General features: G+C 64.1%; 63 protein-coding genes and 1 tRNA gene (2 of these 64 only partly in view). 25 read left to right on the plus strand and 39 right to left on the minus strand.

Translation table 11 applies throughout. The features are described from left to right. From LCY71_RS02420 to LCY71_RS02545, 26 genes are all read right to left on the minus strand, one after another. Positions 1 to 1084, minus strand: the 5' portion of a protein-coding gene (locus LCY71_RS02420) for a GntP family permease (RefSeq protein WP_225334773.1). The gene continues 311 nt to the left of window position 1, outside the view; the window shows 1084 of its 1395 coding nt (coding positions 1-1084); its start codon is at positions 1082 to 1084; its stop codon lies off the left edge, out of view. A 415-nt stretch (positions 1085 to 1499) separates the two neighbouring features. Further along, complete coding sequence (gene secY / locus LCY71_RS02425) at positions 1500 to 2969, minus strand: preprotein translocase subunit SecY (RefSeq protein WP_225334774.1); 1470 nt, start codon at positions 2967 to 2969, stop codon at positions 1500 to 1502. Positions 2970 to 2972: 3 nt separating this feature from the next. After that, positions 2973 to 3473, minus strand: a complete 501-nt coding sequence (locus tag LCY71_RS02430) for an uL15m family ribosomal protein (RefSeq protein ID WP_225334775.1) — start codon at positions 3471 to 3473, stop codon at positions 2973 to 2975. Beyond that, positions 3473 to 3937, minus strand: coding sequence for a 50S ribosomal protein L30 (gene rpmD, locus LCY71_RS02435; RefSeq protein WP_225335870.1), 465 nt, complete (start codon positions 3935 to 3937; stop codon positions 3473 to 3475). The genes LCY71_RS02430 and rpmD overlap by 1 nt, the downstream gene beginning before the upstream one ends. Then, the gene (locus LCY71_RS02440; protein WP_225334776.1) at positions 3937 to 4569 is read right to left on the minus strand and encodes a 30S ribosomal protein S5; all 633 of its coding nucleotides are present in this window, start codon (positions 4567 to 4569) and stop codon (positions 3937 to 3939) included. The genes rpmD and LCY71_RS02440 overlap by 1 nt, the downstream gene beginning before the upstream one ends. Beyond that, positions 4566 to 5126 (minus strand): 50S ribosomal protein L18, encoded by a 561-nt coding sequence (locus LCY71_RS02445; RefSeq protein WP_225334777.1) that lies wholly within the window; start codon positions 5124 to 5126, stop codon positions 4566 to 4568. Before LCY71_RS02445 ends, LCY71_RS02440 begins: the two co-directional genes overlap by 4 nt. Next, positions 5126 to 5578, minus strand: coding sequence for a 50S ribosomal protein L19e (locus LCY71_RS02450; RefSeq protein WP_225334778.1), 453 nt, complete (start codon positions 5576 to 5578; stop codon positions 5126 to 5128). Before LCY71_RS02450 ends, LCY71_RS02445 begins: the two co-directional genes overlap by 1 nt. After that, positions 5575 to 6375, minus strand: a complete 801-nt coding sequence (locus LCY71_RS02455; RefSeq protein ID WP_225335871.1) for a 50S ribosomal protein L32e — start codon at positions 6373 to 6375, stop codon at positions 5575 to 5577. The genes LCY71_RS02450 and LCY71_RS02455 overlap by 4 nt, the downstream gene beginning before the upstream one ends. A gap of 83 nt (positions 6376 to 6458) precedes the next feature. Beyond that, on the minus strand, positions 6459 to 6995 hold the full coding sequence (locus LCY71_RS02460) for a 50S ribosomal protein L6 (protein WP_225334779.1): 537 nt from the start codon (positions 6993 to 6995) through the stop codon (positions 6459 to 6461). Between the two features lie 2 nt (positions 6996 to 6997). Next, positions 6998 to 7390: a 30S ribosomal protein S8 gene (locus LCY71_RS02465; RefSeq protein WP_225334780.1), complete on the minus strand. Its 393-nt coding sequence runs from the start codon at positions 7388 to 7390 to the stop codon at positions 6998 to 7000. 2 nt (positions 7391 to 7392) lie between these two features. Further along, positions 7393 to 7587 carry a 30S ribosomal protein S14 gene (locus LCY71_RS02470; protein WP_225334781.1) on the minus strand — a complete coding sequence of 65 codons (195 nt, stop codon included), beginning with the start codon at positions 7585 to 7587 and terminating at the stop codon, positions 7393 to 7395. Then, on the minus strand, positions 7584 to 8111 hold the full coding sequence (locus LCY71_RS02475) for a 50S ribosomal protein L5 (protein WP_225334782.1): 528 nt from the start codon (positions 8109 to 8111) through the stop codon (positions 7584 to 7586). The genes LCY71_RS02470 and LCY71_RS02475 overlap by 4 nt, the downstream gene beginning before the upstream one ends. Further along, entirely contained in the window at positions 8108 to 8848 is a 741-nt protein-coding gene (locus tag LCY71_RS02480) for a 30S ribosomal protein S4e (protein ID WP_225334783.1), read from the minus strand. The genes LCY71_RS02475 and LCY71_RS02480 overlap by 4 nt, the downstream gene beginning before the upstream one ends. Continuing rightward, on the minus strand, positions 8845 to 9207 hold the full coding sequence (rplX, locus tag LCY71_RS02485; protein ID WP_225334784.1) for a 50S ribosomal protein L24: 363 nt from the start codon (positions 9205 to 9207) through the stop codon (positions 8845 to 8847). Before rplX ends, LCY71_RS02480 begins: the two co-directional genes overlap by 4 nt. After that, positions 9208 to 9606: a 50S ribosomal protein L14 gene (locus tag LCY71_RS02490; protein WP_225334785.1), complete on the minus strand. Its 399-nt coding sequence runs from the start codon at positions 9604 to 9606 to the stop codon at positions 9208 to 9210. It lies immediately after the preceding gene. Continuing rightward, a complete protein-coding gene (locus LCY71_RS02495; RefSeq protein WP_225334786.1) occupies positions 9606 to 9929 on the minus strand; it encodes a 30S ribosomal protein S17 in 324 nt (107 codons plus the stop codon). Before LCY71_RS02495 ends, LCY71_RS02490 begins: the two co-directional genes overlap by 1 nt. Next, positions 9920 to 10207: a ribonuclease P protein component 1 gene (locus tag LCY71_RS02500; RefSeq protein ID WP_225334787.1), complete on the minus strand. Its 288-nt coding sequence runs from the start codon at positions 10205 to 10207 to the stop codon at positions 9920 to 9922. The genes LCY71_RS02495 and LCY71_RS02500 overlap by 10 nt, the downstream gene beginning before the upstream one ends. After that, positions 10207 to 10425 (minus strand): 50S ribosomal protein L29, encoded by a 219-nt coding sequence (gene rpmC, locus LCY71_RS02505; RefSeq protein ID WP_225334788.1) that lies wholly within the window; start codon positions 10423 to 10425, stop codon positions 10207 to 10209. The genes LCY71_RS02500 and rpmC overlap by 1 nt, the downstream gene beginning before the upstream one ends. Continuing rightward, on the minus strand, positions 10422 to 11408 hold the full coding sequence (locus LCY71_RS02510; RefSeq protein ID WP_225334789.1) for a 30S ribosomal protein S3: 987 nt from the start codon (positions 11406 to 11408) through the stop codon (positions 10422 to 10424). Before LCY71_RS02510 ends, rpmC begins: the two co-directional genes overlap by 4 nt. Next, on the minus strand, positions 11408 to 11869 hold the full coding sequence (locus LCY71_RS02515) for a 50S ribosomal protein L22 (RefSeq protein ID WP_225334790.1): 462 nt from the start codon (positions 11867 to 11869) through the stop codon (positions 11408 to 11410). The genes LCY71_RS02510 and LCY71_RS02515 overlap by 1 nt, the downstream gene beginning before the upstream one ends. Before the next feature lie 2 nt (positions 11870 to 11871). Continuing rightward, the gene (locus tag LCY71_RS02520; RefSeq protein WP_225334791.1) at positions 11872 to 12294 is read right to left on the minus strand and encodes a 30S ribosomal protein S19; all 423 of its coding nucleotides are present in this window, start codon (positions 12292 to 12294) and stop codon (positions 11872 to 11874) included. Further along, a complete protein-coding gene (locus LCY71_RS02525) occupies positions 12291 to 13013 on the minus strand; it encodes a 50S ribosomal protein L2 (RefSeq protein ID WP_225334792.1) in 723 nt (240 codons plus the stop codon). Before LCY71_RS02525 ends, LCY71_RS02520 begins: the two co-directional genes overlap by 4 nt. Before the next feature lie 2 nt (positions 13014 to 13015). Then, positions 13016 to 13273, minus strand: coding sequence for a 50S ribosomal protein L23 (locus LCY71_RS02530; protein ID WP_225334793.1), 258 nt, complete (start codon positions 13271 to 13273; stop codon positions 13016 to 13018). Further along, positions 13270 to 14013 (minus strand): 50S ribosomal protein L4, encoded by a 744-nt coding sequence (gene rpl4p, locus LCY71_RS02535; protein ID WP_225334794.1) that lies wholly within the window; start codon positions 14011 to 14013, stop codon positions 13270 to 13272. The genes LCY71_RS02530 and rpl4p overlap by 4 nt, the downstream gene beginning before the upstream one ends. A 3-nt stretch (positions 14014 to 14016) precedes the next feature. Continuing rightward, complete coding sequence (locus LCY71_RS02540; protein WP_225334795.1) at positions 14017 to 15033, minus strand: 50S ribosomal protein L3; 1017 nt, start codon at positions 15031 to 15033, stop codon at positions 14017 to 14019. Positions 15034 to 15035: 2 nt separating this feature from the next. Then, positions 15036 to 15878, minus strand: coding sequence for a putative RNA uridine N3 methyltransferase (locus LCY71_RS02545; RefSeq protein WP_225334796.1), 843 nt, complete (start codon positions 15876 to 15878; stop codon positions 15036 to 15038). A 317-nt stretch (positions 15879 to 16195) separates the two neighbouring features. Between LCY71_RS02545 and LCY71_RS02550 the strand changes: the two genes are divergently transcribed. From LCY71_RS02550 to LCY71_RS02560, 3 genes are all read left to right on the plus strand, one after another. After that, positions 16196 to 16266: transfer RNA gene (locus LCY71_RS02550), tRNA-Gly, on the plus strand. 180 nt (positions 16267 to 16446) lie between these two features. Continuing rightward, a complete protein-coding gene (locus tag LCY71_RS02555; RefSeq protein ID WP_225334797.1) occupies positions 16447 to 17673 on the plus strand; it encodes a tyrosine-type recombinase/integrase in 1227 nt (408 codons plus the stop codon). 459 nt (positions 17674 to 18132) lie between these two features. After that, positions 18133 to 19122, plus strand: a complete 990-nt coding sequence (locus LCY71_RS02560; protein ID WP_225334798.1) for a beta family protein — start codon at positions 18133 to 18135, stop codon at positions 19120 to 19122. Between the two features lie 29 nt (positions 19123 to 19151). On the opposite strand, the gene LCY71_RS02565 is transcribed toward LCY71_RS02560, so the two are convergent. Continuing rightward, complete coding sequence (locus LCY71_RS02565) at positions 19152 to 19412, minus strand: hypothetical protein (RefSeq protein ID WP_225334799.1); 261 nt, start codon at positions 19410 to 19412, stop codon at positions 19152 to 19154. A 72-nt stretch (positions 19413 to 19484) separates the two neighbouring features. Beyond that, the gene (locus LCY71_RS02570) at positions 19485 to 20318 is read right to left on the minus strand and encodes an IS5 family transposase (protein WP_225334800.1); all 834 of its coding nucleotides are present in this window, start codon (positions 20316 to 20318) and stop codon (positions 19485 to 19487) included. 321 nt (positions 20319 to 20639) lie between these two features. On the opposite strand from LCY71_RS02570, the gene LCY71_RS02575 reads away from it, so the two are divergent. The 4 genes from LCY71_RS02575 to LCY71_RS02590 are packed head-to-tail and all read left to right on the plus strand — an operon-like array spanning position 20640 to position 27134. Next, entirely contained in the window at positions 20640 to 22142 is a 1503-nt protein-coding gene (locus LCY71_RS02575) for a type I restriction-modification system subunit M (RefSeq protein ID WP_225334801.1), read from the plus strand. After that, positions 22135 to 23469, plus strand: a complete 1335-nt coding sequence (locus LCY71_RS02580; RefSeq protein WP_225334802.1) for a restriction endonuclease subunit S — start codon at positions 22135 to 22137, stop codon at positions 23467 to 23469. Before LCY71_RS02575 ends, LCY71_RS02580 begins: the two co-directional genes overlap by 8 nt. Further along, entirely contained in the window at positions 23462 to 26419 is a 2958-nt protein-coding gene (locus LCY71_RS02585; RefSeq protein WP_225334803.1) for a type I restriction endonuclease subunit R, read from the plus strand. The genes LCY71_RS02580 and LCY71_RS02585 overlap by 8 nt, the downstream gene beginning before the upstream one ends. Continuing rightward, positions 26412 to 27134, plus strand: a complete 723-nt coding sequence (locus LCY71_RS02590) for a M48 family metallopeptidase (RefSeq protein ID WP_225334804.1) — start codon at positions 26412 to 26414, stop codon at positions 27132 to 27134. Before LCY71_RS02585 ends, LCY71_RS02590 begins: the two co-directional genes overlap by 8 nt. A 13-nt stretch (positions 27135 to 27147) precedes the next feature. Here LCY71_RS02590 and LCY71_RS02595 read toward each other — a convergent pair whose 3' ends face one another. Next, the gene (locus LCY71_RS02595) at positions 27148 to 27375 is read right to left on the minus strand and encodes a DUF8139 family protein (RefSeq protein WP_225334805.1); all 228 of its coding nucleotides are present in this window, start codon (positions 27373 to 27375) and stop codon (positions 27148 to 27150) included. Between the two features lie 463 nt (positions 27376 to 27838). Between LCY71_RS02595 and LCY71_RS02600 the strand changes: the two genes are divergently transcribed. Then, positions 27839 to 28396: a hypothetical protein gene (locus LCY71_RS02600; RefSeq protein ID WP_225334806.1), complete on the plus strand. Its 558-nt coding sequence runs from the start codon at positions 27839 to 27841 to the stop codon at positions 28394 to 28396. A gap of 1040 nt (positions 28397 to 29436) precedes the next feature. On the opposite strand, the gene LCY71_RS02605 is transcribed toward LCY71_RS02600, so the two are convergent. Next, positions 29437 to 29613 (minus strand): hypothetical protein, encoded by a 177-nt coding sequence (locus LCY71_RS02605; RefSeq protein WP_225334807.1) that lies wholly within the window; start codon positions 29611 to 29613, stop codon positions 29437 to 29439. A 1000-nt stretch (positions 29614 to 30613) separates the two neighbouring features. On the opposite strand from LCY71_RS02605, the gene LCY71_RS02610 reads away from it, so the two are divergent. The 3 genes from LCY71_RS02610 (at position 30614) to LCY71_RS02620 (ending at position 32189) form a co-directional block, all read left to right on the plus strand. Continuing rightward, entirely contained in the window at positions 30614 to 31333 is a 720-nt protein-coding gene (locus LCY71_RS02610) for a TMEM165/GDT1 family protein (protein ID WP_225334808.1), read from the plus strand. Positions 31334 to 31404: 71 nt separating this feature from the next. Then, positions 31405 to 31719 carry an MTH1187 family thiamine-binding protein gene (locus LCY71_RS02615; RefSeq protein WP_225334809.1) on the plus strand — a complete coding sequence of 105 codons (315 nt, stop codon included), beginning with the start codon at positions 31405 to 31407 and terminating at the stop codon, positions 31717 to 31719. Between the two features lie 26 nt (positions 31720 to 31745). Then, positions 31746 to 32189 (plus strand): GNAT family N-acetyltransferase, encoded by a 444-nt coding sequence (locus tag LCY71_RS02620; protein ID WP_225334810.1) that lies wholly within the window; start codon positions 31746 to 31748, stop codon positions 32187 to 32189. A 56-nt stretch (positions 32190 to 32245) separates the two neighbouring features. Here LCY71_RS02620 and LCY71_RS02625 read toward each other — a convergent pair whose 3' ends face one another. Beyond that, the gene (locus LCY71_RS02625) at positions 32246 to 33040 is read right to left on the minus strand and encodes an SRPBCC family protein (RefSeq protein WP_225334811.1); all 795 of its coding nucleotides are present in this window, start codon (positions 33038 to 33040) and stop codon (positions 32246 to 32248) included. A gap of 172 nt (positions 33041 to 33212) precedes the next feature. Here LCY71_RS02625 and LCY71_RS02630 point away from each other — a divergent pair, with 172 nt between their 5' ends. From LCY71_RS02630 to LCY71_RS02645, 4 genes are all read left to right on the plus strand, one after another. Next, on the plus strand, positions 33213 to 33440 hold the full coding sequence (locus tag LCY71_RS02630; RefSeq protein ID WP_225334812.1) for a hypothetical protein: 228 nt from the start codon (positions 33213 to 33215) through the stop codon (positions 33438 to 33440). 63 nt (positions 33441 to 33503) lie between these two features. Continuing rightward, positions 33504 to 34436 carry a methenyltetrahydromethanopterin cyclohydrolase gene (mch, locus tag LCY71_RS02635; RefSeq protein ID WP_225334813.1) on the plus strand — a complete coding sequence of 311 codons (933 nt, stop codon included), beginning with the start codon at positions 33504 to 33506 and terminating at the stop codon, positions 34434 to 34436. 19 nt (positions 34437 to 34455) lie between these two features. Next, on the plus strand, positions 34456 to 34938 hold the full coding sequence (locus tag LCY71_RS02640) for a double winged helix-containing putative transcriptional regulator (protein WP_225334814.1): 483 nt from the start codon (positions 34456 to 34458) through the stop codon (positions 34936 to 34938). 25 nt (positions 34939 to 34963) lie between these two features. Beyond that, on the plus strand, positions 34964 to 35641 hold the full coding sequence (locus tag LCY71_RS02645; RefSeq protein ID WP_225334815.1) for an HAD family hydrolase: 678 nt from the start codon (positions 34964 to 34966) through the stop codon (positions 35639 to 35641). A gap of 63 nt (positions 35642 to 35704) precedes the next feature. On the opposite strand, the gene LCY71_RS02650 is transcribed toward LCY71_RS02645, so the two are convergent. Further along, positions 35705 to 36736 carry an NAD-dependent epimerase/dehydratase family protein gene (locus LCY71_RS02650; RefSeq protein WP_225334816.1) on the minus strand — a complete coding sequence of 344 codons (1032 nt, stop codon included), beginning with the start codon at positions 36734 to 36736 and terminating at the stop codon, positions 35705 to 35707. A gap of 106 nt (positions 36737 to 36842) precedes the next feature. Between LCY71_RS02650 and LCY71_RS02655 the strand changes: the two genes are divergently transcribed. Beyond that, positions 36843 to 37505 carry a helix-turn-helix domain-containing protein gene (locus tag LCY71_RS02655; RefSeq protein ID WP_225334817.1) on the plus strand — a complete coding sequence of 221 codons (663 nt, stop codon included), beginning with the start codon at positions 36843 to 36845 and terminating at the stop codon, positions 37503 to 37505. Positions 37506 to 38512: 1007 nt separating this feature from the next. Continuing rightward, positions 38513 to 39718 carry an orc1/cdc6 family replication initiation protein gene (locus tag LCY71_RS02660; protein WP_225334818.1) on the plus strand — a complete coding sequence of 402 codons (1206 nt, stop codon included), beginning with the start codon at positions 38513 to 38515 and terminating at the stop codon, positions 39716 to 39718. Between the two features lie 362 nt (positions 39719 to 40080). On the opposite strand, the gene LCY71_RS02665 is transcribed toward LCY71_RS02660, so the two are convergent. The 3 genes from LCY71_RS02665 to LCY71_RS02675 all read right to left on the minus strand — a co-directional run bounded on the left by LCY71_RS02665 (position 40081) and on the right by LCY71_RS02675 (position 43309). Beyond that, positions 40081 to 41703: a GTPBP1 family GTP-binding protein gene (locus tag LCY71_RS02665; RefSeq protein WP_225334819.1), complete on the minus strand. Its 1623-nt coding sequence runs from the start codon at positions 41701 to 41703 to the stop codon at positions 40081 to 40083. 137 nt (positions 41704 to 41840) lie between these two features. Continuing rightward, positions 41841 to 42521 (minus strand): phosphoglycolate phosphatase, encoded by a 681-nt coding sequence (locus tag LCY71_RS02670; protein ID WP_225334820.1) that lies wholly within the window; start codon positions 42519 to 42521, stop codon positions 41841 to 41843. Positions 42522 to 42655: 134 nt separating this feature from the next. Next, the gene (locus tag LCY71_RS02675; RefSeq protein WP_225334821.1) at positions 42656 to 43309 is read right to left on the minus strand and encodes a J domain-containing protein; all 654 of its coding nucleotides are present in this window, start codon (positions 43307 to 43309) and stop codon (positions 42656 to 42658) included. A 150-nt stretch (positions 43310 to 43459) separates the two neighbouring features. Between LCY71_RS02675 and LCY71_RS02680 the strand changes: the two genes are divergently transcribed. Continuing rightward, complete coding sequence (locus LCY71_RS02680) at positions 43460 to 43666, plus strand: hypothetical protein (protein ID WP_225334822.1); 207 nt, start codon at positions 43460 to 43462, stop codon at positions 43664 to 43666. A gap of 97 nt (positions 43667 to 43763) precedes the next feature. Here LCY71_RS02680 and pyrF read toward each other — a convergent pair whose 3' ends face one another. Further along, positions 43764 to 44585 carry an orotidine-5'-phosphate decarboxylase gene (gene pyrF, locus LCY71_RS02685; RefSeq protein WP_225334823.1) on the minus strand — a complete coding sequence of 274 codons (822 nt, stop codon included), beginning with the start codon at positions 44583 to 44585 and terminating at the stop codon, positions 43764 to 43766. 140 nt (positions 44586 to 44725) lie between these two features. Here pyrF and LCY71_RS02690 point away from each other — a divergent pair, with 140 nt between their 5' ends. After that, positions 44726 to 45205, plus strand: a complete 480-nt coding sequence (locus LCY71_RS02690) for a hypothetical protein (protein ID WP_225334824.1) — start codon at positions 44726 to 44728, stop codon at positions 45203 to 45205. A 6-nt stretch (positions 45206 to 45211) separates the two neighbouring features. Here LCY71_RS02690 and LCY71_RS02695 read toward each other — a convergent pair whose 3' ends face one another. Both LCY71_RS02695 and LCY71_RS02700 read right to left on the minus strand, forming a co-directional pair. After that, positions 45212 to 45610 (minus strand): DUF7993 family protein, encoded by a 399-nt coding sequence (locus LCY71_RS02695; RefSeq protein WP_225334825.1) that lies wholly within the window; start codon positions 45608 to 45610, stop codon positions 45212 to 45214. Then, on the minus strand, positions 45610 to 46050 hold the full coding sequence (locus tag LCY71_RS02700; protein ID WP_225334826.1) for a DUF2240 family protein: 441 nt from the start codon (positions 46048 to 46050) through the stop codon (positions 45610 to 45612). Before LCY71_RS02700 ends, LCY71_RS02695 begins: the two co-directional genes overlap by 1 nt. Before the next feature lie 83 nt (positions 46051 to 46133). Here LCY71_RS02700 and LCY71_RS02705 point away from each other — a divergent pair, with 83 nt between their 5' ends. Next, positions 46134 to 46505: a 30S ribosomal protein S8e gene (locus LCY71_RS02705; RefSeq protein ID WP_225334827.1), complete on the plus strand. Its 372-nt coding sequence runs from the start codon at positions 46134 to 46136 to the stop codon at positions 46503 to 46505. Between the two features lie 440 nt (positions 46506 to 46945). Here LCY71_RS02705 and LCY71_RS02710 read toward each other — a convergent pair whose 3' ends face one another. Beyond that, positions 46946 to 47944 carry a phosphate signaling complex PhoU family protein gene (locus tag LCY71_RS02710; protein ID WP_225334828.1) on the minus strand — a complete coding sequence of 333 codons (999 nt, stop codon included), beginning with the start codon at positions 47942 to 47944 and terminating at the stop codon, positions 46946 to 46948. A 341-nt stretch (positions 47945 to 48285) separates the two neighbouring features. On the opposite strand from LCY71_RS02710, the gene LCY71_RS02715 reads away from it, so the two are divergent. The 5 genes in view from LCY71_RS02715 to LCY71_RS02735 are tightly spaced (at most 5 nt apart) and all read left to right on the plus strand, a layout consistent with a single transcriptional unit that may run on beyond the window. Then, complete coding sequence (locus LCY71_RS02715; protein ID WP_225334829.1) at positions 48286 to 49380, plus strand: PstS family phosphate ABC transporter substrate-binding protein; 1095 nt, start codon at positions 48286 to 48288, stop codon at positions 49378 to 49380. After that, positions 49377 to 50429, plus strand: coding sequence for a phosphate ABC transporter permease subunit PstC (gene pstC, locus LCY71_RS02720; RefSeq protein ID WP_225334830.1), 1053 nt, complete (start codon positions 49377 to 49379; stop codon positions 50427 to 50429). The genes LCY71_RS02715 and pstC overlap by 4 nt, the downstream gene beginning before the upstream one ends. Further along, complete coding sequence (pstA, locus tag LCY71_RS02725) at positions 50426 to 52057, plus strand: phosphate ABC transporter permease PstA (RefSeq protein ID WP_225334831.1); 1632 nt, start codon at positions 50426 to 50428, stop codon at positions 52055 to 52057. Before pstC ends, pstA begins: the two co-directional genes overlap by 4 nt. Beyond that, positions 52054 to 52983, plus strand: a complete 930-nt coding sequence (pstB, locus tag LCY71_RS02730) for a phosphate ABC transporter ATP-binding protein PstB (protein WP_373325142.1) — start codon at positions 52054 to 52056, stop codon at positions 52981 to 52983. The genes pstA and pstB overlap by 4 nt, the downstream gene beginning before the upstream one ends. A gap of 5 nt (positions 52984 to 52988) precedes the next feature. After that, positions 52989 to 53601: the 5' portion of an HAD family hydrolase gene (locus tag LCY71_RS02735; protein ID WP_225334832.1), read on the plus strand. It continues 56 nt past the right edge of the window; 613 of the gene's 669 nt are visible here — the first part of the coding sequence; its start codon is at positions 52989 to 52991; its stop codon lies off the right edge, out of view.

Genomic DNA, 53601 nt, shown 5'->3' on the forward strand with positions numbered 1-53601 from the left:
TGACGATCATCGGGATACCGACCCCGCTCAGCGCGGCGGTGATGTAGTCGCCGAGGCCGGAGGCCGCCAGTAGCGCGCCGAACGCGCCGCCGGCCGCGGTGATCGCGGCGATGTTGCCACCGCTCTTGAGGGCCTCGGTGAGTTCCTCGGTCCACTCGTCGCGGTCCATGCCGCTGTACCGGTAGAACGTCCACGCCGAGGCCAGGGCGGCGACGGTGAGTGCGACGTTCTTGTCCCCGAGGAACGCCACGACGGGCTGGACCTCTGCCAGGGTCGGCCAGACCTCCTGGAAGGCGTCCACGGCGGTCGCCGCGCCGACGAGCACCACGGCGAGGAGAATCGGCAGCGAAGACTCGAGGACGCCGGGGAGGCTGCTGGTGTCCCGGTTGGCGATGTCCTCCAGTTCCTCGGTCGAGCTCGCCATGGCGTCCCGCAGCGGGATGTCCATGCGCGCGTTGAGCCAGCGCCCGTAGCCGATGCCGGCGACGATGGCCGCGGGAATCGCCATCGCGACGCCGATCAGAATCGTGATGCCGAGGTCGACGCCGAGTTCGGCGGCGACCGCGAGCGGACCGGGCGTCGGCGGCACGAACACGTGTGCCGTCGCGGCGCCGGCGCCGACGACCACGATGAACAGCGTGTAGTCCCGGCCGACGCGGGCCCGCATCGAACGGGCCAGCGGTGCCATCAGGTAGAACACGCTGTCGAAGAACACCGGAATCGCGAGGACGCTACTGCTGCCCCACAGTGCGATGTCGGAGTTCTCCTCACCGAGCAGGTTCTGGAACCCGCGAACGATGCGCTGGGCCGCACCGCTCTCGAGCATCGACTTGCCGATGATCGCGGCCATCAGTATCGGTATCCCGATTCCAGCCATTCCGCTGCCGAACGCGTCCGCCGTCGCCGTGGCTGCCTCCGGCAGAGCGAAGTCCTGCACGAAGGCGGCGTTGATCACGCCGACGAAGAAAGCCGCCATGATCAGCCCGACGAACGCCGGCAGATCCAGCACGACCAGCAGTAGCACGACCGCTGCGAGTCCGAGAAGGAACGTCAACAGCGGACTGTGTGCGAATTCAATTGCCATCTGTTACTACCTCACATCAGTATCACCTGTACTACGGTTATAAATAACTATTGGTGTTGTACATATTTATTAGGTGTTTGACCTCACCGCCCTATTGCGATTTTACCGATATTGGATAGAGAGATTATCATAACCCACGTTTATACTATATAATGAAAGAGTGTGTTCACCAGACGGTTCTCGGTACGATGTGGTCGATATCCAGGCAAATGCGGACGAGTCGAGCGGAGAGGCCGGCGGTGCGTCGGAGGAAAAGACTGGCAGTCGGCCAGCGATGCCATCAGGCTATCAGACGATCGAAGAGAAACGACGAAAGCTGGTCACCGGGAGACGACCAGCGGGAGTCACCCGAGCCCGGCCGCACACAGCTCGGCCGGACGCCAGTAGGCTCGCTGCGCTCGGTTGGACGCCAGCGTTACCCGAACATCTGGCGCATCATCGGGTGCATCTCCATGAGCTGCTCCTCGGCAATCTCCTCGTACAGCTTGTACGTGATAGAGACCGTCAGCAGCAGGCCCGTACCGGAGACGCTCCCGATGGTACCCAGCATGTTGGCCATGACGGCTAGCAGCCCGACGAGCGCGCCGCCGATGACCGTCACCTGCGGGATGTAGCGCTCGAGGACCTTCTCGATGACGCCGACGTTCTGCCGGAAGCCGGGGATCTGCATCCCGGAGTTGTGGATCTGCTGGGCGGTCGACTCCGGACCCATGTCCGTCGTCTCGACCCAGAAGACCGCGAAGATGGCGCCGCCGATGACCATCACGGTGAGGTCGATGCCGACGCGGACCAGCACCTTCGCGGCCGGCTGGCTGGCCTCACCGAGCCACCACATCCAGTCGCCTCGCGACTGGATCGGGGCCAGGTAGTAGAACAGCCCGCCGGTCGGGCTACCGTTGCTGTAGGTGCCCAGCCACGCGGGCATGTTCCCGAGCTGGGAGTTGAGGATCTGCCCCAGGAACTGCAAGTTAGCCTGGAGCGCCCGGACGAGGATCATCGGCAGGACGCTCGCGTAGATGAGCTTCACGGGGAAGCGACCGCGTGCGCCCTTGACCCGCGCGTTCGAGAGCGGGATCTCGACCCGGACGGACTCGGCGTAGACGACCACGACGAAGATGAGCACCGTCGTGATCAGTCCCAGGACGTTCCCCTGCCCGACGAACAGCGTCTGGAGGCCGCTCGGCGAGAGCAGCTGCACGCCCGCGTCGCCGAAAACGATGTTCCACCAGGCGGGCAGGAGCCCGAGCTGGTTGCCGCCGAGCATCGGGTGACCGAACAGGCCGCCCATCAGCCGCTGGCTCACGCCGGCGACGATGAACAGGCCGATACCGCTCCCGACGCCCCACTTGGAGATGACCTCGTCCATGAACAGGATGAGGACGCCGCCGACGGCGATCTGGGCGAAGATCAGCCACTGTACGGCCGCGAGCGGCACGCCCAGCGACTGGGCGACCGCCGGGTCCGCCGGCAGGAAGTTGCCGGCGAACACCATCGGCAGGCCGGTCAGGCAGATCATCACCAGCACCAGGAACTTCTGGAGGCCCTGGTAGAGGATCTGGTCCCGGGGGTTGTTCTGGGTGTCCAGACCCAGCAGGTTCGCACCGCCCAGCAGCTGCAGGACGATGCTGGCAGTCACGATCGGGCCGATCCCCAGCTGCATGATGCTCCCCTGGCCCACCGCCAGGATCGAACTGAACCGCCCGAAGACAGACCCCTGATTGGGGTCGAAGTCGAGGCCGAACAGCAGCACGTTCGTCAGGAAAAAGTACAGGACGAGCACGCCCGCCGTCCACGCGAGCTTGCGCTTGAACGGGACGTGCCCCTCCGGCCGGCGTACTGCCGGCATCCTGACGAGCACTGGTTCGGCGGCGTCCTTCCAGCTCATTGCTTATTCCTCGTCGGTATCTTCGTCGTCCTCGTCGTCGGCCCGCGCTTCAGCGCGCTCCTGGCCGCGCTCGGTCAGTTCGACGCTCCCGCCGGCGGCCTCGACCTTGTCGCGGGCTCCGTCGGAAAAGGCGTCGGCGACCAGTTCCAGCTCGTTGCGGACCTGGCCGGTACCGAGGACCTTCACGGCGTCGACCTCGTGGCCGTCGTCGACGACGTCCCGGACGTCGATCCGGTAGCCGCCGTCGGTCTCCTCGGCGACGTCCTCGGCCGCGAGGAGCGCGGCGTCCTCGTCGAGTTCGCGGACGTCGACCTCTGCGACGTCCTCCTTGACCTTCTCGGGACGGTCGAACCCTGACTTGCCGAGCGGTTCGTGGTTGTGGAACTCGTGCTTATCGCGCCCGGCCGCGCCGCGGCCGCCCCGATGGCCGGCCCCACGGCGGTTCTTGTGGGAACCGCCGCCGTGCGTGCGCGAGCCGCGCTGTCGCTTTTTCTTGCTGGTCATTATCGCATCGCCTCCAGGAGGTCGTCGATCTGCTCGGTGTCGTGCTTGCCGAGCTGTCCTCCTTCCTTGGTCGGGTGCTTGACTCCGTCGTGGCCGCCGCGGGGCGGGTGGAGACGGAGCGTCGGCGAGAGGCCCTCGTCCTGCAGCTTCGTCTCCTCGTCGATCAGCGCCTCGGCGAGGGCCGGGATGTCGTCGTAGTCGGTGTTCTCGGCGACCCAGTCGTCGTCGACGTCGGCGTCGCCCTCGGCGGGCTCGCCGCGGCGCGCGATGAGACGCTCGACCGTCTCCTGGCTGGGCTCGCCGTAGGCGACGAAGTCGTTGACCTTCGTCACCATGCCACGGTACGTGTCCGTCTCCGGGACGAAGGTGCAGTGGTTCACCTCGTGGACGTTGAGCATCTCCAGGGTGTCCGCGATGTCCTGGTTCATGTTCACGTCGCCACGGAGCTGGACAAGTGCCTGCATCATTCGATCACCTCGCGCTTCTCGAACGTGCGCTCGGGCACGCGCGCCTCGGCGGTGTTCTTCAGGGCGTTGAACGTCGCCTTGGCGAAGTTCACCGTCGTGCGCGTGTTGCCCGAGGAGCGCGTCCAGATGTCCTCGATGCCTGCGAGTTCGAGAACCTTTCGGACGGTCTCCCCGCCCGCCAGGCCCAGCCCGCGCGGGGCGGGCTGGAGCTCGACCTCGACGCTGCCGGCCTTGCCGGTGGTGCGCAGCGCGACCGTGTGGGGGCGGCCGCAGCCACACTCCCAGGACCCGCAGCCCCGGGAGACGTCGATGAGGTTGAGCTTCCCGATGTTGATCGCCTTCTGGATCGCACCGCCGACCTGGTCGTCACGCCCCTCGGCGTAGCCGACGAGGCCGTCGCGGTTGCCCACCACGACGACGCAGCGGAACTTCACCCGGCGCCCGGAGTCGGTCATGCGCTGGACCATGTTGATGTCCAGCACCTCGTCCTCCAGGTCCGGGACCAGCTGGTCGACGATCTCCGGTTCCTTCAGCGGCAGGCCCGAGTTGAGGGCCTCCTGCATCGTGTCGATCTCGCCGTCCGCGACCTGTCGACCAAGCCGCGTCCGGGGCTCCCATCCATTACTCATAGTTCATCTGCCTCCAGTAGCGTCTCACGGATCTCGTCGAAGTGCTCGGGCAGTTCCGTCGCGTCGAACTCCCCGCCGTACAGGTCGCCATCGACCTGCTCGGCGTACTCGGCGACGTGGGCACCGCGCGTGCGCTGCCAGTCGGCGAGCACGTCGTCGTTGTGGGGGATCTCGAGACCCGCGTCGATTGCACCTTCCTGTACTGCGAACACCTTGCTGCCGGGCGTCGGGGTGTTGAGCCCGATGTCCAGCACAGCCTCCTCGACGCCCGCCTCGACGGCGCGGCGTCCCGCGAGGAGACCGGTGAGGTAGGCCGCGGGCACGTTGCCCGTCGGGGCCTCCCAGCCGAAGTCGCGCAGGTCGCGCGACTCGGCGGCAGCAAGCGTTCGATCGCCGTCGGGCCCGACCGTCACCAGCTGCGCCCTGACGTGCTTGTTGCTCTTGCGAGCAACGAGGCGGGGCTTGCCGGATTTCAGCAGGCGCAACCGCTGATGGTAGTCCGTCCGGGCCTCGCGGCGTCGCCGCATCGGCACCGTGTATCGTGGTCCTGTCGCCATTATTCGTCACCGTAGTTTGCTTCGACGTACCGTTCGAGGTCGGCGACGCTGTCGAACTCGCCGCCGCCCGCCCGGTCGTACAGTTCGCGGTACTCCGAGCTATCGAGCGTGCCCTCTTCGTCGCGGAGTTCCTTGAGCCGCTTGCGCTGCGCGCGGATCCGGGACTCCCAGTCCTCCTTGGGGTCCTGCCGGGCGCCGGCCTTGCCCTTGCGGGAGCCGGGACCCGACTGGTGCCCGTAGGCACGCTTCGCCTGGCGCTCCCGCGCGCGACCGCGCGAGTTGCCCGTGGCGTCTTTCGCCTCGATAGCGCCCTCGTCGATCAGTTCGCGGACGTCCTCGCGGGTGATCGCGTCGGCCAGGTCGCCCTGTCGTTCAGGGTCGAACCAGACCTTGTTCTTCCCGACGTCGAGGATGTCCGCTGCGAGTCGCTTCTGTGCGCTCAGGTCAGTCATTCTGACACCTCCACTTCCTCGTAGGTGGGGTTGAGCACGCGGATGCCCTCTTCCTCGGCGACCTCCTCGATGCGCTCGCGCTTGCGACCGCCGACCTTGGAGGCGATCCGAACGGCCTCCGTGTCGCCGTCGACGCCCTCGAGGTCGTCCACGTTGTGCACGCGGACCTCCTCGAAGCCGGAGGGGTGCTTGCCGCGCACCGCCGTCGGGCTGCGGAAGCCGGCCTGGACGGTGTCGCCCTTGCCCTTGACGCCGCGGCGCTGCTTCGAGAGCGTGCCGCGGGGCTTGCGCCAGGAGGTCGGCACGCGCTTCTTCTTGTGGTAGTCCTGGCGGTTGAACTGGGGCTTGCCGACGCGCCGGCGCTGTTCGAGGAGGCGTTCCTCCTCCTCGTCGAGGTCGGGCGTCTTGTCGACGAGCCCGCGCGGGCGGAGTTCCGTCTCGACGTCCTCCGCCGTCTCCTCGGGCGCCTCGGGTTCCTCTTCCTCGACCTCGGCCTCGGTCTCCGCTTCGACCTCGAGACCGCCGACGTCCGCCTTGATGCGGGCCGCCAGCGCGTTCCCGATGCCGCTGACCTCGGCCAGGTCCGACTGGTCGGCACCGCGGACGTCGTCCACGGCGTCGAAGCCGGCCTCGCGGAGCGACTCGGCCTTCGAGTCGCCGACGCCGCTGATGTCGGTCAGGTCCTCGAACTCCTCGTCGTCCTGCTCGTCCTCGGCCTCCGCTTCCGCTTCGGCCTCCTCGGCGCGCTGGTCGGGGTCCTCGACGGGTTCGCCGGCCGAGGGGTCCTCGGACTCGATGTCCTCCTCGGCGGCCTCGCCCTGCGGGAGTCCCGACTCGTCGGCGTTGGCGTCAGTGGTTCGTGAGTTGTCGTCGTCGGCCATCAGGCGTCACCTCGGTTCGGTTTCTCGGTGATGTACACGCCGTCCTGGAACACCCTGACGTCCTTGTCGTTGACGCGGGTGAGCTGTTCGATGTCGGCGGCGGTCTGGCCGACGGCCTCGATGTCCGGACCGGAGAGGGTGATCTCCTCGCCGTCGATCTGGACGTCGGTGTCGCCGTGGACGGGCGTCCGTCGGGGCGCCTTCTCACCGAGGAAGTTCTCGATGACGACGTCGCCGTTCTCGACGGCCACGTCCATCGGGAAGTGGGAGTAGAAGACCTCCATCTGATACTCCCAGCCCTCGGTGACCCCGTGGAACATGTTCTCCACGTGGCTCTCGAAGGTCCCGATGGTCGACCGGGTCTTGGCGTCGCTCTCGTCGGACTCGACGACGACGCTGCCGTCCTCGACGGACACGTCGACGTCCGGGTACCAGAGCCGCCGCGTTACGCTACCTTCCGGCCCGTCGACCGTCAGCTCGAGATGGTCCATCTCGGCGCTGACGTCCTCGGGCACCTGTAGTTCTACTCGTGGCATTGTCAGTACACGTACGCGATGACCTGGCCACCGACGCCCTCCTCGCGGGCGTCGTAGTGGCTCATGATGCCGTGGCTGGTCGTGACGACGAGCGTGCCGTAGTCGCGGGCGGGGAGGAACCGCTTCTCCCACTTCTCGAACTCGTCTGCGCCCGCGGAGTAGCGGGGCTTGACCGGACCACATTCGTTGATGGCACCTTTCAGTTCGATCTCGAACTGACCGGCCTTGCCGTCGTCGACGAACGTGAATCCGTCGATGTACCCGCGGTCGTAGAAGACCTCGAGTACGCTGCCGATCTCGTTCGAGGCGGGCTGTACCGTCTGCTCCAGGTGGCCGACGCTCTCCGCGTTGTCGATCGCCGAGAGCGCGCTGGCGAGTGGGTCGTTCTCCGTCATGGTTAGCTGTACTTATCGAAGCCCATGCCCCGGGAGATCTCCCGGAAGCACTGGCGACACAGCCAGATGTCGTACTTGCCGACCAGGCCCTGCTCGCGCCCGCAGCGCTGGCACTCCTGGATCTGTCCCGTGGGGACGTCTTCGTGTTCGGCCTCGGACTCGGCCCCGTCGTTGGCTGCTTCCTCGGATTCGCTCATTCGTTCACCTCCACGTCGAAGGTCGACTCGACGAAGGCGACGGCGTCGTCGCGGTCGAGCCGATGGTTCGACGGGATCGACCGCGAGGCCTTGTCCCGCTTGGCCACGCGGTAGCCCGGGCGGACGAGGTTGACCGTCACGTCCAGCCCGTAGATCCCGATGTTCGGGTCGTACTCCTGGCTCGGGAAGTCGGTGTGCTCCTCGACTCCGAAGCTGAAGTTGCCGGTCTCGTCGAACTGCGACGTTTCGAGGTCGACCAGTTCCAGCGCGGTCTCGAGGAACTCGTGAGCGTCCTCGTCGCGCAGGGTGACCTTCGCGCCGATCGGGTCGCCCTCGCGGATGTCGAACTCGCCGACGGTCTGCTGGGCGACCGTCTGGACCGGCTGCTGGCCGGCGACCTCCTCGAGGATGTCCTCGGCGTTGGCCAGTTCGCGACCGCCCTGGCCGATGCCCATGTGGACGACGACCTTCTCGACGCTCGGTTCGCGCATCTCGTGGAACTGCCCTTCGGCGTCGGAGCTCATTCGTCGTCACCTCCCTCGATGACGTCCTCGGGCTCGTCGCCCTCGTCGCTTGTGAAGTTCTCGTCGATGACGACGACGTACTCCTCGACCGTCTCGAAGCCGTCGTCGTCCTGCTCGACGATCACGTTGTTGGGAGCCGAGCCCGGCGTGACCTGAATCTCGGCGATCTCGCCGATCTCGCCGGCGTGTGCGCCGTCGACGGCGGTGACGAGCGCGCCCTCCTCGTACTCGAAGTGGGCGACAACCTCGTCGTCCTCGTTGCCGACGACGATGGAGTCGCCGGGCGAGTAGTCGGCGTCCTCGTCGACGAGCAGGGTCTGCCCGTCGTGCAGCGTCAGCTGGACGTCGCCGCCGCTGACGTACTGCTTGTTGTCGATCCGGCCGAGCTTCGACTCCGCCGCGTCGGTGTCGATGGGGGTCAGCGCGAGCCGACCGCCCTGCCCGGGGAACACGCGATAGTACTCGTCGCGCTCGGTGAACGCCAGGATGTCGAACATCCCGACGGGCCGCTCCTCGTCGGAGACCGCCTTGCCGTTGATCAGGACGCTGTCCTGGTTGAGGGCGTAGCGGGCCTCCTTGCGGTTGTCGACGTAGCCGAGCACGTCCCGCAGGACGATCAGCAGGGGAACCCCCGCCTCGCCGTGCGGGCCGGCGTCGGCCTTGACGGTGAACGTCTCGGTCTTGCGCTCGACCGGCCAGCTCTCCGGCACCGACAGTCGCTTCTGATGCTTCGTCATGCGCTATCCTCCTCCGATTCGAGACGCGCCTCGCGTCGGTCGTCGTCCAGATCGAGGTCCGTGACGCGGAGGTTGCTCGCGTCGACGGGACGCGGCATCTCCTCGCCGTCCGTGGCCTCGACGGTGACGTCCTCGACGTAGATGTCGGCGTCGGCGAGGTCGACCTCGATGACCTCGCCCTCCTCGCCGGCGTAGTCGCCGCGGAGCACCTCGACCGTGTCGCCCGCGTTGACGCGGACGTTGCGCTGGCCGTACTCCTCGCGGAGGTCGTCGGACAGCGTGGCACGGACCTGCGTGTGCTTCTCGTGCAGCGGGGCGCGCCGTTCGCTCGTTCGCTGTTTAGATGGTTGTCGGCTCATCTATACGATCATCGTTGCGGTGCTCGCGATGGAGCCGAACCGTTCGGCGACCTCGCGAGCGATCGGGCCCTTGATCTCCGAGCCCTGGGGTTCCTCGTTCTCGTTGACGATGACGGCCGCGTTGTCCTCGAACTTCACGCGCGTGCCGTCGGGGCGGCGGAACGGCTTGCGCTGGCGGACGATCACCGCCTCCAGCACCTGCCGTCGCATCTCCGGGGTCCCCTTGGTGACGGAGACGGAGACCTTGTCGCCGATCCCCGCCTTGGGGTGGCGGTTCTTCGTGCCGGAGTAGCCCTGGACGGAGATCACCTTCAGCTCACGCGCGCCGGTGTTGTCGGCGCACGTGATCAGCGATCCCTTCTCCAGGCCCGGCGTGACGTCGGCCTTCAGTGCCTCCATCAGTCGTCACCCTCCTTGGAGACCACGACGTGGCTCTTCGTCTTCGAGAGCGGTCGACACTCCGCGATAGTCACTTCGTCGCCGACCGCGAGGTCGAGACAGTCGGGTGCGTGAGCCGGCACGCGGCTGCGCCGCTTCATGAACCGGTCGTATTTCGGCACCTTCACGTCGTACTCGCGCTCGACGACGACGGTCTTCTGCATGTCGGTGGACGCGACCTCGCCGACCAGCGTCTGCCCTCGCACGGAGAGATCCCCGTGGAACGGGCAGTTCTGGTCGTCGCAGGCCTCGTCCGGTTCCTGTACGTTCAGTCCTAGCGCCATTGTGAATCACCTGTCGTTTCCGTGCGTCGAGCGGGACGCGCGACCAGCCGCTCGCCCTCGACCCGCACCACCTCTCCGGTGGGCAGCTCGAACGCGAACGTCGCGTCGTCCTTCGGCACGTGCCGTACCCGATCAGCTCCCTCGATACCCAGCGTCCGGGTCGTCTCGGTGACGACGGTCCCCGAGATACCGACGGCGTCGGGGTTGGACGCGGCGACGACCTCGACGTCGAGGCCGACGAGTTCGTGACGCGGGAGCGTCTCGGGTGACAGTGGCATTATTCGGAGTCCTCTGCCAGATCGCCTTCCTCGCGCTGGACCGTCTTGATCCGCGCGATCGCCTTCCGGAGCTCCTTGATGCGGCCCGGGTTCTCCGGGGCACCACCCGCCGCCTGGACGGCGCGGGCGTTCAGGAGCTCGGTCTTGAGGTCGTCGAGTTCCGACTCCCGCTCGGCGGGCGTCATGTCGCGGATCTCCTCGACGTGCAGGACGGTCATTTCGCGTCACCCTCCTCGTCGTGGGAGCCCTCGTCGCCGTCGCCGGTGCGGGCCTCGTCGACTTCGTCTTCCATCTCTTCCATCAGGTCGGCGGCCTCCTCGGCCGTCTCCTCGTCGAGGTCCTCCTCGACGACGTCGTCGGCGTCCTCGGCGTCGACGGAGGCGGTCTCCTCGGCCGCGGTCTCCTCGTCCTCGCCGACCGGCTCGTCCTCGACGATCTCCTCCTCGACGTCCTCGTCGACGACCGTCTCCTCGGCCGCCTCGTCCGCGCCCTCGGCGGGGGCCTGGGCGCCGTGCTCGGCGGCGGCGTCCTCGCCCTCGGGTTCGCCCTCGAGGAGTTCCTCGACGGACTCGCCGTCCTCGTCGGCGACGTAGTCCTCGACTTCCACGTCCTCGTAGACCTCGAAGTCGTCGGGCAGCTCTGCGTTCGGCGGGATGATCTTCACCTGCACCCCGATGGTGCCCAGCTTCATCACCGCGGTGGCGACGCCGTGGTCGACGATGTCCTCGGCGGGTTCGCCGTTGTGCTTGATGTACCCGCGGTTGAACTTCTCCACGCGCGAGCGTGCGCCCGTGACCTTCCCGGAGAGGACGATCTCGGCGCCCAGGGCGCCGGACTCCATGATCCGGTCGATCGTGGTGTGGCCAGCCTTGCGGAAGTACCAGCCGCGCTCCAGGGCGTTGGCCAGGCGGTCGGCGACGATCCGGGCGTTGAGGTCCGGCTCGTCGACCTCCTGAACGTCGATCTGCGGGTCCTCGAGGTCGAACTCCTCCTCCAGCGTGGAGGTAATCTTGCGGATGTTCTTCCCGCCCTTGCCGATCACCATACCGGGCTTCTCGGCCTTGAGCACGATCTGGGTGCCCATCGGCGTCTTGGCGACGTCCATGCCGCCGTAGCCGGCGCGACCGAGTTCGTCCTGGAAGAACTCGTCGATCTGGGTCCGCTGGAGGCCGTCCTCGATGAACTGCTGTTCGTCGGCCATTATTCGGCCACCTCCTCGAGGACGAGTTCGACGTCGACCTCGGGGGAGTTCCAGGGATCGGCCCGCCCCATCGCGCGGGGCTTACGGCCCTGCTGTTCGCCGACCTTGTGGGCGGCGACGTGCATGATCTCCATGGATTCGCCGTCGAAGCCCTGGTGGTCGGCGTTGCCGATGGCGTTCTCCAGCAGGTCGAGGAAGGCCTCGCTGGCCTTCTCGGGGTAGCGGCCGGCGTCCCAGCCGTCGATGTCCGATCGATGGCCGACGCCCGAGTTGTGGGACTTGAACGGGACGGACTGCTCGCCCTCGACGACGTCTTCGAGGTACGACACCGCCTCGCCCGCGGTCATGCCCTTGATCTCCCGGGCGATGGCCTTGCTGTGCTTGTGGCTCATCTGCCGCTCCCGGAGCATCGCTTTCGCCGTCGTGTCCGGGTCGGCGTCGACTGAGTAGCTGATTCCCATGATTACTTGAGCGGCACGAACTTCGAGGATCGGGTCGCCCCGATGCCGGCCTGTCCGTGTTCGACCGACGTCCGGGTGAGCTGGAACTCGCCCAGGTAGTGGCCGATCATCTCCGGCTCTACCCGCACGCGCTCGAAGCTCTGGCCGTTGTGGACCGCGAAGGTCAGGTCGACCATCTCCGGCACGATCGGCATGTCGCGCAGGTGCGTCCGGATCGGGTCGTTGGCCGTCTCCTCCGGGTCAGCCTCGCGCGCGTCCTCGAGGAGCTTCTGCTTCTCCTCGGACAGGCCGCGCTCGATACTTCGCCGCATGCGAGCGGGGAGCAGTTCCGCGACTTCCTCGACAGACATCTCCTGCAGCTCGTCGAGCGTGTGGCCACGGTAGGTGAAATCGCCCTCGTGACCGATCTGATACTCAGAACTCATTCGTCACCACCTCGGCCGGTCCGCTTCGAGGAGATGTCCCCGACCTTGCGGCCCGGCGGTGCGTTGCGCGAGATGGACTTGGGCTTGCCCGGGTGCTGTCGACCGCCGCCACCGAAGGGGTGGTCGACAGCGTTCATCGCGACACCGCGGACGTTCGGCCACTTCGTCCCGCGCGCCTTCATCTTGTGATGTTTGTTACCGGCCTTGACCATCGGCTTCTCCGTCCGGCCGCCGCCGGCGACGACGCCGATGGTGGCCCGACAGTCGGGGTCGAGGCGCTTGACCTCGCCCGAGGGCAGCTGGACGACCGCGACGTTGCGGTCGTGGGTCATCAGCTGCGCGCTCACGCCGGAGGCGCGGGCGAACTTGCCGCCGTCGCCCGGGTTGGCCTCGACGTTGCAGACCGGGACCCCTTCCGGGATCTCGGCGAGCGGGAGCGTGTTGCCCGGCTCGATGGACGCGGAGACGCCCACCTGCAGTTCGTCGCCCGTGCCCACGCCCTCGGGCGCGAGCACGAGGCGCTGCTCGCCGTCCTCGAATTCGACGGCCGCGACGGGCGCCGAGCGGGCCGGGTCGTGTTCGATGTCGACGACCGTCCCGGCGACGACGTCGCCGTCCTCGACGGTACGGTGCGACAGGTCAGCCTTGTAGCGGTGCGACGGCGCCCGGAACGTGGGCGTACCGCGACCGCGTCGTTGTCCCTGAATTCGTCGTCCCATCGTTAGAACACCCCGATCCGAGAGGCGACTTCCTGGGCGTCGTCGTCGTCCGAGAGCCGGACGACCGCCTTCTTGTCGCCGTCCATCGTGTTCTGCGTGGTGATCTTCTCGACGGTGACGTCGTACTGCTCCTCGACGGCCTCGACGACGTCGCCCTTCGTGGCCGACGAGTCGACGGCGAACTGGAGCTTGTTCTCGAAGTCCATGTCGTTCATGGCCTTCTCGGTCACGTGGGGATGCTTGATGACGTCCCAGCTCATCGCTGCGCCACCTCCTCGAGAGCGCTCTCCGTCCAGATGGTGAGTCGGCCGGGCGCGGCGCCGGGCGCGAGGTCCTCAGCGTTGACCTCGCGGCCCGTCGTCACGTCGGCGCCGGCGAGGTTGCGCGCGGCGCGCGACGGCTCCTCGCTGGTGACGAACAGGATCGACGACGGCCGCCGGTACTTCCGGCCGCGGGCGGAGCCCTGGCCGGCCTTGATCTTCGTGTCCTCGGCGCGGTCGACGTCGGCGTCGACGCCGAGCGACTCCAGGACGTCGACGACCTCCTGGGTCTTCTTGAGGTCCTCGAACTCGTCGTCCAGCACCAGCGGGAGCTCGACGTCGTCGTCGAACTCGTGGCCGCGCTCGGCGACGAGTTCCGCGTCGGTGGTCGCGGCGACCGCCGAGCGGATGGCCTTCTTGCGCTCCTTGTCGTTGACGTCTAGGGAGCGGTCCTTCTCCTCTTTCGGCGGGTGCGCGGGGCGCCCGCCCACGGTCTGGGGAACGCGGCGGCCCTGCCCGTTCTCGCGGGGCACGTGGGCCATGCCGCGGCCGCTACCGAACGACTCGGCGGGCGTTCGCAGCCCGGCGTTGTCGTCGGCGCCGTGGTCCTGCTTCCGGTTGGCCTGGGCGGCGCGGACAGCGCGCTGGATGAGGTCGGGTCGCACCGTGGTCTCGAAGACCTCGGGCAGGTCGACCTCGCCCGCGTCGTCGCCGTCCAGGTCGCGTACTGTTGCCTGCATGGGTTATCCCTGGTTGGACTCCTGAGAGACGTAGCGCACCTCGGGGTCGAGGCGCGGCTGCTCGTTCGGACGCACCGCGGGCCGGAAGCGCACGACGCGCTTGTCCGGGCCGGGCACCGAGCCCTTCACGAGCGTGTAGGAACCGTCGACCTCGCCGTAGTTGACGAAGCCGCCCTCGACGCTCGCGTCGTCACCCTCACCGATGTCGATGAGGCGCTTGTTGAGTTCGGTGCGCTGGTGGTACCCGGTCTGGCCCTGCTGGGGCACCGTCGAGCGGACCCGCGAGGGGTTCCAGGGGCCGAGGTTACCGATCCGTCGGCGCCAGCCCTGGCGGGCGTGCTTGCCCTTCCGCTTCTGGACGCCCCAGCGCTTGACGGGGCCCTGGGTGCCCTTGCCCTTGGTGACGGCCGCGACGTCGGCGAACTCGCCGGCGCGGAACACGTCGTTCATGGCGTGCTCGCCCCCGTCCTGGATCAGTTCCAGGGCGTGGTCGAGGCGGTCCTCGGGGGAGCCGCCGCCGACGCGCGTCTCCATCACGTCGGGCTTCTTCTTGGGCACGTTGGCCAGTTCGTCGGGGACGGTGTGCGTAACGACGCGCACGTCCGCGAGGTCACCGGCTTCCAGTGCGTCGCGAATCTGTGCCTCTGCGCCGTCAGCGTCGTGCTCCTCGGGCAGATCCAGCGCGCGATCGAGCTCCGAGTGGAACTCGTCGGCCCAGACCTCCGTCAGCGGACGCTGACCGTACGGCGTGTCTTCGTAGGCTCGCACTGCGACGGCGCGCATCGGGGGCGTCTCGACGACCGTCACGGGGACGGTCTCCTCCATCCCCTCGCGCGGGGAGTCGGGCTCGTCGTTGACGAGCACGACGTGGGTCATGCCGGCCTTGTAGCCGGCGAAGCCCTGGACGCCCGACTGGCCGTCGGTGGACGGCCAGCTGTTGAACCGCGGCGTCTCTGACTCCGCACGCTTGCGCGGGCCGAAGCCCAGCGAGCCTTTGCGTGGTCTGCTTGGTTGTGGCATCGTTATCTCTCCGTGAGGGTCAGCGGAGCGAGGGTGGCGAACATCGCTTCTTCGGTTCGTACGACCTCGCTCCCCTGGTTTGGAACCGTATTCAGCCAGAGGTCGAACCCGCCGTCGTCGCGGCCGTCCGCGACGGCGTCCGGGTCCACTCCGAGGATGGCCGGTAGCCCCCGCTCTGGCGCGCCGAAGACGACTGTCATGCCGCCCTCGGACGCCCGGCGCTGGACTACGCGGCCGAGCCTATCGACGGAGAGGACCTCCCCGTGCCGCGAAGCGGCGACGGTGAGGCCCGCGTCGTCTCGCTGTAGTGCCGCATCGAGGTCCGAGACGTCGACGGCGAATCCCGGTGGGGATTCGTCGACGAATTTTGCCCGGACCGGCCGTCGCGAAGAGACCCTGACGGTGACGCGCTCCCCCTCGGCCGGGGCCTCCATCGCAGGAGGCACCGGGAGGGAGATCGGGTGTTGCAGTCCGCAATTGACCCGGACGCGCCCATCAGCTCCGACCTCGGTCACGATTCCCTGTCTTAACGACCCCGAACCCTCAGATCCGGAGCCGGTCTGTGAACGGACGCGGAGCGGCGGCATGACGCCCGCGTACTCTAGTTCGTCCCGCCGCCCCCACGCCTCCTTTCGGAGGTACGGGGGCGTGGCGGCGTACCGAAGGACGGTTTCGACGAACCCGTCCTCCCACTTCCCCTTCCCGTCCGGGTCGGGGAAGACTGTCAGCCGGTCTGCCCGGAACACCGTGGCCGCGCGGGCCACGTATCCGAGCTTCCGCGTCGCCTCGCGGCGATCTTCGGCCTCCCGTGCGAGGGAGGATGGCACGAGTACGCTGGTCGTCATGCCGTGACGCTTCCACGCCACGCCACTAGACTGTAGCGATTAGTCACCCTCCCTGCCTTAAAAAGAACGCGCTTCACGCGCGCGTTGAGACGCCGTCTCATGGGCCGCTCTCTCGCGGGAACGGCTTCCAGCCAGTGGGAGCGTCGTCGCCGGTCGTCGGTTCGGAGATCCTGGACCGGTGACGGCATCGAGCACGATCGAGACCGAGTCCGTAGCGTCTGTGATCCCACCCTGGTTCGTGTCGCCTTCCCACGGTTTCGCCGCCGATTCGGAAGCCTTTTATCCCTCTCACCCTCCACAATCAAATGCACTCACCCGCGGTGGTAGTGTAGTGGTATCACAGGACCCTGCCACGGTCCTAACGGGGGTTCAAATCCCCCCCACCGCATATCGGGCGCTTCGCGCCCGCTCCCACCACTTTTCGCCGCTCTCAACCGTGAAAGAGAGCAATGTCCGAAACGCCGAAATCACTACATGGGTCGTACCGTCGCCGTCTTGCGATTAGCACGAGCGAAAAACTTCTATCAGAGAGCGGCTGTCCCGCCCGATCTCAGCAGGGGGCCGCTCAGTGAGCTGGCACGACGACGCGCTGACCCCACCAGACGGGGGTGACAACTCTCGCGCGCGGGCGTGGTATGATCAAGAAGTAGAGTTCGGACACCCAGTCGTCTCAGAAACGACGGTCCAACTCATAGAGGCAGAGTTCTCCCCACTCATCGTCGAGCGCTACGAAGGGTTCAAAGAGAAATTCCTCAAGTGGATGAAGCTGGTCGGGAAGAACTACCAGAAGCGCGAAGGCTACGCGGACGCGACCGTGCGGACCACCCACTACAAGATCGAGGACATCTTCCGCTGGAAATGGAAGCGCGAGGGAGAATTCTCGATCACGTTCGACACCGAAGAAGCGTACACGTATCTCGCCAGTCGCCTCGCCGCAACGACGGACAGTGACCGGACATACACTGACTACGAAAAAGCCGTCAAGCGGTTTCACGACTACGAGCGGACGGTCAATGGGAAGGACTACTCCTCGCTGGAAGACTACATAGAGGCGAACGGGAAGAAAGAGTTAGACTTCGATCGCAATGACACCTCGAAGTCCGACAAGGACAAGCTCCACAAGGAGGAACTTCGCCGTCTCTACAATGCCGCTCTGACCGTCTACTCCGTCAGGAGCTACCATAATAAGCGAATGTCCTCCGAGGAGCGCGACCGGATTAAGACCATGCTTGCCGAGCGGCACCACAAGCCGAAAGCGAGCATCGGCCCCGAAGACTTCCGAAAGGCAAACTCATGGAAGATTCCCTCGCTGATGGCAGTCGCAGTCAACCTCGGGCTTCGACCCATAGAGGTGAAGCGGGCCAACATCAACTGGATCGACCTGGACAACAAGAAGATGATCTTCCCACCCAAGGACGCTGCAAAATCCGACGAGCCGTGGGTGTGTGACCTCTCTTCCGAGGCCGTGACAGCCCTCGAAAAATGGATTGACGAGCGGGCTGCATACGAAAAGTACGACGACTCCCCGGCTCTATGGTTGAATGAGCGAGGGAACCGATACAGTGTCCAATCGCTCAACGGTATCCTCGAAGATCTCCTCGAAGAAGCAGAGATTAACGAAGGGGTCCGCGACCTATCGTTCTACTCAATCCGTCACGGTGCGGCGACATACTGGGCGAACGAAACGAACCTGGAGAAAGCCGCGAAACAGCTCCGGCACAGTCGACTCGAGACGACCAAGCGGTACATCCGGGACAGCAGCCACCCGACCGACGACATTTCCCCAATCGGGTGACTTAGGCCCGCTATTCAGGGCTGCGCGCGAGAATCACTGAATTCGATACAGGGGCAGAATATTACTCTAAATAATTCTAAAATACGTGCTAATATCCCATGGGCATACTTTGAACAGTTTCATTGTAGGATCCTGATAGATTGCTTATAAACCCCGGGGAGGGTACATTAACCCTTTACCATTAATGGTAGTATGGGGGGCCGACGACGGAGGAGGAGTTGGAGATATATGTTATTGTTTCCACCTTCAGTTATTCCAGGATGTTTGACTGCATAGAGGGGCAGTGAATAACTTGGATCCTCTTGTAATGAATTCAGATTTTGCATCAACACGTCCAGTTTTACTCCGCCGCCTCTATGCAGTAAAACGTATCAAGAATACGGAAAGGAGTCTACTCGAGAAATCCGTAACCACAAATGCCTGAAGATATTTATATAATGGAAGACAATAACACATCAGATGGATACGAGCTCCCCGCATGATGAACCCATCTATCTACCTATCCTCAGGAACGGCCAAAACGAACGAGAGGTAGTACGAGAGTTCGCCGGCCTCAATCGCTTTGGTGAACTCAGAGATAAGAAGCTCCTCTATCCACTCCTCGAGATTACGGACACCGAAGACTTCCAAGATCTCCAGGTGTACCAGCAAGCTGGAGACAAGCTGTTCATCGAGTTTCCGGAGTATCTCGGTGAGCAAGAGAATCATGCCCTGAAAGCGGAGATAGACGATCTTCTTGCCCTCTATGAGGGACAAAGTGAATTCTACCGAGAACACGAAGACGAGATCGACGTTCCCGTGATTTCTGGCCGTCCGGGCGAAGACCTTCTTGACTCCTACAATCGCGTGAAAGAGCAGTTTGACGAGGTCGCAGTTCGACTCCTTCTTTCAGACGAACGTGATAACGGGGAACTTGCAGAAGTGAACGAAATAGGCCTCAAGATCTCGTCTTCTGATCCCATCGTCCTCGACCTCCTCGATACAACTAATCTGGAGGAAGGTGGGTACGACTACCTTGACGCACTCGGGGAGATCTTCGCCGAGAATCGCACTATTGTAGCTAACGCGATGAATGTGTATCAGGGGGAAGCGTACAACTGGGGACCAGAAATCGCGAGCGAATACGGTTTCGATGGATTCGGTGATTTTGCTGTCGGTGGACGCTACCCACCGATCATTCCGAACCTACACGAACTCCGGAAGACTTACCGCCAGTACGGCGTCGACGATTTCGAGATCAGAGAGTTCGAGGGCGAGACATATGAAGAAGCCGTACAGGAGTTAGAAGCTTGGGAGGAGTGGCGACAAGACCACTGCCCCTTCTGTCGGCAGCTCGGATCACGCGACGAAGATTGCACGTCACACGTGGCAAAGCAGGCCCGTGTAGGACACTACATCCACTCCGTCCTCGAGAACGATCTCGAATGGTTAGCTGAACAGCGAGCCTGATCCACCACAGGATACGAGGACAGCTCCCACTAATATCTACTTCCAGAGTCGAGAAGCCCTTTCAGGACTTTCCCCCACGGTATGGGTGTACCAATCGTCACTAATCCCGCACCGAAGACAATCATCCAGAAGCCCGCTTCAGTCTGATTATAGAGCAGCTGATTAGCTCCTGCTATCTCTAAGAGTGAACCAATCAGCCCGAAGGGGCCAGCAATCAAGGTCGCTCCAATGATCCCGAGAATCGATACAACATTGGGCAGCGTGGAGATCAATCCAACTACCAGGTCCATTGAAAGCGACGTTGCGGGTTCAGCAGACGGAGCGGCTTCCTGAGCAGAATGCCTTGTTGAATCCGGTTGCGGTCACTGTTTGATGGAGCGTTCGAGGTTGTAGACGGCGGCGGTGAGCACCAGTTCGCGGAATTCTCGGTACCAGGCGCGTGGCCTGACAGCGGAGCCGTATCGACGTTTGATGGCCGAGAAGGCGGTCTCGGCCATCCAGCGCTGCCCGTAGAGCCCGCTGTCCAACCGTGCGTTGTGTGCGTGGTCGTAGTGGGCGAACAGCCGATGTCTGATGACCGGCCGGACGCCTTCGGCGCGGAGTGCGTCCCGCAGCGACTGATCGTCGTAGCCTTTGTCGCCGGCGAGACTCTTGATTTTCGTCGTATTTCGGAGCGCGACCCGACGGCCCACCTGAGTATCGTGGGGCCAGTGTGCCGAGCAGTGGACGTCCAGGACGGCACACGACTCCGTATCGATCAGGGCCGTCGCTTTTAGCGTCCGTATGTGGCGATCCGACCGCGCGATATAGTGGCTGGATGCCGCCTGCCGGTCGAAGAACGTGGCATCCAGCGCGCCATGATCCCCGGGATCGCAGCGTGCCGCTGACCGCCGGAGCAGCTGACGCCAGACACGCATCGGCGCCCGCTCGAACGACCGCCACAGCGTTGAGGGTGCGGGAAACGCCGACCTCGCTAGCCGAAGCAAACCACGAACACGATCCATCTCGCTGGCCCAATCGACGATTTCGCGGTACGTCGCGTCCATGTGAACCCGCAAGAAATGCAACGTCACGTGCTTCCAGGCAGAAAATCCGTTGCCAGCCGGGTCACTCACCGCCGACGTGGGGCTGGCGGCACAGCGCTTTTGAGCCAGCGACACTGCCTGTTTAACGAAGCGGAAGAGGGTGCTGGACACATCCGATTCTTCCGCTTCGCTTCTCCCTTCACAGCGACGCTATCCGCTCGCCGTCTCCGGATTCAACAGAGCAGAGCAGAACGAACAACGACCCCTCCGACAGTTGCTACTAACGTCAGGACTATCCCTGCAAGAGCCGCGGCAACCCGCTCTCGAAAACGGTCAAGCATTCCCATGTGCTAATTAAATGGTAATAAGAGAAAACTCCTATGTGCAATCGAAGCACGAGGGAACGTAGTCTGGAACCTTTCCTGTCAGTTCAGAGGTGTCCTCTCACGCCTCACCGCAGAGCATATAGTAATTGGATGGAACCATCACCACATGCCCGTCTCCTTGGATGACCTGGAATCTCACCTCTTCAAGTGTGCAGACATAATCCGCGACGCAGTTGATCCGACCGACTACAAGGAGTACATCCTTCCGCTTGTCTACTACAAGTCGATCTCCGACGAGTTTGAGGTGCAGTACGAACAGAACGTCGAAGAATACGGCGAGGAATTTGCCCGCCGGGAAAACCTCTACGACATTCCCGTAGTCCCCGAAGGCTACCTGTGGGACGATCTCCGTGCTGTCAGCGACAACGTTGACCAAGCACTGAATGAGGCTTTCGATGCGCTCACCGAGGAAAACCCGGAACTCACGGGCATCTTCCGCGCTGACTACATCGAAGCCGATGCTCTCGATGACGATCGACTCGGGCGGCTGGTCGAACATCTCGACACCTACGACCTTGACCGCGGCAGCATCCCCCCGGACATGCTTGGAGAGGCGTACATGGACCTTGTGCGCCACTTCGCGGAGGAAGAAGGGAAGTCCGGTGGACAGTTCTTTACGCCGCCCCACATCGTCAACCTCTGCGTTCGACTCGTTGACGACTTCGAGGACGGAATGGAGTTCCACGACCCGACCGTTGGATCAGGTGGGATGCTCATCGAGGCCGCTCGGTACTACCGGGAGGAGCAGGACGGCGACCCCTCGAAGCTGACGTTCACCGGGCAGGAAATCAATCCCGACATTGCCGCGATTGCGAAGATGAATCTCTCCATCCACGGCCTCGATGGGGAGATCGAGCGCGAGGACTCGCTGCTCGAACCACAGTTTGCTGACGAGGACGAGGGCAAACTGGAACGCTTCGACCGGGTACTGGCTAACTTCCCCTTCTCGGCAGATTGGGCCAAGAGTGAGCTTCAGGATGACCCGTTTGACCGCTTCGACTGGCACGAGAAACTTCCGCGTGCCGACCGAGGCGACTACGCCTTTATCATGCACATGGCGAAGCAGTTGAAGCGTCCCGACGAAGACGGCACGGGTGGGAAGGCGGCTATCGTCATTCCCCACGGGGTGCTGTTCCGCAAGCACGAGCAACGCTACCGGAAGCCGATGCTGGAGAACGACATGGTCGAAGCCATCGTCGGTCTTCCCGAGAATCTGTTCCAAAACAATTCGATTCCCTCTGCTGTTCTCGTGTTGAACACGGACAAGCCCGAGGAGCGCAAAGGCGAGGTGCAGTTCATCCACGCTGCCGATGAGGACTTCTATGAGGAGCTTTCAAACCAGAACGAACTCACCGAAGACGGCCTCAATCACATCGTCACGAACTTTCGCGATTGGGCGACTGAAGAGCGCGTGAGTCGGACGGTGTCGCTGGACGAGATTCGAGAGAACGACTACAACCTGAATATTGCACTTTACGTCGATACGACCGAGCCGGAAGAGGATATTGACGTGGAGGAGGAGCTTGGGAAATTACGCGAGTTGCAGGCGGAGCGTGACGAGATCGAGTCGGAAATGAACCAGCACATGGAGGCGCTGAACTATGAGTGAGGAAGCGACTCTCGACGACTTCGGGGGAGAAGCAGACAATGAAAAGGTCGTTGACGAACATCCTCGGTTTGGTTTCCTTCCCGATGAATGGCGAATCAGTGAGATCTCTGAAGTGGCCGAAGTTGTCGGTGGGAGTACGCCATCCACCAATAATGAGGACTATTGGGGCGGCGGTATCCCATGGGCTACTCCGACCGACATTACCGGACTTTCGGGAAATACGATTTCAGAAACTGAGGACACACTCACAGAAGAAGGGCTTGAATCCACATCAACGCACCTCTTGCCCCCGAAATCTGTACTAATGACTTCGCGGGCTACAATTGGAAAGTGTGCTGTCAATACTGTTGAGATGGCCACCAATCAGGGGTTTAAGAGCCTTGTCCCGAGTGAAGAGGTTGAACCTTGGTATCTGCACTATAGAATGCTTGACACCGCACCTTTTCTAAATAGTCTCGGGTCAGGCAGTACCTTCGATGAAGTGAGTAAGACGGAGGTTCAGTCGGTCGATATTCCAATTCCGCCACTCGAGGAACAGCGCAAAATCGCCACCGTACTCTACACAGTAGATAGGGCGATCGAAAAGACAGAGGAGATAGTTGAGCAGGCCACGCGTGTCCGGAAAGGATTACACCAGACACTTTTCCGGGAATGGTCTGAAGAAACGAATAAAGACCCTCTCGCCGGGGAATATCCAGCAGATTGGGAACTGAAGACATTATCTGATGTTGTTACTGTTACCGATGCAGAACACTTCACTCCAGATTACGTTGAATCCGGCATTCCTGTCTTGCGTCCCGGCGATCTGACTCCGGGAAGGATAAGTCTTGAAAATGTCGAGAAGCAAGTTGATGAAGAAACTTATGAGGAATTAACAAATCGATATACCCCCACCAGCGACGATATTGTCTATAGTAGAAGCCAGAACTTTGCGGTGGCCAGTCAGATAATTGAAGACGAGCGATACTGTCTTGGCCAAGATATGGTCGTCATTGAACCAGAAGAACTTAACGCGACATTCTTACTTCACCTTCTGAATTCCCCTGTCGTTAGAAATCAAGCGATTCGTCGTTCGACTGGTTCGACATTCAGTAGAGTGAACCTCGGAGATATTCGCTCTTATAGAGTGCCTATCCCCTCCAATGAAGTTCAGAGAACAATTGCGGGTGTTATCGCCAAAGCAGAAGAGCGAATTCGCATTGAGAAGGAAATCGAAAACCAGTTGAACTGTCTCAGACGCGGTCTAATGCAAGACCTCCTCTCGGGAACAATCCGAACGACCGACACTAACATAGAGGTTCCCGAGGAAATCACACAGCATGGTTAGTACCCCATCCGAATACGGCGTCGAACGCTCGCTTCTTTCGTGGCTCGACGGCGTCGGATGGGAAACCCACGGACAAGACGGCGACCGTGGCGCAAACGTCCTCGATGACGCCTACGAGCGCGACAGCCATGAAGTCCTCTACTGGTACCTCCTTGCCGAGCAGGTCGTCGCACTCAACGACGCCGTTACCGAGGACAACGTCGAGAAGTTCATCTCCTCGTTGAAGCGCGACCTCGATGCGGAGAACCTCATGAACGGCAACCGGGCGTTCCACCAACTGCTCACCAAAGGCAAGACTTTCTCCGTCCAGCGCGACGACGGCACAACTGAGACGATCTACGTTGACCTGATAGACTACGAGAACCCCGAGAACAACCGCTTCCACGCCGTCAATCAGTTCTCCGTTTCACGCGAGACGACCATCCGCCCGGACGTGTCCCTATTCGTCAACGGGATTCCGCTGGTGACGATGGAACTCAAGAGCCAGGCACAGGATAACGACTGGCACGACGCCGTCAGCGACCTACTGGCCTATCAGGACGACGTTCCCCACCTGTTCGTCCCCGGCTTGTTCAACGTCGCCGCCGACACAATGGAACTCCGCTACGGTGCGGTCGGCGCTCCCCGTGAGTTCTACGAACCGTGGAACGATGCCCCCGCAAAGTACGAGGACGACAACGAGATGCGGCAGGCGTTGAAGGCGCTGTGCAACCCCAGCACCATCCTTGATCTGTTGAAGAACTTCGTCTTCTACGAGCGGCGGGCTGGCGGTGATGCAAAGATCGTCCCGCGGTACATGCAGTACTACGCGGTGAATCGCATCCTTGACCGCGTCCATCGGGGCGAACACAAGCGCGGCCTCATCTGGCACACCCAAGGGTCGGGGAAGTCTTTCACGATGCTCTACGCCGCCGAGAACCTGTTGAAACGCGACGTAGCCCGGAACCCGCAGGTCTTCATCATCGTCGATACGGACAAGCTCAACAGCCAGATGCGTGACCAGCTGGCGAATCTCTCGCTGGAGCAGTGGACAGAAGCGGAGAGTATCAACCACCTGGAAGAACTCATAGAGCGAGGTCAGAGCGAGCTGGTCCTCACGACCATCCAGAAGTTCGAGAACGTAGAACCGAACGTACAGGGTCACGACGAGGTCATCGTCATGTCCGACGAGGCCCACCGCTTTATGGAAGCCGACCTCGGAAGCCGCCTCAATGCGGCCTTACCCGACTGTTACCACTTCGGGTTCACCGGGACGCCTGTTCGAGAGGGGGAACGCCACGAAGACCGAAACACGTTCCGCGAGTTCTCGCCCGACGGAGAGGACTATCTGCATCGCTACTCCGTGAAGCAAGGCATCGAAGACGGCCTGATTCTGCCCGTGTACTTCACGCTCCGCCATGAGATGGAGTGGGAGATTGACGAGGCAGGATTGGACGAGGAGTTCGAGAAGGAGTTCCGTGGCATGACGACTGACGAGAAGCTGGAGTTCATCCGCGACAACGTGAACGCGACAACGCTCGCGGAGATCGAACCACGGGTTGAACGCGCCGTCGATGAAATTGACCACCACTACGACGAACACGTTGCGCCGAACGGCTGGAAGGGAATGGTCGTTACGCCGAGTCGTCGGTCGGCGGCCATGTACGGGGAACGTCTCATCGAGCAGCGTGGTGAGGACGAGGTAGAAGTTCTCTACACCGCGACCAAGGGCGACCCTGAGCTGATTCAGCAGTTCCACACGGATTCAGAGGAGCGAGACAGCATCATCCAGGACTTCAAGAAGGAAGACGAGCCGAAGCTTCTGGTGGTACACAACATGCTCCTGACGGGCTTCGACGCTCCCGTGCTGAAGACGATGTATCTCGACCGGAACCTGAAGAACCACAACCTCATGCAGGCCATCGCCCGGACGAACCGCCCCGCCGAGGGGAAGGAGAACGGGGAGATCGTGGACTTCCAGGGCGTGTTCGAGAACATCGACGAGGCGCTGGAGTACGACGCCGAGACGAAAGCATACGCCGCCCGCGACAAGGACGAGCTGTTCGACGATCTCGTTGACCAAGTCGAGTCGGTGCTGGAGATTTTCGACGGGGTTCCGAAGACCGACAGCCAAGAGGCGACCTACGAGGCCGTCAACCGAGTCAGTACCCATCCCGAAAGACGCGAGTTCAAGCAGGGCTTCCGTCACCTTCAGAATCTCTACGAGGCCGTTGCACCGGATGGCCGTCTCGTGAGCGAGGGCATCGAGCAGAAATACAAGTGGCTGAGTCGGATTCACGTCGCGTTCAAGCGCACCACGTCTGGAGAGGACGACCCCGAGGAGGATATGCGTGAGAAGACGCGAGACATTATCAGCAACAACGTCGAAATCACGGAAATCAAGCGGGACTTCCCGACGTACAAGCTCGGGGAAGAATACCTCGAAGACGTCGAAGGACTTGACAATCCCGGCGTGAAGGCATCGCAGATCGCCCACGCGACGAGGGAACATCTCCATCCGCGAGAGAACCAGAACCCTCGGTACAAGCGGCTGAGTGAGCGCGTAACCGACATAGTCGAACGCTGGCAAGGTGACGAGATTAGCGACCCCGATGCAGTCGAAGCCCTGAGGTCAGTCGAGGAGGAGATTCTGGAGGTTGAGGAGGAAGCTGAGGAGCAGGGGATGGACGACGCCGAGTTTGCCATCTATACGCATCTCACAGAGGAGACGCCGGACGCGATTGAATCCGAGGAACAAGCGGAGGAAGTGGCTGAGGAGATCGTCTCTCAGTTCCGCGACCGCGTTGACCGTGGCTATACCGGCTGGAAGACGAACCAGCAGACTATCTCCGAAATTGAGCGCATCCTGCTGGATGTACTGGTAGTCGAAAACGACCTCGGCCACCTGATTCAGGAGGACGACGAGTTCGTTGATGCGATTCGGAACTACCTGATTCAGAACAATGGCTAAGTCCCAATCCAACGAGATCGACCTGTTGGGCAACACCATTGAGTACGAGGTACGCCATAGTACAGACGCCACGAAACCCCGAATCGATGTGGATATTCACGGTGTCAAAGTCGTCTTGCCTGAGTCCGAGGGGGAAGCACCGACGGAACTCCTCAGAGACAACGCCGCATGGGTAGTCGAGAAGACCCGAGAGTACGACAGGTATCGTGAACAAGCCCCCAAACGTCGTTTCGAGGAGGGCGAATTCTTCCCGTACCTCGGTAAGCCGCACGAAGTCGTTGTTGAGCAGCGGCCTTCATCGAGTGTCGTTGATGGCAAGCTCCGACTCTCAGAATGGCACGTTGAAGATACTTCGATTGAGCGGGGACTTGAGACGCTATACCGTCGAAATGCTCGACAGCGGTTCAAGCGGCGAGCAGATCACTTCGCGGAGAAGATGGGTGTCGAGTACGACCAGATCGAGATTCGGAACCAACGCACACGGTGGGGAAGCTGTTCGACGAATGGAACACTTGGGTTGAACTGGCGGCTGATGATGGCCCCACCGGAAATTATCGACTACATCATCGTCCACGAACTCGCACACCTCAGAGAGGCGAATCACAGCTCCGCGTTCTGGTCGCTGGTCGCAGAGTATGATCCGGAGTACGAGTCACATGCAGAGTGGTTAGTCGAAAACAGCGCGAGGTTGATTTTCTCGAAAGATGATCTCTAAGGTGGAAAGCTACCTACTTGATCGGCGGACGAAGGTCACGCCAGCGAAGATCGATTGTCTTCCCGCCATTAATTTCTACGCGGAACAGTAGACTATCGCGCTCATCTCCCGTTGACTTCCCGGCATCGTCTTCTAAGATAGCTACGATAGTTCCATGTTCGCCGTGGAACTCGTCGTGATCAGGATCGGTCTCGTCGGGAATGTCAATTCGGACGCGGTCGCCTTCCTCGAAGGAGGGCATCTAAGGAGGAAGGTTTACCGCCTGCTGCTTCAGTCTGTCTCCTCGTCGTCTGTTTCTCGAACAACCATACGTCGCCGACGTCATCGCGCTGGAGACAGGACTTGTTTACCTTCAAAGTAACAGACATTGGATTACTCCGGGAGTTCTTGCCGCCCGTCTATGAAGCAATTCGCACAGGGGAAGTCGTCGGAAAGAATGACACAGTCACACTCCCCATTGTACGGGTCGGCTTTGCACTCGCATTCTGCGGACACAAGACTCCCATTACGGGGTCAGGTAGTCTACATTTCAGAGTAACCCCACATAGAGGGGCAGAGAATCACGACCGGCTCTATGATAGAAATCCCCATTAAGACTTGATGCACACAGTATGTCTACCTGAGTAAAGACTCAAAGTTTGGAAGTTGAGTCATTGGTAATTAGTTTGATAAGAACTATAGGGATGTAATGCGTACAGATTTGCATGGCTACTACTGGTACATCCTCATTCCATATCTACTATCGAATACGTGGAACAGTGGGAACTCCATCGCCCCGTGATCACATTATCAAAGACGGCGAAGCACTCTGTAATTATGGTGTGTCCGTCCCTGATGAAAAATCTTTGAAGCCGCTTAGCGAGGTATCTAAATCTGAGTGGGCGGTTAATCTCAGTGGCTACTCCAACCTATGTGATGAGTGTTCTAAATCAATTGACTATTACGATCTCATTCCGGGCGACCTTCCGGAGGAGCCACCAGAGTTCGATTGTCCCGTTTGTGGAGAGACAGCAGATTCTGTGGACTTCACATTCAGCACCGCCCTCATTCACCATAAATCAGATGAGTCGTTTCGTCGGTCGTTTGAGACGCACAAGATCCCGCGAGAGTTGTATGATGTATGGCGGACAAACCCCGATGAGCCATTGACCTATCCAAGTCTTAAGGAGTTCATCGACGATAACCCTCAAGTATTCCGACCCGAAGAATATCGGCAAGACAAAATCGAAGCACAAATGCGGAACGAAAATATGGAAAACTAATATTAAAACAGCTCTCCGTCAGGGCTGTGTAAGGCATAACTCGCTCTATGGGGAAGAATCCAGAGAATATTGATCAAGTCCTTCGTCCTATTGATAATTCTGCTAATCATCAGCGGCTTGCAAGAGGAGAAATTCCCAATGGAGTAAATCCGGTGAGTGACCGACGTAAAGTTCTGCAAAAGAACCATATGGTATTCCGTGAGGTGCTTCATCAGGTTATCTCGGTATAACTATGCATAGAGTGGCAGTGGATTCATCTTCCAGAATTATATAATACTAAGAGTTTTGGTATATTGGGCTGGCGACTATACCTCCTTTCTATCTCGCTCTCTACTGTCGCTTACTTGTTGTATTGAGGGTACCATACATACTACTATACTATTATATAACACTGCATAGAGGAAGTTGAGTCATACACTCCCCCTCTATGCAGTAATACACCAAAAATATTAGATAGATATCACAGGATGAAGGAAACTGCTAATAGTAACAGTTACCGCTGACAGTGAGAGGACATAAGGCGTTGATAGAGACTTAGAAGTATATCCAGTATGGAGCCAAAGAGATGGAGCAAACGAAGAGCGGGATCTGGTTGACCCACCAAACCAATTTTAAGCACGTTGAGGCACCTCCCACAGAGTATTTGCAAATCCCGAAGGGCATCTATCATCTTGGGGATCTAAGCGGCACACCGGGCAATCTATGCCGATGTTCCCAGTTAGAAGCTACGGAATCATAAGTTAGCGTATGTTATTAGAATAGTACCAGTATTATTATGTATGGGGTTAGAACATTGGGTCAACTGGAAACGTTGTAGGTAGGAAAGTTCGTCTGCGAAATTTTCCCTCTCAGGTCAGGGATCCGAGGTAACTGAGCGACCTGTTTTCACAAGCTCTGGAAGAAGGAAAACAGGGCGCATGGAGTACTGGCCAAACTGTGATGGGTTCGGAAGGACATCACCCCCTCTATGCATCTAATCAGAGGATCGAACGTCTATGCAGCTACCATAAAAAATCGGGCCCTTCCGTTTGGAAGGTCCCTTAGGCGAACAGCTCTTCCGCATCGACGTCCATCATCTGGGAAGTTGGGCTGTCCAGAGATTCAGAGAAGGGTGTATACTCCTCCTCAAATGTGGCGAGAACTTCTTCGTTCTGGGCGATGAGACGTTCAACATCAAGAGCAACAGTGTCGATCTCGCTGGTTGATTTACTTCCCATCCTTTACAAGTCTTGGCTGGAGCATTGTTGATCCATCGATCACTGATCAATCATCCTTCCTCTCTAACAGAAACAGTAAGGGGGATTTCTGCTATCATGCGCGAGGCTTGTCTGTGACTTCGTTTCGGTTCTGATCTTCTTCCCACCCAATCTCCCTGTCGGCTTTTCCGAGAATAGCAGAGGCAATAGATCGGACTTCACCGTCGCGCGTCATTTGGTAGCGAAGTAATGTAAGCTGAGGAGGAGTGCTTAAAACCGGGATAATTCGCGTTTTAGTGGTTTGATGGTGTCCTGTGGGGTATCGTGGTGCCCCGGGTGGGGAACCTTTAAGTGGATCGTGGAGTGATTTGTCATCAAGAGCGGCTGAGTGGTTTGGTTTGCGGCGAATGGTACCGTTACCCCGCGCGAAGCGCGGGGAGGTATCACAGGACCCTGCCACGGTCCTAACGGGGGTTCAAATCCCCCCCACCGCACTTCTTCGATATTAAATTACCAGCGCCGAGTCTCGTCTCGGCGCTATACCGATATCGTTGTGTGCGTGAGGGGGATTTGAATCAGACCACGAGCGAACGGAGTGAGCGAAGTGGGCGTGGTTCAAATCCCCCCACCGCATACTTTTGCGACGAACTAATCACGGCGAGCACCGCGTAGCGTGTGCTCGCTATTCGTGAGTCGCAGTATGCAGCGTGGGATTTGAGCCCTGCAAGTCACAGCCCGGGGACCGACTGCTGTGTGTCGCCCACTGTACCGACGAGAGAGCCAGCAGAACCTGACAGACGTGGGGGCTTCGGTACCGTCACCCACAGTTTTAGGAAGACCGAGGTCTATCCTTCGTATCGGCCGAAGCAAAATAGTTGTCGGATGCACCACCTTTATGATTAGACGCGTCTAATTCTCTGGTAACTCGGATGAAATTCCTGTTTCGGCGGACGAGCGGATGCCCGGTTCGGCGGTCCGCTATGAGCGAACTGACGGCCAGTGGCGAGGAGGTGACCGCCGCGTGGAGGCGTGGCTCCAGGTAGCGGCCGTCGCGTTCGTCGCCCAGTTGAGCGTCCTACCCGGCGAGAAAGTGCAGTTCATCATCGCCGGCCTGTCGACGCGGTTCCACCCGCTACTGGTCGTCTCGGCGGCGGGCACGGCCTTCGCCGGCTGGACGGCGCTAGAGATCATCTTCGGCCAGTACCTCCAGCGGGCGCTGTCGCCGTTCCTGCTCGACATGTTGACGGCGGGCCTGTTCCTGCTGTTCGCCGTCATGCTGTACCGGTCCGCACCGGCGTCCGACGAGTCGCCGGCGGAGACCGACGGCGGCATGCTGATGGCGGGCCCGGGCGAACTCGACGTCCGCGTGCCCGTCGTGGACTGGAAGGTCCCCAACCGCCTCCGGGGCTTCGTGCCGATCTTCGCGATGATGGCCTTCGGCGAGTTCGGCGACAAGACCCAGCTCGTGACCATCGGGCTCGCCGCGCAGTACTCCGCCGGAACGGCCATCTGGGCCGGCGAGATGGCCGCGATCATCCCGATCAGCCTCGCCAACGCCTACTTCTTCCACCGGTTCGCCGGCCAGTTCGACGTCCGGAAGGCCCACTACGCGGGCGCGGCGATGTTCGCCTTCTTCGGGATCGACACGCTTCAGGCGAAGGTGACCGGCGTGTCCGTCTGGGAGCAGGGCGTCGAGTTCGTCGGGGCGGCGGTCGGCGACGTCCTCGCTGCGATCGTGTGATCTGCGGGTCCGCCACGGACCTGGGGCGATCGCTCGTATGATTTAGGACGGGTGCGGTCGAACCTCTGCACATGACCTGCATCGGCTTCCTGTCGGTCGCACCGGTCGTCGAGGGCAGCATGTCCGAGTACGTCGCCGACGCCGTGGCGGCCCTGGAGGAGTTCGACGTCGAGTACGAGACGACGCCGATGGGCACCATCATCGAGGCCGAGGACAGTCGGGCGCTGTTCGACGCCGCCCACGCCGCCCACGAGGCCGTCGACCACGACCGGGTCGAGACGTTCCTCAAGATAGACGACAAGCGGACCGTCGACCAGCGCGCCGCGGACAAGGTCGACGCCGTCGAGGAGCACCTGGGTCGGCCGGCGCGGAGCGACGCCGAGTAACGAACCGAACCGGAGTCCACAGTCAGATGGTCACGGCCAGAACGGTCCGGGAGGGGGAACTGGACCAGCTACTGGCGCTGTACCGGATGCTGAATCCGGACGATCCGGAGCTCGAACCCGACGACGTCGCGGACCAGTGGCCGGAGATACTGTCCGACGACGCGATCGAGATCGTCGTCGTGGAGGAGGACGGGCGACTGGTCGCGTCCTGCGTCCTCTCGGTAACGCCGAACCTGACCAGGAGAGCCCGTCCGTTCGCCCTGATCGAGAACGTCGTCACCCGCGAGGGCTACAGGGGAAACGGGTTCGGAAAGCAGTGCGTGCGGGCCGCGGTCGATATGGCCGAGCAGCGAGGGTGCTACAAGGTGATGCTGCTGACGGGGACGGAGGAGGAGTGGAAGCTCTCCTTCTACGAGGACTGCGGCTTCGACCGAGCAGAGAAGACGGGGTTCGTCTGCGATCAGCGGTAGCGGAGTGGCTACTGACGGGGTGTAGCGACGGGTGGCCGGGGACGTCCCGGGCTGCCTCAGACCGTATCGCCCGTGCCGCGACCGGAGGGATTGCGCTCGATGGTCGGGATCTCGCCGGTCTCGACGAGGCTCTTGAACCGGTTGAGCGCCGTGCCGACGAGTGTCTCCGGGACGACACCCATTCTGGAGAGCGCCCGGTTCCCAAGGGGACCGCCTGGCGGGTCGAAGCGGACCTGGAGGCGGACCTCGGTGCCCCTGTCCCCGGAGGCCGGCTGCGCGCGAACCGAGCCTTCCATGGGGAGCGGCGAGTCCGGGACCGATTCCCAGCGCAGCAGCTCGTCCGGCCGCTCCTCGACGACGCGCGTCTCCCAGGAGATCTGCCGACCCGTCGGGGCGGAGACGGTCCAGCGCAGGCGCTCGTCGCCGCGGGACTCGACGTCGACGGCGTCGCTGACGATCTGGTCGAGCCGGCCGGCGTCCCGCCAGTACTCCAGCAGATCCGCCGCGTCGCCCTGTACGGTGACCGACCGGTCGACCGTCACCGCGTCTGGCGAGGCCCCGGAACCTGAGTGGTCGGTGCCGGACCCGACCGCCGACAGCAGCGAGTCGAACGGGCGGCCCCTGCCGTTGATCCCGCTGTAGAGGAAGGCCACGCCGGCGGCGGTCAGCGCCACGCCGCGCAGCGACCACCGCCTGAGACCCATGACGAACAGCGCTCCACCGGCAAGCGACGCGACCGCCCGCGCTTTCGTGGTGTCGCCAGTGCGACCGCCCTGCGAGCGGGAGCGAGAGCGCCGTTCGACCGGCGGTGGCTCCGCGTCGGACGGGGCGTCCCGTCGGGGCGTACTCATCGGCGTCGGTCGATCGACGGGGACGATCGATGTGCGGTACGGTAGATCATGAGACGTCGGTAACGACAGCCGGAATCCGAAAAGGGCCTCGGCCTGCAGACGCAGGGCCCTCGTGACCGCTACTACGGCGAAAGACCGGTGAAATTTTGTGCCGGGGTACCAACGCCCGTGCATGGCCGGACCGACGCTGCTGGAGTTCGTCGTCGGGATCGTCGCCCTCGTCCTCGGCGTGCTGTGGGTGGCGTACCCGATGAAGATGATACGGCTCCAGGCGAAGATATCGTACATCGGGGACCCCGACCCCGGCGGGCCGCGAACCGACCGCCAGCGACGGATTGGCCGCATCGGCGGCGTCGTGCTCGCGGCGTCCGGAGCCGCGCTGGCGGCCGGGCTGTTCTAACCGTTCCAGTGATCGGGACGCTCTGACGGTGGGTATAAACCGCAGGGCGGCGCATCCGGGGACATGGAGAGTCTCAACCGGATGGCCACGGAGCTCGTCGACGAGGCGGTCGACTTCGCCGACGAGCTGACCCTCGAGGTCCACGAGCTGGCCGGCGACGCCGCCGTCATCGACTTCGGCGTCGACGTGCCCGGGGCCGTCGAGGCCGGGCTGTTACTCGCGGAGATCCAGTCGGCGGGGCTGGCGTCGGTCCAGACCCGCGTCGACGAGGTCGACGGCGCGCCGCTGACCCACGTCGAACTGTCCACCGACCACCCCGCGCTCGGGCTGCTCTGCTCCGCCAAGGGCGGCTGGGAGCTGAGCGTCGACGGGTTCGAGGGCCTGGGCAGCGGCCCCGCGAGGGCGCTCGTCGCCGAGGAGGACGTGTTCGCGCGCGTGGGATATCGCGACGCCGCCGACTTCGCCGTGCTGACGATCGAGAGCGACGAGCTACCGGACCAGGCAGTCGCCGAGCACGTCGCCGAGATGACCGGAGTCCCGGAGACTGCCGTCTTCCTGCCGACCTACGCGAGCGCCAGCGTCACCGGCAGCGTCGTCGCCGCGGCCCGCGCCGCCGAACTGGCGACCTTCCGGCTGACGGAACTGGGCTACGACCCCGTCGAGATCCTCTCGGCCCACGGCGCAGCGCCCGTCGCGCCCGTGGCAGAGGACGAGGAGACCGCCATCGCGCGGACCACCGACGCGCTGGCCTACGGCGGGCGGGTCCACCTCACCGTCGAGGAGGAGTTCGACCGCTTCGACGAGGTGGCCTCGACTGCCGCCGAGGAGTACGGCGCGCCACTGAGCGCGGCCTTCGACGACGCCGACTGGGACTTCTCGGAGGTGCCCGTCGAGGTGTTCGCGCCCGCGCAGGTGACCGTCGACGTCGTCGGCGGTCCGACCCACGTCGTCGGCGACGTCCACGAGGACGTGCTGGCCGAGAGCTTCGGGCTGTGAGCCGTCCGGAGGTGTAACTGTGAGGTACAAGGTCGTCCCCGAGCCCCGATCGGTCGCGTTCCTCCGCGAGGCCGCGGAGACCCTGCCGCTCGTCCCGGGCAGCGTCGAGGACTGCTGTTCGCGGATCCGAGACGAGACGGACGTCCTGTCGCGGGACCGCGCGCGCGAGTACCTGACGCTGCTGGAGGCGCTAGGCCTCGCGGAGGAGACGAGCAGTGGTTACCGGCGGCTGCGGGACCAGCCCGACGACGCGACGCTGACAGAGCGGTTCCGCGAACGGGTCTTCGGCGTCGAGGAGCTACTGGCGGCGTTGTCTGCCGAGGGGCCGATCGACGTCGACGGGGCCTTCGACGCGCTGGCCGACGAGGTGCCCCGCTGGGAGCGCGACCGCCGCGAAGACTGGGAATCGGAGTGGCGCGAGCGGACTGAACGGCTGCTGGAGTGGAGCGTCGCCTTCGGGCTGGCGGAGCGGGACGGCGACGAATATCACCCGGCCAGTTAAGCCGGGTGCCTGACCATTCACGCGCATGAGCGAGCCGGTCGAGGCGGTCCTGTTCGACCTCGACGACACCGTCTGCGAGTACCGGCAGAGCGTCGAGGAACTGGTAGAGCACTCCTTCGGCGCGGTGGGGATCGAGCCGTTCTTCACGGCCGCGGAGTACAGGGAGCAGTTCGGCGAGTACGTCGAGGGGTGCGACGACGCCGACGAGATTCGCGAGCGGAGCTTCGTGGCGCTCGCAGAGGAGAAGGGTCGGGACCCGGACCTGGCCCGCGAGGTGGCGGCCGCCTACGCCGCCGAGCGCGACCAGGCCGAGGTGGCGTTCCTGCCTGGCGCGCGCGAGGCCGTCGAGACGCTGTGCGAGCGATATCGGGCGGCGGTTGTGACGAACGGTGCCCCGGAGATGCAGTCCGAGAAGCTCCGAAGCCTGGGCATCGAGGACTGGTTCGAGACGGTCGTCCACGCCGGCCACGAGACGCCCGCGAAGCCCGACCCCGAGCCGTTCGAGGTGGCGATGGAGGCTCTCGGGACGTCAGCCGAGCGGGCCGTCAAGGTCGGCAACTCCCTGTCCACCGACGTCGCGGGCGCGCACGCGGCCGGCGTGCGCTCGGTCTGGCTGGAACAGGACGGCGTTGAGGTGGTGGAGCCGGAACCGCACTACCGGATCGATCGGATGGACGAGTTGCTGGACGAGCCGTGGGCGTGACCGGCGGAGGCTAGCTGTGCGACGGTCTCAGCTGTAACGGTCAGCGAGTTCGGACAATCGCGTTCAGATCGTGTTTTCGACGGTTCTCGTCTGCGTTCCGGCGTCGGCGTCCTCGCCGCGGAGTTCCGCGAGCGTACCGTCGGCCCGCCAGGTCTCGACGACCTGTTCGAGTCCCTCGCGGTAGGTGGGGTACTCGGGCTTCCAGCCGACGTCGCTGCGGAACTTGTCGGTGGTCGTGGGCATCGGACTCGTCATGAACCGGACGGCGTCTTTCCCGGCGAAGGGGCGGGCGACCCACCAGGGGACGCGGCTCGGTTCCGGGGCGTCGAGCAGGTCGGCGAAGGTCCGGAGGTAGTCTGCGACGGTGACCGGTTCGTCGTCCACGACGTGGTAGAGCCCCGTGACGCCGGCGGCGACCGCGGCGGCGACCGCGCGGCCGGCGTCGTCGACGTGCAGCAGGGAGAGCTCGGCGTCCTTTCGGCCGAGGACGCCGCCGCCGACGACCGGCAGGTCGCCGGAGCAGAGGTTCTCGGCGAACGATCGGGTCGTGTGATCGTCCGGGCCGTAGAAGAACCCGGTCCGGAGGATCAGCGGGTCGAAGCCGTGGTCGTCGGCGGCGTTCTCGAAGAGGTCCTCGACGTCCGCCGCGGACTGGGTGGCGCGGTCTGGATGGCGCGGAGCGGACTCGTCGAAGACGGAGCCGTCGGGCTGGCGGGCCACCCAGACGACGCTCGGGAAGACGAACCGGTCGACGTCGTCGCCGAGGACGGCGACGAGGTTCCGCGCGCCCCCGTGGCGGACCTCGTCGTTGCGCGCCCAGTACTCCGCGGTCGTCTTCTCTGCCGGGGGGAGTTTCGTGGCCGTGTGGATCACGACGTCGACGGCGTCGCCGTTTCGGTCGGCGTCGTCGGTGGCGTTCCGGAGGGTGTCCCGGTCGAGGACGTCGCCCCTGACCGGAACGCCGCCGTAGTCCCGGACGACGGCGTCGCCGTCCGCGTCCCTGCTCAGTCCGAGGACCTCGTGGTTCCGGTCGGTGAGCTCGTCGACGATTCGGCGTCCGAACACGCCCGTGGCCCCCGTGACGAACGTTTTCACGTTAATCGAGTTCGTCCGGAGTCGCCGAGTCGCTGCTGCCGGAGTGGCGCGGGGGGTTTAAGTCGACGAGTGCGGTTTTAAGGTACCGGCAGCGGTGGTCAGCCGCATGAAACACGTCCGGCTGCGGCTCAGCGCGGGCGGTCGGGAGGACGAAGTCCACCCGATGTACGACGTGGTCGCCAACGCCGAGTTCGTGGGCTACGCGACGGCGCTCAACTGGAACTACACGGGCGAGGAGCTGGGCATCCTCCATTACGTCGAGGGCGACGCCGATCGGTTCGAGGCCGCGATGCGGTCGATCCCGGAGGTGCTGGAGTACGACCTGCACCGGGCCGACGAGGACTCGTTCTACGTCTATATCCGGGACGCGACGACAGAGTCCGTCCGGGCGCTGTTCGGCGTGGTCGACCGGAGCAGCCTCGTGACGATTCCGCCGATCGAGTACCACCCGGACGGGCCAGTGACGTTCTCGGTGTTCGGCCCGGGTGATCAGATCCAGGCCGCCATCGACAGCGTCCCGGACCCGGTCGGGGTGACCGTCGAAGAGATCACGGGACTGCAGGCGATTCCGCAGACGCTCCCGTCGACACTGAGCGACCGCCAGCGCGAGGCGGTCGAGGCGGCCCTGGCAGTGGGGTACTACGAGGTCCCGCGACGGGGAAGCCAGACCGACGTGGCCGAGCGGCTCGGATGTGCCCCCTCGACGGCCGCTGAACACCTCCGGAAGGCCGAGTCACGCGTGCTGCGCGCGTTGTTCGGACGAGTGTGAGACAGAGTCACGAAGCACTCGAAACCTACTCTCTGTTCCGAGGCGGAACCGATAGATGTCGCCGGAAAGCACTCGAAGCCCACTCTTCGGACCGGCAAACGACTGATCGGAGAGCGCAGACTGCGGGCAGTCGAGAGAGTGGAGAGGGAGAGGACGTTTCGAGTGCTTGGCACGTGAGTGGGTGCGGGTGTCTGGGAGTGAGAGTCGATGCGGGAGGTGAGCGCCAGAGCGGAACGTGAGAGTCAACGCGGAGAGTGAGAGAGGGCGTTTCGAGTGCTTACCGTGAGAGGAGCGGTTGGGAGAAGCGGAAGCAGACGAAGCGGAACGAAAAGAGACGGAGTGGGACGATAGGGAGCGTGGTAGGACGAAGGAAGAGACGAGAGGGAGAGTACGTTTCGAATGCTTGCGGCGGATAGGTCAAAGGAGATAGAGAGAGAGAGGACGTTTCGAGTGCTCGGTAAGACGAGGGCACGGGAGATGGCGGACACGTGAGGCGAGAAGCAGGCGAAACGAGGCAGATGGTAGACACGGGAGGCGAGAAGCAGGTGAAACGGAGGTGCGAGAAATAGACCCCGCGGAAGAGGACAAAAAGCGGACAGTCGACAGGGAGAGAGTACGTTTCGTGTGCTTCAGGTAACGGAGCCAGGGGTGTCATCCGACCCTATCGAAATGACGACTCCGGACAGCAACTGGCTCGTCTCCCACCTCTGCTCTCCTCTGCTCGTCTGCCGATGCCGGAGACATGTTAAATTCGAAGAAGCACTCGAAATCTACTCTCTGTTCGCCAACACGTTCGAGAACCGTTCGAAACGCGGGAGGGAAAGCAGTAGAAAGGCATTTCAGGCGAAGAGGCGGTCCATCTGACCACAGCAGAGCCGGCTCTGCTGCGCGCAATTCGTGCGAAGCACATGAATCTTCTGAAACACGTGAAACATGTGGAACACTAGAAGCACGGGAAGCACGTGAAGTAAACCTTATGTGGTGGCGTGGTGGAAGGTAGGGTAGCGATGGGTGGTCCCTTCGACGCCGTCACGGATACTATCTTCGCCGACAAGAGCGTCCTGACCGAGGACTACCAGCCCGACGAGATTCTCGAACGCGACGAGGAGATCGAGGGGTACCGGAACGCGCTCAAGGACGTCCTGTTCGGTCGGAGCCCGCAGAACATCTTCCTCTACGGGAAGGCGGGGCTCGGGAAGACCGCAGTGACGAACTACATGATGGACGCCCTGCAGGAGGAGATTCAGGACCGCCCGGAAGCCGACGATCTCCACGTCCACGAACTGAACTGCAACGGCAAGACCGTCTTCATGGTCGTCCGGGCGCTCGTCAACGACCTCCGGGGACCGGACGAGGACGAGTTCCCCAAGCGCGGGCTCGGTATGGGCGACGCGTTCGAGGCGCTGTACGACGAACTCGACGCCACCGGAGGAACACACTTGATCATCTTCGACGAGATCGACCACCTCGACGACGTCGACACTCTCCTCTACGAGCTACCGCGGGCCCGTTCGATCGGCCACATCACGGAGTCCCGCGTCGGCGTCATCGGCATCTCCAACAACTACACTTTCCGCCAGCAGCTCTCCGCGAAGGTCAAGGACACGCTCATGGAGACGGAGATTTCATTCTCGCCGTACTCGGCGGACGAACTGCGGGCGATTCTGGAGGAGCGAGCCGAGAAGGCGATCCGCGAGGACGGCTACGACTCGTCGGCGATCGCCAAGGCCGCCGCGCTCTCTGCGCGGGACATGGGCAACGCACGCCAGGCCATCGACCTGCTGCGCGTCGGCGCGGAGGTCGCTGAGAACCAGAGCGAGTACTGCGTTACCGACGACCACATCGACCGCGCCCGCAAGCGGGTCCAGCGCGGCCGGCTCAGCAACAAGATCCGCGACCAGACGATCCACGCCCAGCTGGTGCTGGAGACGCTGGCGCACCTCGAGACGGACGACGAGACGCCCGCCCGCGCCAAGGAGATATACGATCTCTACCAGACCGTCGCCGAGTCGTGGGCTCACGACCCGCTGACCACGGTCCGGAGCGTCCACAGCCACCTCTCGGACCTCCAGATGCTGGGGTTCCTGAAGCGCTACGAGCGCAACGAGGGACTCAGCGGCGGCCAGTACTACGAGTTCGAGCTCGACGACCTCGATCCGGAACTCGTCCTCGAGACGCGTCAGGAGATCGAGGACGTCGCCGACGAGTCCTGACTGCTATAGTGGAAATTGAAACTATTCACACATCGAGGGGCACTCCGGCACTCAAGCTGTCCCGGTGTTGTCGATCGAAAAGCACTCGAAACCTACTCTCTCTCTCTTACCGACTGGACAGGTCTCGTTCACTGGATCAGTAACGGGGGAAATAGATCTATTCCGTCATTCGGTGATGGGTCCCGAGCTGTACAATCAAAAAGCACTCGAAATCTACTCTCCCTCTCTTCGGAGTCAGATCGATGTATCGTGGATCAGACTGATCGATCGGGGCGTCGTTCCACAGACGAATCGACGCAGCGTCACTCCCCAGTCGAACTGGAACAGCGACCCCCCACCGACTGTCCCAAAGCACTCGAAACCTACTCTCTCTCTCCCGACGGCACGCCGGTCACAGTGCCGACGCCCTTCGAGCGCCCCTCGCGGAAGACGAACCGCTGGCCCTCCTCGACGAGGTAGGGGCGGAACTTGAATCGGACGCGCGCGTCCCCGTTATCGCCGGGGAGGAGCTGGCCGTTCTCGGGGAAGAACTGGGCGGCCTCGCTGATGGTCTCCAGGTGGACGACCGGTTCGTAGCCGGCGTCGATGCGGGTCGGATGGTTGAGCACCATGACCTCTGCCTCGAACTCGCGGACGGGCGTCGGGTCGGCGTCTCGCGGCAGCAGCACCATCCCGCGCTCGACGTCCGCCTCGTCGACGCCCTTCAGCGCGATGCCGACGATGCGACCGGCGCGGGCCTCGTCGACGCGGTGGTAGTGCATCTCGATGGACCTGACCTCGACCTCGCGGAAGGAGCCGTCCTGCATCGGGCCGAGTAGGAGTTCGTCGCCCGCTTCGACGGTGCCGGACTTGATGGTCCCCGAGGCGACCGCGCCGACGCCCTGGACGTTGTAGCTCCGGTCGACGTACATCCGGAAGTCGCCGTCCTGTCCGGCGGTCTTGGGGAGCTGCTCGAACATGGCGTCCAGCTGGTCCATCCCGTCCATCGTGACCGCACTCGTCGTGACGACGGGCACGACCGTCTCGCTGATCTCCTCGATCGCGACGTCGACGCCGTGGCGGGCCACCCGCAGCGGCGTCTTGTCGACGTCCCGCAGGAGGCCCTCGACCTCGCGTTCGACCTCCGCCACGCGCTGGTCGTCGACGAGGTCGCACTTCGTGATGGCCACGATGGTCGGCAGATCGGTGGCCAGCAGAATCCCGAGGTGTTCCCGCGTCGTCTTCGTCGGCCCGTCGTCGGCGGCGACGGTCAGCAATCCGTAGTCGAGCTTCTGCCCGACGAGGCCACGAATCGTCGTCCGGAGCCAGGGCTCGTGACCGACGGTATCGACGAAGCTCACCAGCCGGTCGGCCTCCTCGACGACCCGCGCCCGATCCGACTTCCGGTCGGGGTTGTCCATCCGCACCGGGCCCTCGTCGTCGAAGCCGTACACGCCATAGGAGAGATCGGCCGAGAGCCCCCGCTCCACCTCGTGGGGCTGGACGTCCAGATAGGAGCGGGTGCTGCCCTCGCCGTCGTCGGGCGTACCGGTCAGGAGCGACCCCACGAGCGTCGACTTGCCGTGGTCGACGTGACCCGCCGTACCAACGACGATGTGGTCGTCGTCCTCAAGCCGCCGCCCCTCGCGGACGGTCGCGACGCCGACGATGCCGGTATCGTTGTCCCCCTCGCCCTCGACGCCCCACGTCTGTACCTCCTCGATGTGCGCGCCGGCCTCCTCGGCCAGAAGCGACAGGACGTCCATCGACTCCGAGAAGTCGTCGGGCGAGATGCCGGCGATGCCGCCGTCGTCGGTGACGCCGACGACGTAGGTCGCCTCCCCGTCTCCCGAGAGTACGCGGTGTCGCAGCTGAGCGGCGAGGCTCGCCAGCCTGCCGTCTGCGAGGTGTAACTCCTCCGTGAGCCGCTCTTTGAACTCGACGCTGCCGCCCTCCTGCTCCCCGCGCTCGATGGCGCGCTGGAGGACGGCCCGGTCGGGGCTCATGACACGAGGTAACGGACCACTGGATAAAAGCCTTCCCCGGAATCGGATCGGGAGCGAGCAATAGCGCTCCGGAGACATATTATTTCTACTAATATCTCACAAAAATAGCGGGCCGACGGGATCGGTGACCGTCGACTCTACCCGGAGAGGTACGATCCGACGGCTTCCAGAAATCCGTCCTCGTACTCCGCGTCAGCGACCCGGTCGGCGGCCCGCCGGGCCCGGTCGTCGGCGTTGGCGACGGCGACCGACTCCCCGGCGATCTCGAAGGTGGGCACGTCGTTCTCCGAGTCGCCGACGGCCAGGAACTCGCCGGGTTCGCGGTCGAGTTCGTCACACACCAGTTCCAGCCCGGTCCCCTTGTCGACGCCGGGCGACTTCACGTGGTAGGCGAAGCCCGTGTCGAGTACGACGAGGTCGTGTCTGGCGGCCAGTTCGTCGATCGGCTCCCGGTCCCGGTCGAGGGCGATGGCCACCTCGGTCTCCCGCCAGCGGTTGGCCAGGTCGACCCCGCCCCACCCGAGATCGTACCCGCGGTCGCGGTACTCCTCGACGAAGGCCTCTACGGCCTCTGGATCGCCGCCGAAGACGAGTTCGTCCGTGTGACCGACGAAGGCGACGCCGCCGTTCTCGGCGACGACGCAGGGCTCGATCCCGACGAACTGGCACAGCGCGATGGGGAAGGGCATCGCCTTGCCGGTGGCAACCACCACCGGCTCCGGCCACTCGCGCAGGACGTCGAACACGCGCGGATCGACGGCCTGATCCGGTCCCGTCAGCGTGCCGTCCACGTCGACGACGAGCGGAGGCGTCTCCATGGGAGCCACTCCCCGCCGACGATTATCGGCGTTGCGGTCCCGGGTGAGAGACGAGCGACGGCAGTTATAGTAGAAACTGGAACTATTCACACATCGAGGGGCACCCCAGGTGCCCCTCGAGTGTATCAGTGCGTTCAATTTCTACTATAGTCTGTCAGCGTCTCGTAGGCCTCCTTCACGGCCATGAACTCGTCCTCGTCGCCGCCGTCGGCGTCCGGGTGGACCTCCTTGACGCGCTGGCGGTAGGCCGACTTGACGGCCGCCTCGTCCGCGCCGGGATCGAGCCCCAGCGTCCGGTAGGCCTCGGCGGGCGTGGGACCACTGCTGGCCGACGGCGCGCGCCGCCGCTGTCGCTGCCCGCCGGCGCGCCTGGCACTTCGACCGCGGCCGAATCCGCCGCGGCCGCCCCAGGCCCGACCGCCGAAGGCGGTCTCGCGGGCCGTCGCCCCGTCGCGCGGCGGCGTCCAGTCCTCGCGGGGGCCGGCACCGGCGCGGCGTCCCCTGCCCGTCCCGCTGCGACCGCGGGCCGCCCGCTCTGACGCCGCATGCCTGCGCTCCGCTCCTCGTCGCCCCCGCCTGCCGTCGACGCGAGCCCGTCGCTCGACGCGCTCGTAGAGGCGACTCGCCATCCGTCCGCTGGCGTGGTACCAGACGAGGTACGTCGACAGGCCGAAAAACAGCGCGAGAAACAGGACCGCCAGGTTGCTCAGGAGCGCCACGACTGTCAGTACGACCGTGAGCGTCCCCAGCACCACGGCGAGCCCAGTCGTGAGACGGTCGTATCGCACGGGACGCCCTTAGGACGGGACCACCGTAAGCCTCTCGCTGCGCTGCCAGGTCCGCCGTCGGCGTCGGCCAGCGACGGGGGATCTCCGCCACTCAAACCCGAAATTCATGCCGGCGGAGCGTTCAAACGTCCAGGGATGCTAAACTCCGGCATGAGCGTCACCGGACTGTGCGAGATTTGCGAGGCGCCGTCCGTGGAACACACCTGCGACCGCTGCGGGCAGCTGGTCTGCGAGCGTCACTTCGACGAGGACGCCGGCGTCTGCGTCGAGTGCGCGGCCGAGATCGGTCAGCCGGACCGGCCACGCCAGCCGGACGACGAGGACATGCCCGACGGCGTCGACACTTACGAGTTCTGAACGCTGACGAACTCTGATCGCCGACGAACTCTGATCGCCGACGAACTCTGATCGCTGACCGGCGCTCCGAGCGGCCGACCCCGATTCGCAGGCGGGACTACCGGAACTCGTTGAGCCGCCGCTTGAGGTCCCGCGCCGCGCGGCCGGCAGCGCCGAAGTACGCCTCCTCGTCGTCTGTCTCGCGGCCGCCGGGGACCTCCTCGCCGGCGAAGATGATCCCGCGCGAGGAGTTGACCAGGCCGGCGCCGTCCGCGAGGCCGTGTTCGACGGCGGCCTCGGCGTCGCCGCCCTGAGCGCCGACGCCGGGCACGAGGAAGGGGAGGTCGGGTACCGCCTCGCGGACCGCCTCCAGTTCCTCGGGCGCGGTCGCACCGACGACGAGGCCGACGTTGTCGTTCTCGTTCCAGGCCTCTGCGAGCGCCGCCACGCGCTCGTACAGCAATCCGCCGTCGGCCAGTTCGAGGTCCTGCAGGTCCGCGCCGCCCGGGTTCGACGTCCGGCAGAGGACGAACACGCCCTTCTCCTCCCGGGAGAGGAACGGCTGCAGCGAGTCGCCGCCGAGGTAGGGATTGACCGTGACAGCGTCGACCTCGTCGAGGACCGCCGCGTACTGGCGGGCGGTGTTGCCGATGTCGCCCCGCTTGGCGTCCAGCAGGACGGGCACGTCCTTGCCATGGGCGTAGGCGACCGTCTCCCGGAGCGCCCGCCATCCGTCGGCGTCCTCGTAGAAGGCCGCGTTGGGCTTGTAGCAGGCCGCGTGCTCGTGCGTGGCGTCGATGATGCGGCGGTTGAACGCCCACCGCGGCAGGTCGGCGTCGGCGACGGCCGCCGGCAGGCGGTCCGGGTCGGGGTCCAGCCCCACCGAGACCACGCTGTCGGCGGCCGCGATGCGCTCGCGCAGGCGGTCGAAGAATCCCATGCTCGACCGCGCGACGGCGACGGACACAAGACTGTCGGTCCGACGGGACTCCGCCGCGACGGCCCGCCCTTCACGACCGCAGTATCAGACGTGATACTCGGGCCCCCGAGTATATTGCAGGCCGCTCCGACCCGTGCCGCATGAAGGGATCACTGGACGTCGGGCCGGTGGCAGAGTCGCTGCCGGACCTCGACGACGTCCTCGCGCACCCGCGCCTGCGGCCGATCGGCCTCGTGGGCGGGTTCGGCCTCGTGCTCGCGGGCGCCCTGCTCGGACTGCCGGCCGAGAGCGGCTTCTTCGCCGCCGTGGTTTCCGGGGTGCTGGTGTTCGTCGGCGTCCCGCTGTTCTGTGTCGGCCTGGCGGCACCGGAGCCGGCCGACGAGTCGAGCCCGTTCCAGCTGGGCGTAGATCTGACGCGGCTCCAGCGCCGCGTCGTCGCCGGCGGGGCCGGGCTGGTGCTCGTCGCGCCGATGACGGTCGCAATCTTCGGCCCGGTACTGGGCTTCCCGGACCTCCTGTGGCTCCTCGCGGCGACCATCGCGCTCGTCGGATCGGTCCTGATGCTGACCGGCTTCATCGCGTGGACCTCCCGGGAACTGGTCGAGAAGCGACCGTCCTGACCCGTCTTACTGGTCCCTGCTCGCCAGAACCGTCCGCAGCGCATCGGCCGCCCGCTTGGCCGCAGCCCCGCTGTGGACCCGTATCGTCGCCCCCTCTCCGTCGGCGTTCACGTCGAGGTCGTCCCGCTCGATTCCGTCGCTGTCGCCCTCCCGTTCCGCCGCGACCTCGTCGCCGGGTGCGCCTTCGACTGCCAGGCGTGCGTGGTCGTCGTGGACGTACGCCGTAGCGACCCGCTCGCCGTCGTGATCGACGCCGAAAGCGACGGTGCCGTCGGGGGTCGGTTCGGCGTCCGGTTCGGCGTCGACTACTTCGACGTCCGCGAGCGAGCCGCGCTCCAGCCCGGTCAGCTCCGAGGCCAGTAGCTGGCCGATGCGCTTGCCGTCGGTGATGCGGTCCTCGACCATCACAGCTCACCCCGGGCGCGCTCGGCGATGTCGGTCACGTCGACGCCCTGCCGGCGGGCGTAGACAACGGCGGCGGCCTCCAGCGTGACCCCGAGATCGGTCTGGAGGCGGTTGACCGCGGCGACGGCGTCCTGCTTCTCGACGCCGGTCTCGACGACGGCGTCGAGCACTCGCTCGAACGTGGACCGTTCCTGCAGCACGGATTCGTCGGGCGCGAAGTCCTCCGGAACGGTCACGTCGGCGAAGTCGAAGGCGGCGACGACCGCGTCGTCATCCCGCTCCAGCAGCCCCTCGCTGGCCGCGACGTCCACGAGGCGTTTGGCCTGGTCGGGCGAGAACCAGTCACGGTCCAGGGAGAGGGCGACGACGAACTCGCTCTCGCTCATCCGGTCGCTCCCCTCGGTGCGGAAGGGCGCGGCGACCGTCCGGCGGAGGCTCATGGATACCCTCTGGCGGCGGTCGACCAATGAGGATTCCGTTTCGCATCGAACCGTTCAAGTAGCGCGTGGGCGTTCGGGGGGATATGAAAGATCAGGGACGCTCGATGCGCAAGCGGACCGGCGGCCGACTGCGGCCGTCCAGCGACAAGAAGAAGCACGAGCTCGGCCGGGAATCCACGGAGTCCCAGGTCGGCGACCAGAAGCTGAAGTTCGTCGACGCCCGCGGCAACTCCACGAAGATCCGCGCCGTGTCGACCGACGTCGCCAGCGTGGCCGACGGCGGCGAGGTCGTCCGCGCCGAGATCCAGAACGTCGCGGAGAACCCCTCGAACCCCAACTACGCCCGCCGGAACATCATCACCAAGGGCGCCGTCCTCGAGACCAGCGAAGGCCGCGCGAAGGTGACCTCCCGCCCCGGCCAGGACGGCCAGGTCAACGCCGTTCTCGTCGAGTAATTCTGCAGGCCGTACTGGTTCGAGACGCTCTTCGCCACCCCTCCCCGGAGTGGCGACGTCCTCCCCTGGACGCACAGCCGCCGGTCTACTGAGCGCTCTATAGTTATCAGGAGTCGTTCGTACGGCTCTTAGCGACGCTTTTGTGATCCTGCCCGAGAGAATCCGATGGCGTGCGAACGTGGCCGAGCAGCGCACGCCCCTGGTGCCCGACGCGCCGCGTCGGTCACGGCCCGGTGCGACACGTCGATCACGGGCCGTGACGGCGCGCCGCCGCGTCCGCCAGCATGGTCCACAGTTCCCGCCTGTCGCCGACAGAGGGCCCGCGGGTCGTCTGTCGAACCCACGCTCACCCCGACCGCGTGGACGCCGGCCCGCCCCGCCCTGATCCCCGGTGCGGCCATCCCTTTTCCGCGGTCTCTGTCCGGATCCGTCGCCCGCGTTCAGGGCCGCGGTGCGGCCTTCTGGAGGGCGCTCTCGGCGATGTTGCCGCCGTAGTCGGCGGTCCGGGACAGCGAGTCGGCCACCAGACCGAGGACCTGCGCGCTCTGGGGGTCAGTCTCGCGGACGTGGCGGTCGACCTGGCGGACCTTCTCGTCGACCGTGCGGATGTGGCCGCGAGCCTCGTTGGCCAGTTCGACGGCCTCGTCGGAGTCGTCGGTCAACAGCGCGTCCATTGCGGTCTCGGGGACGGTGATGGCCTCGTCCTGCAGCGAGCGTAGCAGTTCGGCGGTCTCGTCGCTGAGCCCCTCGACCTCGAGCGCGAGGTTGGCGACCTTCGCGGCGTGGTCGGCGATGCGCTCCAGTTGCCGGGCGCTGGACTGGTAATCGAAGACGGTCTCGCGGGGGAAACCGATCTCCGTCGCCGCGGTCGGGTTCCGGAGGACCGTCCGGAACACGCGCGAGACCATGTACCACAGGCGGTCGACGTCGTCGTCGCGCTGCATGACGTCGTTGGCGAGGTCGTCGTCGTCGGCGATCAGCGCCTCGACGGCGTCCTCCAGCATCGTGATCGACACCAGGCGCATGCGCGTGACGGCGTTGTGGATCGACAGCTCCGAGGAGTCGAGCAGGTCCTGGAGGACGACCCGGTCGGTGGTCTCCTCGATGACCTCCAGGCCGACGAGCCCCTGAGTCGCGTCGCGGACGATCCGGCGCTGCTCGGCGGAGATTCGCCCCGCTTCAAGTCGGATCACGTCGAAGCCGCTGACGTACATCGTCATCACGGCACGGGTGAGTTCGTGTTTCTCCTCGAGGCCGGAGATGTCCATCGTCCCCTCCACCCGGTCGTCCTCCCGCCGCGGCGAGAGCAGGAGGAAGTCCTCCTCGGCGTGGAACTCGACGACGCTGCCCGCGCCCACGTCGTTCGCCGTCGCCCACTCCTTGGGCAGGGAGACCGTGTACGTCGACCCGCCCGTCACCTGGACCTTTCGCGTCTCCATACTGGCGACTGATCGCCGAGCAATCATAAATCATGCCATGTCTATATATTCACTGGAACGATTCCTGACGTGGTCGAACCGAGACCGTTTCGATCGGAGTCTAGCGCGCTCGGCGGGCGACCGACGACTCGACCGCGAACGACTGTACGGCCCGGTCGGTTCACGGCTTTCTGCACACGCTATCGTCGAGTACGACTCCCCTCGGTTGATCCTCGGTCGATCTGGTTTCCACTGCTCGGCCCAGCGAACAGGTCGCGTTTCCGTCCGGCCGGGTATGTGAATATCTGACTATATAGATAACATAGTAGGGTATTTAGCTACTCTCGACCGATCCCCTCCTGATGCGGGAGAGAACAGTCGATCGGCGGACGGTGCTAGCCGGTATGGGTACCGCGATGACGTCGCTCGGGGGTTGTATCAGCACCAGTCCGACTCCGCCAGGGCAGTCCAACGCGGGTCAGGGCGGCGACGGATCCGGCGACGGATCGGACACAGACATACTCCGCGCCGGTGGCTCGTCGACGGTGTATCCGGTCGTCAACAAGGCAGCCTCGTACTGGACGTCCAACTACCCGACGTCGGACGAGGAGTACTGGGGTCCCGAGCAGTACGACATCTCGACGGACATGCGACTGGCCGACTACTGGGCCAGCCTGTACGGCTTCGAGACGGACGGGAACGCGACGCCGCCGTTCCGCGTCAACGTCGGTCTGAGCCACTCGGGGACCGGCCTCGAGAAGATCCAGAACGACCAGGTCGACATCGCCAACTCGAGCGCGCCGGTCAGCGCGGAGTTCCCGAACAAGAGCGAGGAGGAGCTCTCGAAGTTCACCGACCACGTCGTCGCCGTCGACGCGCAGCCGCTGGTCGTCAGCAAGCCGGTGTACGACGCCGGCGTCACGGAGCTGACGGCCGAGCAGGTCCAGGCGATCTACCGCGGCGAGGTGACGGACTGGACCGAGATCGACGCCTACGACGGACCCGAGCGGGAGATCCAGACCGTCGGCCGGTCTGAGGGGTCGGGGACGGACACCGCGTTCCGGACCAACATGCTCGGCGGCCCGAACGCCGCGATGGACGGCGTCGACGTCCGGAAGGGACAGAACCAGCAGGTCAAGAGCCTCGTCTCCCGGTCGAACAACGCCATCGCGTACATGGCGCTGGCGTTCGTCGACGACTCCGTGCCCGCCATCTCGCTCACCTTCGAGGGCACGACGTACACTCCCGGGGAGAACCTCTCCGATCCCGACTACCCGCTCTCGCGCGACCTGCACTGTTACACGTGGGACGGAACCTCGAAGATGGAGGCCGCGTTCCTCCGCATGGTCATAAGCGACTTCGGTCAGGAGAACTTCGCTAAACCTGCGGGCTACTCGGCGCTCACCGACGAGCGCCAGGAAGCACAGCTCTCGAAGCTCCCCGAACCAGAGCAATGACGACGACCGCCTCCATCGAGGAGATCGATCCGGAGGAACTCGCCGTCGGCGCCATCGGGACGATCCTCCTGGTGGCCGCCTTCGGCGCGTTCCTGACCGTCCCCTCGATGACGAAGTGGTTCCTCCTCGCGTTCGCAGTGGCGTCGCTGGTCGGGCTCTACGCACGACAGGCGACGACCGTGAAGTTCCTCATGCTCGTGGCCACCGTCTCGACGGTGGTCATACTGGGTCTCATCACCGTCTATCTCGTCTGGACGGCAATCCCCGTCGTCGTCCACATGGGCCCCGATATCTTCCTGCAGTGGAGCGAACCCTTCTGGGACACGGGCGCCGGCTACTACTCGCTGTTCCCCATGATGTGGGGGACGTTCGTGACGACGATCATCGCGACGCTCATCGCGGCGCCGCTGGGCGTCGCCGGCGCGGTCTTCATCAGCGAACTCGCGCCCGGCAGCGTCCGCGAGGTCGTGAAACCCGGCGTCGAGATGCTCGCCGGTATCCCGTCGATCGTCTACGGGTACATCGGCTACACCGTTCTCAACCCCTACATGATTAACGAGCTCAACGTGCCGAAGTTCGGGTCGCTGTTCATCACCGGTCTGGTCATCGGCATCATGGCGCTGCCGACCGTTGTCTCGGTGGCGGAGGACGCCATCGCGAGCGTCCCGTCACCGATGAAAGACGGCGCGCTCGCGCTGGGCGCCACGGACTGGCAGACGACGACCAGCGTGACGCTCCCGGCGGCGTTCTCGGGGATCTCGGCGGCCGTGCTGCTGGGGATCGGCCGCGCGGTCGGTGAGACCATGGCCGCGACCGTCATCCTGGGTAACGTGGTTCAACTCCCGCAACCGCTGATCGACGTGTTCGGCAACACCATCACGCTGACGAGCCTGATCGCGAGCCAGTACGGTCCCGCGACGGGCGACGAGTACCACATGTCGGCGCTGTTCGCGGCCGGCGTCGTCCTGTTCGTCACCGTGATGGCGATGTCGCTCACGTCGCAGTACATCGAACGGCGGATGCGCCAGCGCCTAGGTGGTGCGACATGAGCACCGACGACGCCGCGCAGACGCCCGAGTTCGTCACCCACAGGACGGCGGCCTCCGAACGCGTCGCGGCGGGACTCGTCGGCCTGGCGGTGCTGACCGCGGTCGCCGGCCTGCTCTCGCTGTTCACGGTGCTCCCCGTCACGGCGACCGCCGGCGGCGTCACGGTCGCGACGCTGTTCGGCCTCTCGCTGCTCGTCCTCGGCGTCGGGATCCTCGGGTTCGGCGCCGCCTCGGCGACCGGCGCCGTCGCGACGGACCCCGACCACACGGGCGGACTCCTCGCGGCAGTGCTCTACGGACTCGTCTGGCTCGTCACCGGCGGTCTCGTCGCCGCTCAGGGGCTCGGGCTCTCGACGCTGTGGCCGGTCGTCGCGCTGATCTTCGGCGCGGGCGCGGGCGCGCTGGCGCTGCTCGTCCGCGAGGACGTCGGCACCACCGTCCCCGCGGGCGCCTTCCTGCTGCTCGGCGGTCTGGTCGTCTCCGGCCTCGTCGGTCCGGGGTGGGAGTGGTCGCCCGAGGCCTTCTCGGTCACGCTGACGCCCGCCGTCGCCGTTCCGGCGCTGACCATCGTCGGCGGCGTCCTCGGTGGCTGGACGGCCGCACGCGCCTACGCCGGGTTCGGCGCCAACGGCCGTCAGAAGGGCGCGTACGCGCTGGTCGGCGCAAACGCCGTGGGCATGCTCCTGCTCCCCGGTGCCATCGTCGCGCTCATCGTGGCGAAGGGTGCGGCGCGCCTGTTCCAGGGACTCGAGATCGGCCTGTTCTGGGGGAACTGGACGTGGTTCTACGTCCCCGGCCTCGAGGAGTACGTCATCTTCGAGGGGCCGATCCTCTGGTTCTACTGGCCGTTCGTCATGGAGGGCGCGTCGCTCGGACCGACGGCCAACGGCGTCCTGCCGGCGATCCTCGGGACGGTGTGGGTCGTGGCCGGCGCGATCATCTTCGCCGTCCCGCTGGGCGTCGGCGCTGCCGTCTTCCTCACGGAGTACGCCGAACAGGGCCGGTTCACCGGGCTGGTCGAGGTGTCGACGAACGGCCTCTGGAGCACCCCGAGCATCGTGTACGGTCTGTTCGGACTGGCCTTCCTCGTGCCGCGGATCGGGAACCAGAGCACCCTCATCACCGGCCAGCTCGTGCTCGGGTTCATGCTGCTGCCGCTGGTCATCATCACGAGCCGGGAGTCGCTCAAGTCGGTCCCCGACGAGTACCGGGACGCGAGCGCGGCCCTCGGCGTGAGCAAGTGGCAGACGATCCGGAGCGTCGTCCTGCCGGCGGCCATCCCCGGCGTCATCACGGGGATCATCCTCGGCGTCGGCCGGATCGCGGGCGAGACGGCGCCCATCCTGCTGGTGATGGTCTCCAACCCGTTCCCCCAGCGGGCGGTCGGCGTCGTCCAGGGCGGGTTCTCGTTCACCGGTCAGTTCCCGTTCGTGTCCCTCCCGGCGATCGATCTGGTGCAGTCGAGCACCGCCCTGCCCTACCAGCTGTTCGCCATCATCACGGCCGGCGTCGGCGAGACGCAGGCGTTCGGCTGGGCGACGGCACTGGTCCTGTTGCTCGTCGTGATGGGCTTCTACGCCGTCGGCGTCGGATCGCGGATCTACTTCAGGAGGAAACTCAACCAATGAGCGACAATCAGTTCACAGCCGAGCCGCAGAGCGAACCGACCGCAGACGGTGTCGAGACGACCACCGAGCCCGGGCCCGGGACCGACGAGGTCGGCGACGTCGAGGACGCCTGGACGGAGTACTCGTTCCAGGGAGATCCGAAGCTCTCCGTCGAGAACCTCGACGTCTACTACGGCGACGAGCACGCGCTGCACGACGTCTCCATCGACATTCCCGAGGAGAGCGTGACGGCGCTGATCGGCCCATCGGGCTGCGGGAAGTCGACGTTCCTGCGGTGTCTCAACCGGATGAACGACCGGATCAACGCGGCCCGCGTCGACGGCTCCGTCGAGCTCGACGGGGCCGAGATCTACCAGGACGGCGTCGACCTGGTCGAACTCCGCAAGCGCGTGGGGATGGTGTTCCAGGCACCCAACCCCTTCCCGAAGTCGATCCGGGACAACATCGCCTACGGCCCGCGCAAGCACGGCGAGCTCAAGACGGGCCTGCTCGCCCGGCTGCTCGGCCGCGATGACCAGGAAGAGGAAGACGAACTCGTCGAGCGGACGCTCAGGCAGGCCGCGCTGTGGGACGAGGTGAAGGACCGGCTGGACGACAACGCGCTGGGTCTGTCGGGCGGTCAGCAACAGCGGCTCTGCATCGCCCGAGCGCTGGCGACGGATCCGGACGTCCTCCTGATGGACGAGCCGGCCTCGGCGCTAGACCCCATCGCCACCTCGAAGATCGAGGATCTCATCGAGGAGCTGGCAGAGGACTACACCGTCGTCGTCGTCACCCACAACATGCAACAGGCCGCGCGCATCTCCGACCAGACCGCCGTATTCCTCACCGGCGGCCACCTCGTTGAGTACGGCGACACGGACAAGATCTTCGAGAACCCCGAGAGCGATCGCGTCGAGGACTACATCACCGGCAAGTTCGGATAGACCGGATGAGGACCGACTACGAGGCGGTCGTCTTCGACAACGACGGCGTCCTGATCGAGCCGACCGAGCAGGAACTGCTGGTCGACGCCGTCTGCGACACGTTCCGGGAGTTCCGGGTCGAGCCCGACCGCGAGTTCGCCCGCCGGACCGTCGAGGAGAGCCTCGTCCCCGAGGAGGACGTCCGCGAGCGCTACGGAATCGACCCGGAGGCGTTCTGGCGGCGCCGCGAGGCCAACGCCGCGACCGTCCAGCGCGGGGCGATCCGCACGGGCGAGAAGGGCCTCTACGACGACGTCGACGCCATCGCCGACCTGGAGGGGCCGCTCGGGCTGGTCAGCAACAACCAGCACGCTACGATCGAGTTCATCCTCGACCACCACGACCTCGCCGAGCACTTCGACGTGCTCTACGGCCGGGAGTGCTCGATCGCGGGCGCCCGCAAGAAGAAGCCCGAGTGCCACTACATCGAGCGCGCGCTGGCCGACCTGGGCGTCTCCGACGCCCTCTACGTCGGCGACAGCCCGAAGGACGTCGTGGCCGCCCACCGCGCGGGGATCGACGCGGCCTTCCTCCGGCGCGAGCACCGCACCGGCGTCGACCTGCCGGAGGAGCCCGACC

The organism is Halomicrobium urmianum, from assembly GCF_020217425.1.
Lineage (GTDB): Archaea > Halobacteriota > Halobacteria > Halobacteriales > Haloarculaceae > Halomicrobium > Halomicrobium urmianum.

Bases quoted from the DNA above. Each gene is read 5' to 3' on its own strand.
- secY (WP_225334774.1), bottom strand. From the start codon at position 2,969: ATGAGCTGGAAGGACGCCGCCGAACCAGTGCTCGTCAGGATGCCGGCA.
- LCY71_RS02430 (WP_225334775.1), bottom strand. From the start codon at position 3,473: ATGACCAGCAAGAAAAAGCGACAGCGCGGCTCGCGCACGCACGGCGGC.
- rpmD (WP_225335870.1), bottom strand. From the start codon at position 3,937: ATGCAGGCACTTGTCCAGCTCCGTGGCGACGTGAACATGAACCAGGAC.
- LCY71_RS02440 (WP_225334776.1), bottom strand. From the start codon at position 4,569: ATGAGTAATGGATGGGAGCCCCGGACGCGGCTTGGTCGACAGGTCGCG.
- LCY71_RS02445 (WP_225334777.1), bottom strand. From the start codon at position 5,126: ATGGCGACAGGACCACGATACACGGTGCCGATGCGGCGACGCCGCGAG.
- LCY71_RS02450 (WP_225334778.1), bottom strand. From the start codon at position 5,578: ATGACTGACCTGAGCGCACAGAAGCGACTCGCAGCGGACATCCTCGAC.
- LCY71_RS02460 (WP_225334779.1), bottom strand. From the start codon at position 6,995: ATGCCACGAGTAGAACTACAGGTGCCCGAGGACGTCAGCGCCGAGATG.
- LCY71_RS02465 (WP_225334780.1), bottom strand. From the start codon at position 7,390: ATGACGGAGAACGACCCACTCGCCAGCGCGCTCTCGGCGATCGACAAC.
- LCY71_RS02470 (WP_225334781.1), bottom strand. From the start codon at position 7,587: ATGAGCGAATCCGAGGAAGCAGCCAACGACGGGGCCGAGTCCGAGGCC.
- LCY71_RS02475 (WP_225334782.1), bottom strand. From the start codon at position 8,111: ATGAGCTCCGACGCCGAAGGGCAGTTCCACGAGATGCGCGAACCGAGC.
- LCY71_RS02480 (WP_225334783.1), bottom strand. From the start codon at position 8,848: ATGACGAAGCATCAGAAGCGACTGTCGGTGCCGGAGAGCTGGCCGGTC.
- rplX (WP_225334784.1), bottom strand. From the start codon at position 9,207: ATGAGCCGACAACCATCTAAACAGCGAACGAGCGAACGGCGCGCCCCG.
- LCY71_RS02490 (WP_225334785.1), bottom strand. From the start codon at position 9,606: ATGGAGGCACTGAAGGCCGACGTCACGCCGGGCCTGGAGAAGGGATCG.
- LCY71_RS02495 (WP_225334786.1), bottom strand. From the start codon at position 9,929: ATGGCGCTAGGACTGAACGTACAGGAACCGGACGAGGCCTGCGACGAC.
- LCY71_RS02500 (WP_225334787.1), bottom strand. From the start codon at position 10,207: ATGCCACTGTCACCCGAGACGCTCCCGCGTCACGAACTCGTCGGCCTC.
- rpmC (WP_225334788.1), bottom strand. From the start codon at position 10,425: ATGACCGTCCTGCACGTCGAGGAGATCCGCGACATGACGCCCGCCGAG.
- LCY71_RS02510 (WP_225334789.1), bottom strand. From the start codon at position 11,408: ATGGCCGACGAACAGCAGTTCATCGAGGACGGCCTCCAGCGGACCCAG.
- LCY71_RS02515 (WP_225334790.1), bottom strand. From the start codon at position 11,869: ATGGGAATCAGCTACTCAGTCGACGCCGACCCGGACACGACGGCGAAA.
- LCY71_RS02520 (WP_225334791.1), bottom strand. From the start codon at position 12,294: ATGAGTTCTGAGTATCAGATCGGTCACGAGGGCGATTTCACCTACCGT.
- LCY71_RS02525 (WP_225334792.1), bottom strand. From the start codon at position 13,013: ATGGGACGACGAATTCAGGGACAACGACGCGGTCGCGGTACGCCCACG.
- LCY71_RS02530 (WP_225334793.1), bottom strand. From the start codon at position 13,273: ATGAGCTGGGACGTCATCAAGCATCCCCACGTGACCGAGAAGGCCATG.
- rpl4p (WP_225334794.1), bottom strand. From the start codon at position 14,013: ATGCAGGCAACAGTACGCGACCTGGACGGCGACGACGCGGGCGAGGTC.
- LCY71_RS02540 (WP_225334795.1), bottom strand. From the start codon at position 15,033: ATGCCACAACCAAGCAGACCACGCAAAGGCTCGCTGGGCTTCGGCCCG.
- LCY71_RS02545 (WP_225334796.1), bottom strand. From the start codon at position 15,878: ATGACGACCAGCGTACTCGTGCCATCCTCCCTCGCACGGGAGGCCGAA.
- LCY71_RS02560 (WP_225334798.1), top strand. From the start codon at position 18,133: ATGGATACGAGCTCCCCGCATGATGAACCCATCTATCTACCTATCCTC.
- LCY71_RS02565 (WP_225334799.1), bottom strand. From the start codon at position 19,412: ATGGACCTGGTAGTTGGATTGATCTCCACGCTGCCCAATGTTGTATCG.
- LCY71_RS02575 (WP_225334801.1), top strand. From the start codon at position 20,640: ATGCCCGTCTCCTTGGATGACCTGGAATCTCACCTCTTCAAGTGTGCA.
- LCY71_RS02580 (WP_225334802.1), top strand. From the start codon at position 22,135: ATGAGTGAGGAAGCGACTCTCGACGACTTCGGGGGAGAAGCAGACAAT.
- LCY71_RS02585 (WP_225334803.1), top strand. From the start codon at position 23,462: ATGGTTAGTACCCCATCCGAATACGGCGTCGAACGCTCGCTTCTTTCG.
- LCY71_RS02590 (WP_225334804.1), top strand. From the start codon at position 26,412: ATGGCTAAGTCCCAATCCAACGAGATCGACCTGTTGGGCAACACCATT.
- LCY71_RS02595 (WP_225334805.1), bottom strand. From the start codon at position 27,375: ATGCCCTCCTTCGAGGAAGGCGACCGCGTCCGAATTGACATTCCCGAC.
- LCY71_RS02600 (WP_225334806.1), top strand. From the start codon at position 27,839: ATGGCTACTACTGGTACATCCTCATTCCATATCTACTATCGAATACGT.
- LCY71_RS02605 (WP_225334807.1), bottom strand. From the start codon at position 29,613: ATGGGAAGTAAATCAACCAGCGAGATCGACACTGTTGCTCTTGATGTT.
- LCY71_RS02615 (WP_225334809.1), top strand. From the start codon at position 31,405: ATGACCTGCATCGGCTTCCTGTCGGTCGCACCGGTCGTCGAGGGCAGC.
- LCY71_RS02620 (WP_225334810.1), top strand. From the start codon at position 31,746: ATGGTCACGGCCAGAACGGTCCGGGAGGGGGAACTGGACCAGCTACTG.
- LCY71_RS02625 (WP_225334811.1), bottom strand. From the start codon at position 33,040: ATGAGTACGCCCCGACGGGACGCCCCGTCCGACGCGGAGCCACCGCCG.
- LCY71_RS02630 (WP_225334812.1), top strand. From the start codon at position 33,213: ATGGCCGGACCGACGCTGCTGGAGTTCGTCGTCGGGATCGTCGCCCTC.
- mch (WP_225334813.1), top strand. From the start codon at position 33,504: ATGGAGAGTCTCAACCGGATGGCCACGGAGCTCGTCGACGAGGCGGTC.
- LCY71_RS02645 (WP_225334815.1), top strand. From the start codon at position 34,964: ATGAGCGAGCCGGTCGAGGCGGTCCTGTTCGACCTCGACGACACCGTC.
- LCY71_RS02655 (WP_225334817.1), top strand. From the start codon at position 36,843: ATGAAACACGTCCGGCTGCGGCTCAGCGCGGGCGGTCGGGAGGACGAA.
- LCY71_RS02660 (WP_225334818.1), top strand. From the start codon at position 38,513: ATGGGTGGTCCCTTCGACGCCGTCACGGATACTATCTTCGCCGACAAG.
- LCY71_RS02665 (WP_225334819.1), bottom strand. From the start codon at position 41,703: ATGAGCCCCGACCGGGCCGTCCTCCAGCGCGCCATCGAGCGCGGGGAG.
- LCY71_RS02670 (WP_225334820.1), bottom strand. From the start codon at position 42,521: ATGGAGACGCCTCCGCTCGTCGTCGACGTGGACGGCACGCTGACGGGA.
- LCY71_RS02680 (WP_225334822.1), top strand. From the start codon at position 43,460: ATGAGCGTCACCGGACTGTGCGAGATTTGCGAGGCGCCGTCCGTGGAA.
- pyrF (WP_225334823.1), bottom strand. From the start codon at position 44,585: ATGGGATTCTTCGACCGCCTGCGCGAGCGCATCGCGGCCGCCGACAGC.
- LCY71_RS02690 (WP_225334824.1), top strand. From the start codon at position 44,726: ATGAAGGGATCACTGGACGTCGGGCCGGTGGCAGAGTCGCTGCCGGAC.
- LCY71_RS02695 (WP_225334825.1), bottom strand. From the start codon at position 45,610: ATGGTCGAGGACCGCATCACCGACGGCAAGCGCATCGGCCAGCTACTG.
- LCY71_RS02700 (WP_225334826.1), bottom strand. From the start codon at position 46,050: ATGAGCCTCCGCCGGACGGTCGCCGCGCCCTTCCGCACCGAGGGGAGC.
- LCY71_RS02705 (WP_225334827.1), top strand. From the start codon at position 46,134: ATGAAAGATCAGGGACGCTCGATGCGCAAGCGGACCGGCGGCCGACTG.
- LCY71_RS02710 (WP_225334828.1), bottom strand. From the start codon at position 47,944: ATGGAGACGCGAAAGGTCCAGGTGACGGGCGGGTCGACGTACACGGTC.
- LCY71_RS02715 (WP_225334829.1), top strand. From the start codon at position 48,286: ATGCGGGAGAGAACAGTCGATCGGCGGACGGTGCTAGCCGGTATGGGT.
- pstC (WP_225334830.1), top strand. From the start codon at position 49,377: ATGACGACGACCGCCTCCATCGAGGAGATCGATCCGGAGGAACTCGCC.
- pstA (WP_225334831.1), top strand. From the start codon at position 50,426: ATGAGCACCGACGACGCCGCGCAGACGCCCGAGTTCGTCACCCACAGG.
- pstB (WP_373325142.1), top strand. From the start codon at position 52,054: ATGAGCGACAATCAGTTCACAGCCGAGCCGCAGAGCGAACCGACCGCA.